The 57,671-nt window shown below is 75.2% G+C and carries 44 protein-coding genes and 1 pseudogene; 20 read left to right on the plus strand and 25 right to left on the minus strand.

What is annotated here, in order from left to right:
- Positions 1-2 precede the first annotated feature (2 nt).
- The 4 genes from ACSNOB_RS01490 to ACSNOB_RS01505 form a co-directional block, all read right to left on the minus strand.
- A complete protein-coding gene (locus ACSNOB_RS01490) occupies positions 3-1,223 on the minus strand; it encodes a protein kinase domain-containing protein (protein WP_436684696.1) in 1,221 nt (406 codons plus the stop codon).
- Between the two features lie 132 nt (positions 1,224-1,355).
- Entirely contained in the window at positions 1,356-1,559 is a 204-nt protein-coding gene (locus ACSNOB_RS01495; RefSeq protein ID WP_436684698.1) for a hypothetical protein, read from the minus strand.
- Between the two features lie 2 nt (positions 1,560-1,561).
- The gene (locus ACSNOB_RS01500) at positions 1,562-2,617 is read right to left on the minus strand and encodes a LacI family DNA-binding transcriptional regulator (RefSeq protein WP_436684699.1); all 1,056 of its coding nucleotides are present in this window, start codon (positions 2,615-2,617) and stop codon (positions 1,562-1,564) included.
- Between the two features lie 43 nt (positions 2,618-2,660).
- Positions 2,661-3,887 carry an MFS transporter gene (locus ACSNOB_RS01505; RefSeq protein WP_436684700.1) on the minus strand — a complete coding sequence of 409 codons (1,227 nt, stop codon included), beginning with the start codon at positions 3,885-3,887 and terminating at the stop codon, positions 2,661-2,663.
- Positions 3,888-3,914: 27 nt separating this feature from the next.
- On the opposite strand from ACSNOB_RS01505, the gene ACSNOB_RS01510 reads away from it, so the two are divergent.
- Positions 3,915-4,430 (plus strand): CGNR zinc finger domain-containing protein, encoded by a 516-nt coding sequence (locus ACSNOB_RS01510; protein ID WP_436684701.1) that lies wholly within the window; start codon positions 3,915-3,917, stop codon positions 4,428-4,430.
- Positions 4,431-4,487: 57 nt separating this feature from the next.
- Here the strand turns inward: ACSNOB_RS01510 and ACSNOB_RS01515 are convergent, their stop codons facing one another.
- The 3 genes from ACSNOB_RS01515 to ACSNOB_RS01525 all read right to left on the minus strand — a co-directional run bounded on the left by ACSNOB_RS01515 (position 4,488) and on the right by ACSNOB_RS01525 (position 6,703).
- Positions 4,488-5,336 (minus strand): SAM-dependent methyltransferase, encoded by an 849-nt coding sequence (locus tag ACSNOB_RS01515; protein WP_436684703.1) that lies wholly within the window; start codon positions 5,334-5,336, stop codon positions 4,488-4,490.
- A gap of 109 nt (positions 5,337-5,445) precedes the next feature.
- Positions 5,446-6,327 (minus strand): helix-turn-helix domain-containing protein, encoded by an 882-nt coding sequence (locus tag ACSNOB_RS01520; RefSeq protein WP_393111110.1) that lies wholly within the window; start codon positions 6,325-6,327, stop codon positions 5,446-5,448.
- Between the two features lie 136 nt (positions 6,328-6,463).
- Positions 6,464-6,703, minus strand: coding sequence for a DUF397 domain-containing protein (locus ACSNOB_RS01525; RefSeq protein ID WP_436684704.1), 240 nt, complete (start codon positions 6,701-6,703; stop codon positions 6,464-6,466).
- 263 nt (positions 6,704-6,966) lie between these two features.
- Between ACSNOB_RS01525 and ACSNOB_RS01530 the strand changes: the two genes are divergently transcribed.
- Both ACSNOB_RS01530 and ACSNOB_RS01535 read left to right on the plus strand, forming a co-directional pair.
- Entirely contained in the window at positions 6,967-7,566 is a 600-nt protein-coding gene (locus ACSNOB_RS01530) for a GGDEF domain-containing protein (RefSeq protein ID WP_436684705.1), read from the plus strand.
- Positions 7,567-7,750: 184 nt separating this feature from the next.
- Entirely contained in the window at positions 7,751-8,401 is a 651-nt protein-coding gene (locus tag ACSNOB_RS01535) for a flavodoxin family protein (RefSeq protein ID WP_436684706.1), read from the plus strand.
- Between the two features lie 37 nt (positions 8,402-8,438).
- Here the strand turns inward: ACSNOB_RS01535 and ACSNOB_RS01540 are convergent, their stop codons facing one another.
- From ACSNOB_RS01540 to ACSNOB_RS01550, 3 genes and pseudogenes are all read right to left on the minus strand, one after another.
- Complete coding sequence (locus ACSNOB_RS01540) at positions 8,439-8,921, minus strand: type II toxin-antitoxin system PemK/MazF family toxin (RefSeq protein ID WP_436684707.1); 483 nt, start codon at positions 8,919-8,921, stop codon at positions 8,439-8,441.
- Between the two features lie 24 nt (positions 8,922-8,945).
- Positions 8,946-9,380 (minus strand): zinc ribbon domain-containing protein, encoded by a 435-nt coding sequence (locus ACSNOB_RS01545; RefSeq protein ID WP_436684809.1) that lies wholly within the window; start codon positions 9,378-9,380, stop codon positions 8,946-8,948.
- Positions 9,381-9,476: 96 nt separating this feature from the next.
- Positions 9,477-9,773: pseudogene (locus tag ACSNOB_RS01550) on the minus strand (recombinase family protein); the annotation flags it as partial.
- Between the two features lie 132 nt (positions 9,774-9,905).
- Here ACSNOB_RS01550 and ACSNOB_RS01555 point away from each other — a divergent pair.
- Positions 9,906-10,508, plus strand: coding sequence for a DUF4291 domain-containing protein (locus ACSNOB_RS01555; RefSeq protein ID WP_436684708.1), 603 nt, complete (start codon positions 9,906-9,908; stop codon positions 10,506-10,508).
- A gap of 65 nt (positions 10,509-10,573) precedes the next feature.
- Complete coding sequence (locus tag ACSNOB_RS01560; protein WP_436684709.1) at positions 10,574-11,206, plus strand: hypothetical protein; 633 nt, start codon at positions 10,574-10,576, stop codon at positions 11,204-11,206.
- A 74-nt stretch (positions 11,207-11,280) separates the two neighbouring features.
- On the opposite strand, the gene ACSNOB_RS01565 is transcribed toward ACSNOB_RS01560, so the two are convergent.
- A complete protein-coding gene (locus tag ACSNOB_RS01565) occupies positions 11,281-11,637 on the minus strand; it encodes a hypothetical protein (RefSeq protein ID WP_436684711.1) in 357 nt (118 codons plus the stop codon).
- 143 nt (positions 11,638-11,780) lie between these two features.
- Between ACSNOB_RS01565 and ACSNOB_RS01570 the strand changes: the two genes are divergently transcribed.
- Together ACSNOB_RS01570 and ACSNOB_RS01575 are read left to right on the plus strand one after the other, a co-directional pair.
- The gene (locus ACSNOB_RS01570; RefSeq protein WP_436684712.1) at positions 11,781-12,296 is read left to right on the plus strand and encodes an NUDIX hydrolase; all 516 of its coding nucleotides are present in this window, start codon (positions 11,781-11,783) and stop codon (positions 12,294-12,296) included.
- Between the two features lie 1,195 nt (positions 12,297-13,491).
- Complete coding sequence (locus ACSNOB_RS01575; protein WP_436684713.1) at positions 13,492-13,653, plus strand: hypothetical protein; 162 nt, start codon at positions 13,492-13,494, stop codon at positions 13,651-13,653.
- Positions 13,654-13,691: 38 nt separating this feature from the next.
- Here ACSNOB_RS01575 and ACSNOB_RS01580 read toward each other — a convergent pair whose 3' ends face one another.
- From ACSNOB_RS01580 to ACSNOB_RS01625, 10 genes are all read right to left on the minus strand, one after another.
- On the minus strand, positions 13,692-19,199 hold the full coding sequence (locus ACSNOB_RS01580) for a non-ribosomal peptide synthetase/MFS transporter (protein WP_436684715.1): 5,508 nt from the start codon (positions 19,197-19,199) through the stop codon (positions 13,692-13,694).
- Complete coding sequence (locus ACSNOB_RS01585) at positions 19,199-22,318, minus strand: non-ribosomal peptide synthetase (protein ID WP_436684716.1); 3,120 nt, start codon at positions 22,316-22,318, stop codon at positions 19,199-19,201. The genes ACSNOB_RS01580 and ACSNOB_RS01585 overlap by 1 nt, the downstream gene beginning before the upstream one ends.
- A 55-nt stretch (positions 22,319-22,373) precedes the next feature.
- Positions 22,374-22,562, minus strand: coding sequence for an MbtH family protein (locus tag ACSNOB_RS01590; RefSeq protein ID WP_393110977.1), 189 nt, complete (start codon positions 22,560-22,562; stop codon positions 22,374-22,376).
- Positions 22,562-23,515: a TauD/TfdA family dioxygenase gene (locus tag ACSNOB_RS01595; protein ID WP_436684718.1), complete on the minus strand. Its 954-nt coding sequence runs from the start codon at positions 23,513-23,515 to the stop codon at positions 22,562-22,564. The genes ACSNOB_RS01590 and ACSNOB_RS01595 overlap by 1 nt, the downstream gene beginning before the upstream one ends.
- A 29-nt stretch (positions 23,516-23,544) precedes the next feature.
- The gene (locus ACSNOB_RS01600; protein WP_436684719.1) at positions 23,545-29,022 is read right to left on the minus strand and encodes an SDR family NAD(P)-dependent oxidoreductase; all 5,478 of its coding nucleotides are present in this window, start codon (positions 29,020-29,022) and stop codon (positions 23,545-23,547) included.
- A 14-nt stretch (positions 29,023-29,036) separates the two neighbouring features.
- Positions 29,037-32,543, minus strand: coding sequence for an amino acid adenylation domain-containing protein (locus ACSNOB_RS01605; RefSeq protein WP_436684720.1), 3,507 nt, complete (start codon positions 32,541-32,543; stop codon positions 29,037-29,039).
- Positions 32,540-34,849 (minus strand): lantibiotic dehydratase, encoded by a 2,310-nt coding sequence (locus ACSNOB_RS01610; protein WP_436684722.1) that lies wholly within the window; start codon positions 34,847-34,849, stop codon positions 32,540-32,542. Before ACSNOB_RS01610 ends, ACSNOB_RS01605 begins: the two co-directional genes overlap by 4 nt.
- A 94-nt stretch (positions 34,850-34,943) precedes the next feature.
- Positions 34,944-38,075, minus strand: coding sequence for a thioesterase domain-containing protein (locus ACSNOB_RS01615; protein ID WP_436684723.1), 3,132 nt, complete (start codon positions 38,073-38,075; stop codon positions 34,944-34,946).
- Positions 38,072-41,578 carry an amino acid adenylation domain-containing protein gene (locus ACSNOB_RS01620; RefSeq protein ID WP_436684724.1) on the minus strand — a complete coding sequence of 1,169 codons (3,507 nt, stop codon included), beginning with the start codon at positions 41,576-41,578 and terminating at the stop codon, positions 38,072-38,074. Before ACSNOB_RS01620 ends, ACSNOB_RS01615 begins: the two co-directional genes overlap by 4 nt.
- 335 nt (positions 41,579-41,913) lie before the next feature.
- Positions 41,914-42,318, minus strand: a complete 405-nt coding sequence (locus tag ACSNOB_RS01625) for a DUF2267 domain-containing protein (protein WP_436684725.1) — start codon at positions 42,316-42,318, stop codon at positions 41,914-41,916.
- 219 nt (positions 42,319-42,537) lie between these two features.
- Between ACSNOB_RS01625 and ACSNOB_RS01630 the strand changes: the two genes are divergently transcribed.
- The 4 genes from ACSNOB_RS01630 to ACSNOB_RS01645 all read left to right on the plus strand — a co-directional run bounded on the left by ACSNOB_RS01630 (position 42,538) and on the right by ACSNOB_RS01645 (position 45,276).
- Positions 42,538-42,873, plus strand: a complete 336-nt coding sequence (locus ACSNOB_RS01630) for an ArsR/SmtB family transcription factor (RefSeq protein WP_436684726.1) — start codon at positions 42,538-42,540, stop codon at positions 42,871-42,873.
- Between the two features lie 141 nt (positions 42,874-43,014).
- Positions 43,015-43,749 carry a helix-turn-helix domain-containing protein gene (locus ACSNOB_RS01635; RefSeq protein ID WP_436684728.1) on the plus strand — a complete coding sequence of 245 codons (735 nt, stop codon included), beginning with the start codon at positions 43,015-43,017 and terminating at the stop codon, positions 43,747-43,749.
- Positions 43,746-44,855: an ACR3 family arsenite efflux transporter gene (arsB, locus tag ACSNOB_RS01640; RefSeq protein ID WP_436684730.1), complete on the plus strand. Its 1,110-nt coding sequence runs from the start codon at positions 43,746-43,748 to the stop codon at positions 44,853-44,855. The genes ACSNOB_RS01635 and arsB overlap by 4 nt, the downstream gene beginning before the upstream one ends.
- Before the next feature lie 13 nt (positions 44,856-44,868).
- Entirely contained in the window at positions 44,869-45,276 is a 408-nt protein-coding gene (locus ACSNOB_RS01645; protein ID WP_436684731.1) for an arsenate reductase ArsC, read from the plus strand.
- A gap of 19 nt (positions 45,277-45,295) precedes the next feature.
- On the opposite strand, the gene ACSNOB_RS01650 is transcribed toward ACSNOB_RS01645, so the two are convergent.
- The 3 genes from ACSNOB_RS01650 to ACSNOB_RS01660 are packed head-to-tail and all read right to left on the minus strand — an operon-like array spanning position 45,296 to position 48,626.
- Positions 45,296-46,774 carry an MGH1-like glycoside hydrolase domain-containing protein gene (locus ACSNOB_RS01650; RefSeq protein ID WP_436684733.1) on the minus strand — a complete coding sequence of 493 codons (1,479 nt, stop codon included), beginning with the start codon at positions 46,772-46,774 and terminating at the stop codon, positions 45,296-45,298.
- A complete protein-coding gene (locus ACSNOB_RS01655; RefSeq protein WP_393111003.1) occupies positions 46,771-47,589 on the minus strand; it encodes a sugar phosphate isomerase/epimerase family protein in 819 nt (272 codons plus the stop codon). Before ACSNOB_RS01655 ends, ACSNOB_RS01650 begins: the two co-directional genes overlap by 4 nt.
- Complete coding sequence (locus ACSNOB_RS01660) at positions 47,586-48,626, minus strand: zinc-dependent alcohol dehydrogenase (RefSeq protein ID WP_436684735.1); 1,041 nt, start codon at positions 48,624-48,626, stop codon at positions 47,586-47,588. Before ACSNOB_RS01660 ends, ACSNOB_RS01655 begins: the two co-directional genes overlap by 4 nt.
- Before the next feature lie 116 nt (positions 48,627-48,742).
- On the opposite strand from ACSNOB_RS01660, the gene ACSNOB_RS01665 reads away from it, so the two are divergent.
- The 5 genes from ACSNOB_RS01665 (at position 48,743) to ACSNOB_RS01685 (ending at position 53,410) form a co-directional block, all read left to right on the plus strand.
- Positions 48,743-50,137, plus strand: a complete 1,395-nt coding sequence (locus tag ACSNOB_RS01665; protein ID WP_436684736.1) for an ABC transporter substrate-binding protein — start codon at positions 48,743-48,745, stop codon at positions 50,135-50,137.
- Positions 50,134-51,096, plus strand: coding sequence for a carbohydrate ABC transporter permease (locus ACSNOB_RS01670; RefSeq protein ID WP_436684737.1), 963 nt, complete (start codon positions 50,134-50,136; stop codon positions 51,094-51,096). Before ACSNOB_RS01665 ends, ACSNOB_RS01670 begins: the two co-directional genes overlap by 4 nt.
- Positions 51,096-51,962: a carbohydrate ABC transporter permease gene (locus ACSNOB_RS01675; RefSeq protein ID WP_436684739.1), complete on the plus strand. Its 867-nt coding sequence runs from the start codon at positions 51,096-51,098 to the stop codon at positions 51,960-51,962. Before ACSNOB_RS01670 ends, ACSNOB_RS01675 begins: the two co-directional genes overlap by 1 nt.
- 48 nt (positions 51,963-52,010) lie before the next feature.
- Positions 52,011-52,703: a phosphatase PAP2 family protein gene (locus ACSNOB_RS01680; RefSeq protein WP_436684741.1), complete on the plus strand. Its 693-nt coding sequence runs from the start codon at positions 52,011-52,013 to the stop codon at positions 52,701-52,703.
- A gap of 101 nt (positions 52,704-52,804) precedes the next feature.
- On the plus strand, positions 52,805-53,410 hold the full coding sequence (locus tag ACSNOB_RS01685) for a class I SAM-dependent methyltransferase (RefSeq protein ID WP_436684742.1): 606 nt from the start codon (positions 52,805-52,807) through the stop codon (positions 53,408-53,410).
- Between the two features lie 107 nt (positions 53,411-53,517).
- On the opposite strand, the gene eccB is transcribed toward ACSNOB_RS01685, so the two are convergent.
- Complete coding sequence (gene eccB / locus ACSNOB_RS01690) at positions 53,518-54,909, minus strand: type VII secretion protein EccB (RefSeq protein WP_436684743.1); 1,392 nt, start codon at positions 54,907-54,909, stop codon at positions 53,518-53,520.
- Positions 54,910-55,251: 342 nt separating this feature from the next.
- On the opposite strand from eccB, the gene ACSNOB_RS01695 reads away from it, so the two are divergent.
- The 4 genes from ACSNOB_RS01695 to ACSNOB_RS01710 all read left to right on the plus strand — a co-directional run bounded on the left by ACSNOB_RS01695 (position 55,252) and on the right by ACSNOB_RS01710 (position 57,409).
- On the plus strand, positions 55,252-56,127 hold the full coding sequence (locus ACSNOB_RS01695; protein WP_436684745.1) for a DsbA family oxidoreductase: 876 nt from the start codon (positions 55,252-55,254) through the stop codon (positions 56,125-56,127).
- Entirely contained in the window at positions 56,124-56,624 is a 501-nt protein-coding gene (locus ACSNOB_RS01700) for a nucleoside deaminase (RefSeq protein WP_436684747.1), read from the plus strand. Before ACSNOB_RS01695 ends, ACSNOB_RS01700 begins: the two co-directional genes overlap by 4 nt.
- A gap of 13 nt (positions 56,625-56,637) precedes the next feature.
- The gene (locus ACSNOB_RS01705; protein ID WP_436684748.1) at positions 56,638-56,958 is read left to right on the plus strand and encodes a DMT family transporter; all 321 of its coding nucleotides are present in this window, start codon (positions 56,638-56,640) and stop codon (positions 56,956-56,958) included.
- Positions 56,959-57,022: 64 nt separating this feature from the next.
- Positions 57,023-57,409: a DMT family transporter gene (locus tag ACSNOB_RS01710; protein WP_436684749.1), complete on the plus strand. Its 387-nt coding sequence runs from the start codon at positions 57,023-57,025 to the stop codon at positions 57,407-57,409.
- The last annotated feature ends 262 nt before the right edge of the window (positions 57,410-57,671 follow it).

Here is a 57,671-nt window from a genome sequence, read left to right on the forward strand (position 1 = left end):
GGTCACGCCGGCGGCGGGGCGGCGGTCGGCTGCTCCGCCGGCGTGACCGCGGACGGGGCGGCGGCGGGCGGCGGATCTGCGTCGTCGCCGACGGCGAGCACCCCGACGAGGCCGACGAGCAGCGCGGCGCCGACGGCGACCAGCGCCATGATCGGCCGGTTACCCCGGCCCTGCGGTCCGGTGCCCGGGACGGGCCGCGGACCGACGGCGGCCGGCGGCCGGCCGGCGGGCGCGACCGCGCGGCCGGCGGCCGTGTGCGCGACCGCGCGGCCGGCGGCAAATGCTCCCGGCCGGCCGGCGGGGGCAGGCGACGAGCGGTCGACCAGCGTGGGCGGGTGCGCAGCGGCCGGAGCGGGCAGGGTCGGCAGGACGGCGGTGGGACGGTCGGCGGGCGCGCCGCCGGCGAAGCGGGCGGCCAGCTGGGCGGCGGTCGGCCGGCGGTGGGGATCGGCGGCGAGGCAGGCCAGGGTCAGGTCGGCGACGTCGGCGGGCAGCCCGGGGATCCGCAGGGGCGGCACGGGCGGGTTCCCGGCGTGCACCTCCAGCGCGTCCTCCCAGGTCCGCACCGGCAGCGGGGCACGGCCGGTGAGGGCGCGGTAGAGCAGCGCGCCGAGGGCGTAGACGTCGCTGGCCGGGTTCGGGGGCCCGGGCCGCATCCGCTCCGGCGCGAAGTAGGCGGGCGTGCCCATCAGCAGCTCGCCGGTCTGCCCGGCGAGCGGGTGGTCCGGGCCGGCGAGCGCGGCGATCCCGAAGTCGAGCACCTTGGCGCCGGTCTCGGTGAGCATGACGTTGCCGGGCTTGATGTCGCGGTGCACCACGCCGATGCGGTGGGCGGCGGCCAGCGCGGCGGCGACCTGACCGGCCATCCGGACGGCGTCGGGCCAGGCGAGCGGCCCGTCGGTGAGCCGGTCGGCGAGGTTGCGCCCCTGCACCAGTTCCATCACCAGGTACGGCACGACGGCGCCGGCCAGGGTCGCCTCGCCGTAGTCGTACACCTGGGTGACGTGCGGGTGGGTGAGCCGCGCGGCGGCGCGGGCCTCGCGCTGGATGGTGGCCCGCAGGTGCGGGTCGGTGCCGAACTCCCCGGCGAGGGCCTTGACCGCGACGGGGCGGTGCAGCACCTCGTCGTCGGCGCGCCACACCTCGGACATCCCGCCGAGGCCGATGCGCTCGCGCAGGACGTACCGGTCGTGCAACCGCAGGGTGGGCGAGAACGGCGACATAGCCGTTCAGTCTGCCTGGCCGGCGGGGGCGAACACCACCCGCGGTGCCCGGTTGCGGGCCGGTCGTCCCCGATGGTGCCGGACGACCGGCCGCGCGGGTGGCGCGGGCCACCCCGCGCGGCCGGCGACGGGTCAGGAGCAGCGCCGCGGCGCGGGCAGCGGCGGCGGCTGGATCCGGTCGGCGAGCCGGCGCAGGGCGCCGGCGGCGGCCAGCCGGGTGGGGGCGAGACGCGCCGCGCGGGGGCGCTCCGCGCGGACCGGCGCGTCCGGCCGGGCGGAGTTGACGTGTCGGGTCACCGCGTCGATGGCGACGACGAAGCCGGTGGGCTGTTCCATGGTCAGCTCCTCGGGACGGGTCCGGTGGAGGTCCGGACGACGAGTGCGGTGGGCAGCAGGACGTGGCCGGCCGCCGGGTCGGCGGGCGGGTCGAGCAGGAGCCGGGCGGCGATGCGCCCCTTCTCCTCGGCGGGTTGCCGCACGGTGGTGAGGCCGGCCGCGGCGGCCTCGGCGATGTCGTCGAAGCCGGTGACCGAGACCGGTGGCCGGCCGGCCTCGGCGAGCGCGTCGAGGACGCCCAGGGCGAGCACGTCCGAGCAGGCGAGCACCGCCGTCGGCGGCTCGGGCGCGGCGAGCGCGGCGGCGACGGCCGCGGTGCCGGCCGACCGGCTGTTGCCCGTGGCGGCGAGCAGGGTCAGCTCGGGCCAGGCGACGCCGACCTCGGCGAAGGCGTCGGCGAAGCCGGCGAGCCGCGCCCGGGTGGTGGGGTGCGCGACGGCGGCCACGTCGGGCAGGCGCAGTTCGCCCGGGGCCGCGCCGGGTCGGACGCCGTCGCCGAGCAGGGCGACCCGGCGGTGGCCGAGCCCGGCCACGTGCGCGGCGATGGCGCGGGCGGCGGCGCGCTCGTCGATGCCGACGTAGCGGTCGTCGGGGCCGGCGTCGTCGCGGGGCACGGTGGTGACGACGGGCAGGCCCCGGTCGCGGAGCACGTCGACGACCCAACCCTCGTCGCCGACGCAGTAGACGCAGAAGCCGTCGACGGCGGCGTTCTCCACCGCCCGCCGCGCGGCCGCCTCGTCGGCCGGCAGCGGCACGAGCAGCAGGCTGGTGCCGTGCCGCTCGGCCGCCCCGGCGACGCCGGCCAGGAAGCGGACCGCGAAGGGGTCGGTGAAGGCGTACGACAACTGCGACTCGAACAGCACCCCGATGGCGCCGACCCAGCCGCGCCGCAGCGACCGGGCCGTGGGGTTGGGACCGGGGTAGCCGAGCTGCCGGGCGGCGTCGAGGATGCGCTGGCGCAGGGCGGCGGAGAGCTGGTCGGGGCGGCTGTAGGCGTTGGAGACGGTGCTGCGGGAGACGCCGACGGCGTCCGCGACGGCCTGCAGGGTCGGCTTCACCGCGCGCTCCTCTGTATCGATTCAGTCTGGATCGATACAGAGGCTAGCGGTGGGAGTCGACGCGGTCAATACGGCCGGGACGGGCGGCGTCGAGGACGGGCGACGTCCGGCCCTCGCCCGGGTGATTGCCGGCGCCTCCGGCGAGGCGGGCCGCGACGAGGTGGGCGGCGGCAGCCGTGAGGAGCGCGACGGTCAGGCCGGCGTGCAGGAGGGGAGCCGCGGCCAGCGCGCCGACGCCCGACGCGGCGATCTTGAGGCTGGCCCCGGTCGCGAAGACCTGGGTACACAGGCGGGCGGACGCCTCCTGGTGACGGATCTGGATCAGCCCGGCGAGCTGCGGCCCGTCGCCCGCGCCGATGACCAGGGCCGCGAGGATCGCGGCGACCGGGTGGCCGGCCGCCGCGAGCGCGATGCCCAGCCCGACCAGCACGGTGGCCCGGGCCAGCACCCGTCCCGGGCGCCGCAGCGCGCCACGGCGCGTGAGGAGGGCGTTCGACGCCAGCGCCGCCGCCGCCACGAGCGCCAGCAGGATCGATCCGGCGGCGGGGCTGCCGAACTGCTCCTGCCCGATCGCGGGGACGAGGACGGCGAACACCCCGAAGCCGAAGGAGGCCACGCACGACGACAGGGTCGCGGCCCGCAGCCCGGGCTGGCGCGTGAGCACGGCGACGCCCCGGCGCAGGTCGGCCAGCGGACGAGACTCCGCACCGGGACGCTCGTGACGCCGCACGCGCGCGAAGGGCGCGCACACGGTGCCCGCCCCGAGCAGGAGGAGAGTCAGCACCAGCGGCGCGCCAGGCCCCGCGACGGCGTACGCGACACCGGCGAACGCCGGGCCGACCAGCCCGGCGAGGCTGTAGGAGCTCGCGTCGAGGACGGCCAACCGCTGCGCCCGGGCAGCATCGAGGTGGGTGAGCGATGCCGACCAGCCGCCCGCGACGGCCGGCCCGAAGAGCCCGGCCAGGACCGCGACCACCATGGCCAACTCCTCGTGCCGGTGGTGCAGCGCGACTCCGACCCCCGCCAGCCCGACCGTGAACGATGCCAGCGACAGGGCCAGCGGGCCGCCGGAGCGAGCCCGATCCAGCCAGACCCCGAGCAGGGGACCGCCCACCGCCGCGGCGACGGCGAGGAGCCCGAACACGGCGGCGCCGTCATCGGCTGCGGACCCGCCGTAGGCGAACAGGAGGATGGCGGTGCCGGCCATCTCGTCCCCGGCGCGGGACGCGATCGCGCCGAGCGGAGCCATGACCGTGTAACGGTTTGCCACGGGTATTACGTTACATAGACTGGTGCCATGGCGATGTTCAAGGCGGGGGCGGAAGCCGCGGTACGGCGCTGCGCCGACGTGATCAACGCGGCCGACACCGACGACGGCGACATGCGCGCCGCCCTCGAGGCGCACGGGGAGACGGTGTCGTCGTTCACGCCCGACGAGGCCCGCCGGCTGCGTGACGCCGCCGCCAGGCTCCGCGCGGTCGCCCGGGCCGGCTCACTCGACGAGGCCTGCGCACGACTGAACGACGTGCTCGCCGACTGCCGGCCGCCGCGGCTGACGGCACACGAGGGCACCCCCTGGCACCTGCACGTCGACAGCGGCGACGCCGCCGACTGGGCCGAGTGGTTCACCGCCTCCTCGGCGCTGGCCCTGGCCATCCTCGCCGCCGAGACCCAGCAGCCACCGCTGGGCGTCTGCCAGGCGCCCGGGTGCGATCGCGTCTTCCCCACGCACAGCCCCGGACGCCCGCGCCGCTACTGCTCCGCCACCTGCTCCTCACGCGCCCGCGTCGCCAGCCACCGCTCCCGCGTCTAGACCGAAGCGGGCGCACCCGCGTCCGCCCCACCGGGCGGGCCGGGGGCGGCAGGCGGGTCAGGGCTTGCGGGCCACCGCCCCGTACATGCTGACCTCGGCCGCCGAGGGCCGCGGCCGCGGGGCGTCCTCGGCGCGCCACTCGGCGACCGAGGTGACGCCGGGCTCCACGACCTCGAGCCCGTCGAAGAACCGGGTGAACTCCGCCAGGCTGCGCAGGCTGATCACGCCGTGCGGCCCGCCGCCCCGGCCGGCGGCCTTCGCCTCCCGCGCGACCTCCGGGGGCAGGTGGTCGTGGGTGGCGTGGGAGGCCGCCAGGTAGCTGCCGGGCGGCAGCGCGTCGAGCAGCCGGGCGACCACGGCGTACGGGTCGTCGCCGTCGGGGACGAAGTGCAGGATCGCCACCAGCATCAGCCCGACCGGCCGGGACAGGTCGATGGTGCGCAGCAGATCGGGGTGGCGCAGGATCTTCTCCGGGTCGCGCAGGTCGGCGTCGATGTAGGCGGTGGCGCCCTGCGGCGAGCTGGTGAGCAGCGCCCGCGCGTGCGCGAGCACGATCGGGTCGTTGTCGACGTAGACCACCCGCGACCCGGGAGCGACCGCCTGGGCGACCTCGTGGGTGTTGTCGGCGGTCGGGATGCCGGTGCCGATGTCGAGGAACTGGCGGATGCCCGCCTCCCGGGCCAGGTGGCGCACGGCCCGCTGGAGGAAGCGACGGTTCTCCAGTGCGGCGGTGCGGATGGTCGGGAAGGCCGCCGCCATCGCGTCGCCGGAGTCCCGGTCGGCCTGGAAGTTGTCCTTGCCGCCCAGCCAGTAGTTGTAGCGGCGCGCGGGGTGGGCCACCGGGGTGTCGATGCGGTCGCTCGGGTGGGCGTGGCCGGTCGTCGCGCCCGGGGCGTCGGTGGTCAAGGCTGCCTCCACGACTCTGCGCCAACCGCCACCGGTGGCGTCCGTCCACTGTCGCCGGTCGGCGACCATGGTAACCGCATCGCCGTCCCGGGCAGGGCCCCGCGGCGGGTCACCCCGGGTAGAGCTCGTCCAGGAGCCGGCCGAGGATCTCCGGCGTACGCTCCGGCGGCTCGGCCTCGACGCAGAGCCGTTCCATCGCCGCCGCGTAGTAGTCGAGGTCGTCGCGCTTGTCGAGGTAGAGCGCGCTGGTGAGCTGTTCGATGTAGACGATGTCGGGCAGGTCCTGGTCGCCGAAGCGCAGGATCGTGAAGGCGCCGCCCGCGGCGGCGTGCCCGCCGGCGGCGAACGGGACGACCTGGAGCCGGATGTGGGGCGACCTGGTCGCCTCGATCAGCGCCGTCACCTGGCCGCGCATCACCTCCGGGCCGCCGATGGGCCGGCGCAGGGCGGCCTCGTCCACCACCGCCCACAGCAGCGGCGGGTTCTCCCGGCGCAGCAGCCGCTGGCGCTGCATGCGCAGGGCGACGCGGCGCTCGATCTCCGCCGGCGCGGCCCGGGCGTGGCCGAGCAGCACCACGGCCCGGGCGTACTCCCGGGTCTGGAGCAGGCCGGGAACGAACTGGACCTCGTAGGAGCGGATCAGCGCGGCGGCGGCCTCGAGGCCGAGGTACGACTGGAACCAACTCGGCAGCACGTCGCCGTAGCGGTGCCACCAGCCGGGGCTGTTCGCGTCCCGGGCGAGCTTGAGCAGCGCCTCGCGCTCGTCGGGCGCGGTGACGCCGTAGAGGGTGAGCAGGTCGGCGACGTCGCGTTCCTTGAAGCCGACCCGGCCCAGCTCCATCCGGCTGATCTTGGATTCGGAGGCCCGGATCTCCCAGCCGGCGCCCTCCCGGGTGACCCCGCTGGACTCGCGCAGGCGGCGCAACTGGGCGCCGAGCAGCATGCGCAGCACGGTGGGTCCGGTAGCCGGACCGCCCTCGGCGGAAACCATCGTCACTGCCGCCCTCCGCATGCCGGTTCGTGCCGAGCGGGAGCCCCAGCCCCGGCCGACGTGTAAGCATGCCATGAACCGTGAGTGAGGAGAACTCCGCCGCAACGGGCGGTCGGCCCGGCCGACGGGCGGAGGATCAGTCGATCAAGTGATCGAAGTCACCGTCACGGGCGCCGTGCACGAACGCGGCGATCTCGTCCACCGTGTAGATCAGCGCGGGCCCTTCCGGGTGCCGCGAGTTGCGCAGGGCGATGCCGGCGCCGCCGGGCAGTTCGGCCAGCTCGACGCAGTTGCCGCTGGGGTTGCTCCGGCGGCTCTTCTGCCAGTTGAGCGGGGGCAACTGGGTGGTGGGAACGCCGTTCGGTGGCTGCTGCATGGGGCGTCTTTCTCTCCGCGGGCCGCCGCTGCCGCGCGGCGGGGCTGCGGAGAGTCGCACGGCATCGACGGGAGGGCTGGCTGCACGTGCATCTGCTCTTGCATCTGCATCGGACAGCGAGCATGATAACGCACGTGTACGGTACCCATCCGTTCACTCAGAGTTACCGATAGCTGGGCTGCCACCAGCGACGACAAGGCCCGGAACGGGCGCGGCTCGCGGCGCGCCGGGGGGCCGCGGACATCGTGGCGATGGGAGGTCTCGTGCCGGATCCGCTCACCGTCGCGTCCGGCGTCTGCGCCGCGGGGGCCCTCCTCACCACCTGGCAGCTGCGCAGCCGCGCGCTGCGCGCCGAGGCCGAGATCCGGCACCTCCAGGCCGAGCTCGCCGCCGAGCGGCACGCCGCCAGCCACGACCCCCTCACCGGCCTGCCCAACCGCCGCGCGTTCTACCGGATCGCCGCCACCCTGCTCACCGACGCGGCCGGGCAGCCGCTGATCGCCGTGGTGCTCGACCTCGACGACTTCAAGCAGATCAACGACCGCTACGGGCACGCCGCCGGCGACCAGGTGCTGGTCAGCGTGGCCCAGCGGTTCGCCGGCCTGCTGGCCAGCCCGACGATCGACCGCCGGTGGATCGAGCACGCCACCCGCCGGCTCTGCGAGAGCCTCGCCGCGCCGATCTCCCTCGGCGGCCTCAGCGTCCGGGTGACCGCGTCCGTCGGGCTGGCGCCGGTCACCGGCCCGGGGCAGCTCACCGAGGCGCTCGACCGGGCCGACGCGGCGATGTACCGGTCCAAGAGCCTCGGGTCGACGCGCGCGCCCCGGCAGCTCATTGACACCGCCCGCCTCGCGGAGTGCTGACCACGGACGATGTCCGGTCCACGCCGCCGCGCGCGAGCACCGTCCGGCGCGTCGTCGGTCACCCTGGCGTCGTGGCGCCGCCCGACGCACCCGGATTCCCCGAGCCGACGTGGTTTCGGCGTGTCTCGGGCCGGCTGCCGGGTATGCCGTGGCATTCAGCGTGGCGCGGCCGAGAGGAACGATCGTGGCGACCATCCGGGCTCTGGTCCTGAACTGCACCCTGAAGCGGTCACCCGCCCCGTCGAGCTCGGAGGTGCTCGGACGCGAGGTGCTCGACGCCCTCTGCACCCAGGGCGTCGAGGGCGAGCTGGTGCGGGTCGTCGACCACGACGTGCGGTTCGGGGTCTCCACCGACGAGGGCGGTGGGGACGGGTGGCCGGCGATCCGCGCCAAGCTGCTGGCCGCGCGGATCCTCGTCATCGCGACGCCGATCTGGCTCGGCCAGCCGTCCGCCGTGTGCAAGATGGTGCTCGAACGGCTCGACGCCGAGCTGTCCGAGACCGACGCCGAGGGCCGGCTGCTCACCTACGGCAAGGTGGCCGGCGTCGCGGTCGTCGGCAACGAGGACGGCGCGCACCACACCATCGGCGAGGTGCAGCAGGCCCTCAACGAGGTCGGCTTCACCTGCCCCGCCGCCGGCGCCACCTACTGGGTCGGCGAGGCGCTGCACAAGGTCGACTACATCGACGCCAGGCCGAAGCCCGACACCACGGGCCGCACCACGAAGGCGCTGGCGCTCAACAGCGCGCACCTGGCCCGCCTGCTGGCCGAGCAGCCGTACCCGCCGCCGGACGCGAAGGGCGCCGGGGTCGGGCCCAGCCGGGAACCGGCCTGACCGTCGACGCCGGCCGCGCCCCGCTCCGCGAGCCCGGTCAGCGCCAGCCGTAGCCGGCGCGCAGGGCCTGCCCGACCCGGTCGAAGCGGGCCCGGTCCAGCACCGCGCCCTCCCGGCGGATGCTGTCCTCCCGCATGGTCAGCACCCGGTCCAGGCGCACCCAGCTCGGCCGGTTGTCCCGGTCCCACCCGCCCGGGCCGAGCGCGAGCCAGTGCCGCTGGCCGTCGCGCTCGCTCTGGCTGGAGAGCATCAGTCCGAAGAGGGTCCGGCTGTGCCGGCCCACCACCAGCACCGGGCGGTCCTTGCCCTGGCGCGGGTCGTCCTCGTAGGGCACCCAGGTCCAGACGATCTCGCCCGGGTCGGCGTGCCCGTCCAGCTCCGGGGCGTACGTCAGCTCCCGACGCTGCAGCGCGGCGACCTGGCGCCGCCGGGCGACCCGCGCCGGCGCGGGGCCCGGCCGCCGGGGCGACGGGATGACGCCGCCGATGCGCGCCGCCACACTCCTGAGAAGACCTGCCACGACCGGCAGCCTATCCGTTACCTGTCAGTGCGTTTCAGCGACTGATGGGCATGTCCCGCCTTGCGGCGGGACGGTCCCGGTCTTATCCGCCTGAGCGGGGCCGGGTTGACGCTTCACGGCCACCGGCCCGCCGGGGCGGGTCTTAGGGTCGGCTCCACGTCCTGCCACCGAGCCACTCCCGGCGGTGGTGACCTCACGCGCGAGCGCGGCGAGGTTACGCGCGGCGTTCAGGTCCCGATCGAGGGCCAAGCCGCAAGAGTCGCAGAGGTAGATTCGGACACGCAGCGGCAGCTTGGCTTTCACCGCGCCACAGTCCGAACAGGTTTTGCGGGCGCGTTCCCACCGATTCGAGGGCCGCTGACCGGTGCGCCGGTCCGGCCCGACGCGCCGGGACATCTGCCGGGCGAGACGCCGCATCCGCTGGGCCGCCTCGTCCAGGTGCCGGGGGTTGAGCACCATCTCGCCGGTGGACAACACCGCCAGGTGGGTAATCCCCGACCACCGCCTGCGGGCGCGTCCGGCTGCGCTCGGCCCGCTCGACCTCGACGCAGAACGCCCGTTCAGTGCGGATCCGACCTCGGTCACCACCTGCGACACCGGCAGGCCCTGCCCGGTCGCCCACGTGACGACCCGAGCAACCTGCCGGTCAAGGTCGACGCGCTGCTCGGCGGACGAGACCCGGGCGTACACCACCACCCGCTCGGCGCCAGCCGAGGCAGCAGGTAGCGGCTCGCCCACCATGATGAGTCGGCCCAGCCGGTAAGTAGGAACGGGCAGCGTCCCAGCCGCGTACTGCCGCGGCGCGGTGACGTACGCGATGCCCTGAGATGCCGCCCACTCCTTCAAGTTCACCGGCCACCACAGCGTCCACAAGAACGCTAGAGACCACCTAATCGCGAGCAGTTGGTAACCCCCGCCGCACCGCCGGGCCGGACCGGAACAAACCGGTGGACCTCGGCTCGGCGGTCGATCAGGATCGGCGGCATGACGGTCCCCGCCCATCAGGTCCGCGCCGAATTCACCGCCGACACCGTGACCGTGTACCAGGCGTACCCGCCGGAGATCGCCCGCGCGGCGCTGGCCGCCGGCCGCTTCGTGCCGCCGTTCCGGCGGGAACGGATGACCTGGATCAAGCCGTCGTTCCGCTGGATGATGTACCGCTGCGGTTGGGCCACGAAGCCCGGGCAGGAGCGGGTGCTGGCCGTCCAGATCACCCGCTCCGGCTTCGAGTGGGCGCTGGCCCACTCGTGCCTGAGCAGCTTCGACCGCGACCGCTACCCGGACCGGGAGACCTGGTCGCGGCGGCTGCGCGCCAGCCCGGTGCGGGTGCAGTGGGACCCGGAGCGGTCGCTGCGGCTGGCCCCGCTGCCACACCGTTCGCTCCAGGTCGGGCTCTCCGGCGAGGCGGTGCGGCGGTACGTGGACGAGTGGCTGGTCACCCTCACCGACGTGACCCCGACCGCCCACGCGGTGCGCGCGGCGCTGGAGGCCGGCGACGACTCCGCCGCCCAGGCCCTGCTGCCGCCGGAGCGCCCGTACCCGCTGCCGCCCGACGTGGCCGCCGTCGTCGGCGCGACGATCCCGTGAGGGGATTCCGCTCCAGGGCGAGGCGGGGCGCCGCCGGTGCCGTGCCGCGGCGACCGGCGCGGCACGTGCCGATCCTCCAGCCGGTGCTGGAGGTGGACCCCCTCGACGACTTCACGCTCTGGCCGGTGGCCGAGGTCGGGCCGTGGCTGGCGCTCTCCGGTGCGCTGACCGCCGCCGAGGTGGGCACCGCCGTGGCGCGGATCGCGGCGTACAACCACCTCGACGACCGCACCGCGTGGCCCGGGGGCGACGATCCGCTGACCGCCGTGCTGCCCGTGGCGGCGGCCGGGCCGGAGCCGGGCTCCCTCGTGGTGCCCGGCGGCCTGCGCCTCACCGACCCGGGCACGGGGGCGCGGATCGACCCGGGCTGCTGCAGCGGTCTCGAGGACTGGCGCGCCTGGTACGAGATCCCGTCGGGGGCGTCGCCGGACCAGGGCCACGACCCCGACCCCTGGGTGGAGCACCGCGCGGACGGCACGATCCGGGTCTGGGCGGACGAGGAGCGTGCTCCGCACGTGGACGTCCATGTCGACGAGCTGATGCGACTCCTCGACGGCGTCCAGGCGGACCTCGCCGGGTTCCTGCGGCAACTGCGGACCTGGGCCGACGAGGTCGTACCCGCTGGCGCCGACGATCTGGTGGCGAACCTGGACCGGCACCTCCAGGTCTCGGCACCGGAGAGCTGGGCGGCACCGTGAGGGGGCCAGCGGTGCGGGTGGGGCGGGCGTCGGCCCAGCCCGTGCCTGACTGAGCCTGAATTGCCTGGCGGGGGTCAGGTGCGCGCCGGCCAGATCAGGCGGAAGGGTCGCTCCGGTGCCGCGCGCCCGCCGTCGCGCGCCCGTAGGACGAGGCGGCCGGCCCGCCACGTCCCGCTCATCTCGACGCCGCCCCCGCCGAAGTGGCCGGGTGTGGTGAACGAGATCCGGCCGCCGTGGGCGGCGTACCGCGCGGCATGGACCCCGTCCAGGGACGACTCGCGGCGCAGCCACCGGGCGATGGCCGGCCCGTGGGAGGCGTCGGGGGCCGGCTTCACGAGCACGTCGAGCACGAGGCCGTCGGGATAGAAACGGAACACCTGGACGTCCGAGGCGTAGATGCCCGACAGCCGGGCGGGGCGCGACTTCTTCACCCGTCCGAGGATGCATGATCTGCCCAGCGGGCCGAGACACCCGAGATCGGCAGTCGGGACGCACGCCGGCCCGATCCGTCCACCTGGCCGGTGAGAAGCCAGCCGCCCCTTAGTCCCGGGTTTGTTACGGGCATGATGGACAAGTGATCGAACTGCCCCGGGACCTGCCCGTCGTCGAGCGCAGCGCGGTGCGGGTGGTGGTGCTCGACGCCGATGACCGGGTGCTGCTGTTCCACACCCGCGACCCGGACCACCCCCGGCTGGGCACCTGGTGGGAGCTGCCCGGCGGCGGCATGGATCCCGGCGAGACATACCTGGACACGGCGGTGCGCGAGTTGCGCGAGGAGACTGGCATCGTGGCCGACCCCGCGCGGATCGGTCCGCCCACCTGGCGGCGGCGGGCCAGCTTCGTGCACCGGCAGCGGCGGCACCTCCAGGACGAGGTGATCGTCCCGGTGCGGCTCGCCGGGCCGGGGCCGGACGTGGACGAGGCGCACCGGCTCGACTACGAGGTGGAGGACTACTTCGGGTTCCGGTGGTGGCCGGTCACCGAGGTGGTGGCCAGCGGTGAACGGTTCTACCCGGGCCAGCTTCCCCGGCTGCTGACCCCCTTCCTCGCCGGCGAGGAGATCGACGAGCCGTTCGAGCTGTGGTCCTGACCGCACCGGAAACCGGTCGGCCGATGGTGGTGACGCGCGCCGACGAGCGGGCACAGTGGAGCGGTGACGACGGATATCCGCATCCCCCTGGCCCGGTACGCCGAACGCCTGCACGCCAGCGCTGGCGGCGGGCACCACGTCGCGTCCCCGCTCGGGGCCTGGCTGTTGCTGGCGCTCGCCGCGCCGGCGGCCACCGGCGCGACCCGCGCGGCGCTGGAGGAGGTGCTCGGCACCGACGCCAAGACCGCCGCCGAGGCCGCCCGCGCCCTGCTGCAGGCGCCGCATCCGCTGGTGCCGTCGGCGACCGCGTTCTGGCACCGGCCCGACTACGGGACCGGCGCGCTCGGCCGGTGGCGGGCCACCCTGCCCGAGCCGTCCGCCACCGGCCCGGTGCCGGACCAGGCCGGTCTCGACGCGTGGGCCCGCGAGCACACCCTGGGCCTGATCGAGGCGTTTCCGCTGAAGGTCGATCCGGAGGTGCTGCTGGTCCTGGCCAGCGCGCTGGCGACCCGGATCTCCTGGACGGACCCGTTCGACGTGGCACCGGCCGACGCGCTCGGGCCGGGCAGCGCCTGGGCCGGGCGGCTGAGCCGCGCGCTGAGCACTCCGGAGCACGGCCACCGGTGCTGGATCGTGGACACCGCGCGGGCCGGCACCGTCGCCGTGCACGCCGCGCCCGCCCGATCGGCCGGCACCCCCGACGGCAAGGCCGGACTGCTGGTGGTGTCGGTCGCGGCGGCACCTGACGTGGCGGCCGGGGACGTCCTCGCCGCCGCCCACGAGGTCGCGGCGGTCGCCGCCGCCACGCCGAGGCATCAGCTGCCGGCGGATCGGCGTTCCTTGTACGACCTTCCGCTGGGCGACGGGCCGCTGTGGGCGTTGCGGGAGGAACGTTCCGCGACGTACGCGCCGAACGGCCGGGGCGAACACCTCACGGCGGTGCTGCCCTGCTGGTCGGCCGAGAGCCGGCACGACCTGGCCGAGCCCGGGCTGGGCTTCGCCGCCGTCACGGCGGTGTTCGGCGAGTTGCTGGACGCTCCGGGACTGGAATTCGCGGCGGCGCAGGTCGCGATGGCCCGCTACGGCCGGTACGGCTTCGAGGCGGCCGCGGTCACCGCCTACGCCGGGATCACCAGCTCGCCGCCGATGGGAGTCGTCCGGATCGCCGAGCTACGCTTTCGGCCACCCGTACGCCGTGGTCGCGGTCGCCACCGACGGCCGGCCCGGCGGCGACGCGGCCGGCCCGTGGCACGGCCTGCCGGTCTTCTCGGCCTGGGTCGCCGACCCGAAGGACGTGCCCGAGGCCGACCTTGCCGACCGGCACGACGGCGAAGACGACCTGTTCGACGGCGAGTAGCCCCGGGGGCCCGGCCGACCGGGCCCCCGAGGAAACACTCACACCCCTGCCGGCACCTTCTCCTCGGCACGCTCGGCGGCGCGGGCGGCGAGGCGCTTCTCCCGCTCCTGCGCACCGATCAGGTCGTCGGGCAGCGAGTCCGGCACCTCGATGTCGAACCGGCGCAGCAGCCGGATCGCGAAACCGCCGAGGGTGATCAGCACCAGCGCCGCGCCGAAGCAGACGTACGCGAAGCCGATGCCCCGGCCCGGACCGGTGCCGATCACCGCGCCCACCGAGCCGGCGAGCGCCCCGCCCGGGGCGAGCATCGGCTCGAACAGGGCGGTCGCGCCCGGGGCGATCAGCGCGAAGCCGATCGGCAGGGTCGACCAGGAGATGGTCTGGTTCAGGCTGAACACCCGGCCGTGGAAGCGCTGCGGCACCTTCACCTGGACGATCGTGGCGTAGATCGACTGCGCCGTGGTCATCGCCATCGCCAGCCAGAACGCGCCGACGCAGATCATCGCCACCGAGGCGTCCAGGCCGATCAGCATGCAGCCGACCGCCGTACCGAGGTTGCCGATCAGCACGCCGATCATGCGCCGGTGCCGGGGACCGCCCCAGAGCGACATGAGCACACCGCCGGCGACCGCGCCGAGCGCCTCGGCGAGGGCCACCTGGGCCACCTGCGTCGCGGTGCCGAAGGAGAGCACCAGCGGCGTGGTGAGCACCAGGGCGGGCGCCAGGAAGATGTTGCCCAGCGCGAAGTAGCCGAGCATCAACCGGAAGCCCTTGTGCTGCCAGGAGTAGCGCATGCCGTTGGCGATGGCCACCAGCAGCCGCTCCTTGGGCCGCCACCCGAGCAGGTCGGGGAAGCGGACCACGGCCAGGGTCAGCACCGCCACCGCGTAGCTCGCCACGTCGATGAGCAGGATGCCCTTGAGCTCGATGGCGGCCAGCAGACCGGCCGCGAAGACCGGCATCAGCAGCATGGCGAAGCCGTTGGTGAGCTGGGTGATGCCCATGGCGTGGCCGAGGTAGCGCTTCGGCACGAGCTGCGGCACGGCCGACTGGAACGCGATGCGTTGGAACGATCCGGCGACCTGGCTCAACGCCACCAGCAGGTAGATGTTCCAGAGCTGGAGGTTGTCGGTCCAGAGCAACGCGGCCAGCACCAGCTGGATCGAGCCGGCGCTGCTGCTGGCGACCATCATGATCTTGCGGCGGCTGACCCGGTCGGTGATCGCCCCGGCGATCGGCAGCATCAGCACGCCGCAGATCAGGGCGAGCGCCCAGAGCAGCCCGAGGTTGGCCACCGAGCCGGTCTGCGTGAACAGCCAGATCGGCAGGGCGAACGCCGTCAGCGCCGACCCGGTGGTGGAGACGAGCTGCCCGACGGTGACCGCGACGAACCGGGCCATGGACGGCTTGACCACCGCCTTCTCCGGCCGGTCGTCGACGCCGACGCGCTGGTGGTCGAGCACGGCCCAGCCGGCGTCCTCGCCCCGGGCCGCCGGGGTGAGGGCCGAGACGTCCCCGGCCACGACCGCCGGGTGGACCCGGGTGACGATCTCGGCCAGCTCCTCGGCCCGGTACTTCAGGAAGAAGTGCCCGGCCTGGTCGAGCACCACGAGGCCGAGGGTGTCGCTGAGGAACTGCCACTCGGCGTACCGCTCCGAGTGGTAGTCGGTGACCGGGTCCTCCGAGCCGACCACCGAGATGATCGGCGCGCGCAGCTTGGGCGCCCGCCGGTCCAGCAGGCCGGTGAAGTACTCCTCCGAGGCCCGGGAGTCGGCCCGCATGTTGCTGATGATGCGGTCCGCCTGCTCCGGGTCCAGCTCGTCGGTGTCCACGCCCATCGACTTGAGCCAGCTCGCGTAGTGCCGGTTGCTGCGCAACTGCTCCAGCCGGTTGCGCAGCGTGGCGAACGCGCCCTTGGGGCGGGCGAACGGGAACATCGCCCCGATGTAGAGCGCCTCCAGGTCCCGCCCGGCCGCCTCGACCTTGCGGGCCACCTCGGCGACGATCGCGCTACCGACGCCGCAGTGCCCGTACAGGGCGATCGGCCCCTCGACGCGTTCCAGGATCTCCTCGGCGACCCGGCTGGTCAGCTCGTCGAAGGGCAGGCCGTCCTCGCTGAGGCCGACGTCGTGGCCGGGGATCGCGAGGGACCAGAGCGCGTGCCCGGCCGGCAGCGCGTCGGCCAGCGGCTGGTAGACGATGGCGCTGCCGCCGCCGTAGGGGACGCAGACGTACGAGAGCACGCGCTTCGCCGCCGGGATCGGCTTGGTCAGCTCGTAGAGCAGCCGGCGCGGCCCGTCGGCCTCGGCGCTGCCGGACATGAAGGCGGCCAGCTCGCGGATGGTCCGCTGCTGGAAGAGGTCCATCACGCCGACCGGGCGGCCCCCGTGCTCGGCCTTGCGGATCTTCGCCACGACCTGGGTGGCGAGCATCGAGTGCCCGCCGAGGTCGAAGAAGTCGTCGTCGATGCCGAGCGTCTCGACGCCGAGCACCTCCGACCAGATCCCGGCCAGCAGCCGCTCGGTGTCGTCGCGCGGCTCCACCAGCGCCACGGACGCCTCGCGGGTGACCACCGGCGCGGGCAGCGCCCTGCGGTCGAGCTTGCCGTTCGGCGACAGCGGCAGCGCGTCCAGGGTGACGAACGCGCTCGGCACCATGTACTCGGGCAGCGTCTCCTTCAGCGCCGACTTCAGCGCGGCGTGCTCCGCCGCGCCGACCACGTACGCGGTCAGCCGCTTGTCGCCGGGGCTGTCCTCGCGGACGATCACCGCCGCCTCGGCCACCTCCGGCTGCTCGCGCAGCGCGCTCTCGATCTCGCCCAGCTCGATGCGCAGGCCGCGCAGCTTGACCTGGTGGTCGATGCGGCCGAGGAACTCGATGACCCCGCCGGTCCCACCCGGGGCGATCCGCCAGCGGGCCAGGTCGCCGGTGCGGTACAGCCGGGCCCCCGGCTCCCCGGAGAACGGGTCCGGCACGAACCGCTCGGCGGTCAGCGCCGGCCGGCGGTGGTAGCCGCGGGCCAGCCCGACCCCGCCGATGTGCAGCTCGCCGGCCACCCCGACCGGGCACTCCTCGCCGCGCTCGTCGAGCACGTGCAGCCGCAGGTTGGCGATCGGCGCGCCGATCGGCACGCTGGTCAGCCCGGCCAGCAGAGCCGGGTCGCAGTGCCACGAGCTGACGTCGATGGCCGCCTCGGTCGGGCCGTACAGGTTGTGCAGCCCGCACCACGGCAGCCGCGCGGTGAAGTCCACCGCCGAGGCCAGCGGCAGTTCCTCGCCCGAGCAGATCACCCGACGCAGCGCGGTCGCCGCCTCGACGCCCTCCTCGGCGAGGAACACGGTCAGCATCGACGGCACGAAGTGCGCGGTGGTGACCCCCTCGGCGACCAGCAGGTCGCGCAGGTAGCCGGCGTCCTTGTGCCCACCGGGCTTGGCGAGGACCAGCCGGGCGCCCTCGCGCAGCGGCCAGAAGAACTCCCACACCGACACGTCGAAGCTGGCCGGGGTCTTCTGCAGCACCGCGTCGTCGGCGCCGAGCCGGTAGGTCTTCTGCATCCAGTCGAGCCGGTTGACGATGCCCCGGTGGGTGTTCGGCACCCCCTTCGGCCGGCCGGTGGAACCCGAGGTGTAGATGACGTAGGCCAGGTGCCCGGGGCCGGCCGTCGGCGTCGGGTCGTCCGTCGGCTGGTCCGCCCACACCCGCTCGTCGTCCAGGGCGAGGACCGTGGCGCCGGTGTCCGGCAGCACGTCGCGCAGGTGCTCCTGGACCAGCACCACCGGCGCCGCGGCGTCGGTGACCATGAAGGCCAGCCGGTCGGCCGGGTACTCCGGGTCCAGCGGGAGGTAGGCCCCGCCGGCCTTGAGCACGCCGAGCAGCCCGGCGACCAGCTCCACCGAGCGCTCCGCGCAGATCCCGACCAGGGTCTCCGGGCCCACGCCGGCGGCGCGCAGCCGGTGCGCGATCCGGTTGGCGGCGGCGTTCAGCTCGGCGTACGTGACGGCGCGGCCCTCGAAGGTGACCGCCACCGCGTCGGGGGTGCGGGCGGCCCGCTCCTCGATCGGCCCGTGCAGCGTCTGGGCGGCCGGGAAGTCGGCGGCGGTGGCGTTCCACCCCGCCAGCAGCTCCCGCTCGTCCGCCGGGAGCAGGTCCAGCGCGGAGATCGGGGTGTCGGGGGCGGCCACCACCGCGCGCAGCAGCGTGCTGAGCCGCCGCGCCATCCGCTCCACCGTGTCCCGGGTGAACAGGTCGGTGTTGAAGACCAGCTTGCCGTAGAGCCCGTCGCGGATCTCCACCGCGTGCAGCTCGAAGTCGAACCGGGTGGCGCGCAGCTCCATCGGGGTCCAGGCGAAGGTGACGTCGCTGGCGTCGGAGACCTCGTTGAACCGGCCGATCTCGTAGTTCTGCAGCACGAACATCGCCTGGAACACCGGGGAGCGGCTGACGTCGCGGGGCAGGCCCAGCTCGTGGACCACCCTGGCGAACGGCACCTCGCCGTGCTCCAGCCCGTCCAGCACGGCACGCCGGGTGCGTTCCAGCAATTCGGCGAAGGTGGGGTCGCCGGCCAGCTCGGCCCGCATCGGCAGCATGTTGATGAACATGCCGACCACGTTCTCCAGCTCCGGCGCGGAACGGCCGGCCACCGACGCCCCGACGGCGAAGTCGTCCTGCCCGGCGTGCCGGGCCAGCAGCACCTGGTACGCCGCGAGCAGCGTCATGAACAGGGTGCCGCCGTAGGAACGGGTGAGCGCGACGAGCCCGTCGGTGGCGGCCCGGTCCAGCCGGAACTCGACGAAGTCGCCGGCGTAGGTCTGGGTGGCGGGTCGGGGCAGGTCCAGCGGGAGTTCCAGCGGGGTGATCCCGGTCAGCCGCTGCTTCCACCACTCCACGTGCCCCTGCGCGGCCGGCCCGTCCAGCTCCCGGGCCTCCCAGTGGGCGAAGTCGCCGTACTGGATCGGCAGGGCCGGCAGCTCCCCGCCGCGGTAGAGGGTGATCAGGTCGCGCAACAGCACGTCGACCGACCAGCCGTCGCCGACGATGTGGTGCTTGCCGAGGAACAGCACGTGGTCCTCGGCGGCCAGCCGGATCAGCAGGGCGCGCAGCAGCGGGCCCCGCGCCAGGTCGAACGGCTCGGCGGCGGCGGCGTCCACCAGAGCCTGCGCGGCGGCCTCGTCGGGGGCGTCCACGATGGTCAGCGGCACCTCGACGGAGTCGGCGACCACCACCGTGGGCCGGCCGTCGGCGTCGGCCGGGAACCGGGTGCGCAGCGACTCGTGCCGCCGGGTCAGCCCGGCCAGCGCGGCGCGCAGCGCCGCGACGTCGAGTGGCCCGCGCACCCGCAGCGGCACCGCGATGTGGTACGCCGCCTCGCCCGGAGCGAGCTGGTCCATGAACCAGACCCGCTCCTGGGCGTACGACAGCGGCACCTCGGCGTCCGGCGGACGCGGGGTGATCCGGGCGGTGGGCGTGGCGGCCTGCCGCTTGCGCAGGCGCTGCGCGATGAGCGCCTGCCGGGCCGCGTCCCGGGCCGGATCCTTCAGGTCGGTCATCAGGGAGTGTCCTTCTCCGCCGCGAGCAGCGCGGCGACCTCGGTTTCGGAGAGCTCGTCGAGCTCGGCGGCGATCCGCTGCTCGATCTGGGCGGCCAGGTCGGCCACCACCGGGGTGCTGAAGAGCGCCCGCATCGGCAGGTCCACGTCCACCTCGGCCCGGATACGGGCCATCGCCCGCATGCCGCGCAGCGAGTTGCCGCCCAGGGCGAAGAAGTCGTCCAGCGCGCCGACCTTGTCCACCTGGAGGATCTCGGCGTACACCTCGGCGACCAGCGCCTCGGCGTCGGTGCGCGGGGCGACGAACGCGTCGGCGGCCTCGGCGGCGGCCGGGGCGGGCAGCGCCGCGGTGTCCAGCTTGCCGTTCGGGGTCAGCGGCAGCGCGTCGAGGCGGACGAACGCCGCCGGCACCAGGTGCGCCGGCAGCTCCCGGGCCAGGTCGGCCGCGACCGTCGCCTCGTCGGCCGTGCCGACGAGGTAGCCGACGAGGGTCGGCTCGCCGGTGTCGGTGCGCACCACGACGGCCGCCTCGCGGACGTCCGGCCGGGCCCGCAGGGCCGACTCGATCTCCCCCAGCTCGATCCGCATGCCGCGGATCTTCACCTGGTTGTCGCGGCGGCCGAGGTAGTCCAGCGTGCCGTCGGCCCGCCAGCGCGCCAGGTCGCCGGTGCGGTACATCCGCTGACCCGGCGGCCCGTACGGGCAGGGCAGGAAGCGCTCGGCGGTGAGGCCGGGCCGGCGCAGGTAGCCCCGGGCCAACTGGTCGCCGGCGACGTACAGCTCGCCGGCCACGCCCGGCGGGACCGGGTTCAGCGCGGCGTCGAGCAGGTACACCCGGGTGTTCCAGGTGGGCCGGCCGATCGACACCGCGCCGGCCGGCAGCTCCTCCCCCGGCGCGACGCGGGCGGCCACGCAGCCCACGGTCGCCTCGGTCGGGCCGTACTCGTTGATCACGGCGACGCCCGGGTGGGCGGCCCGCCAGTCGGCGAGCTGCTCCGCGGTCAGCGCCTCGCCGCCGATCACCAGGTCGGTCGTCGGCGACAGCTCGGCGTCGAGCAGCGGCAGGTGGCTGGGGGTGACCTTGAGGAACGCCGGCCGGTCGCCGACGCGGGCCGCGGCCTCGTCGATGGCGGCGAGCCGGACGGTGCCGCCGGCGGTGAGCGGGCCGAGCAGGCCGGTGACGGTCAGGTCGAACGACACCGGCGAGTGCAGCAGCGCCGTGCCGGCCAGCCCCGGGTAGGTGTCCCGGGCCCAGGCCAGGTAGGCCGTGACGGCCCGGTGCTCCACCACCACGCCCTTCGGGCGGCCGGTGGAGCCGGAGGTGTAGAGCACGTACGCCGGGTGCCCGGGGCGCAGCGGAGCGGTGCGGTCGGCGTCGGTCAGGTCGCCGTCGTCGCCGTCGACCGGGCCGTCGAGCACCAGCGCGCCGGCCGGCACCAGCCCGGCGGTCTCCCGGGTGGCGAGCACCAGCGCCGGCTCGGAGTCCGCCAGCAGGTAGGCGATCCGCCCGGCCGGGTAGCCGGTGTCCACCGGCACGTACGCGGCGCCGGACTTGAGCACCGCGAGGATCGCCACCACCAGCTCCACGGAGCGGGGCAGGGCCAGCGCGACCCGGGCCTCCGGTCCGGCCTCCCGCGCCACCAGCGTGCGCGCCAGCCGGTTCGCGGCGGCGTTCAGCTCGGCGTACGACAGCGTCACGCCGTCGCGGACCAGGGCGGGCGCGGTCGGGGTGGCCGCCACCTGCCGCTCGAACTCGGCGACCAGGGTCGACGGCGCCACCTCGCGGGCGGTGTCGTTCCAGCCCGCGAGCACGAGGTCCCGCTCGGCGTCGTCGAGCAGCGGCAGGGCGGAGATCCGCTGGGCCGGGTCGGCGACGGCCGCGGCGAGCAGCCGGACGTACCGGGCGACCACCGACTCGGCGGTGGCCCGGTCGAACAGCTCCGTGCGGTAGACCAGCCGGCTTGCGCCGGTGGTGATGTCGAACGCGAGGTCGTCCTTGGTGGTGCCCAGCGCCACCGGGTCGAGCCCGGAGTCCGGGATGAAGTTCAGCGCGGTCTGGAAGATCGGCTGCACCGACGGGTCCCGCTGCGGCGCGACGGTCTCGACGATCTTCTGGAACGGAGTCGAGCCGTGCTCCATCGCGTCGACCAGCCCGAGGCGCACCCGGCCGAGCAGCTCGGCGAAGGTGGGGTCGCCGCTCAGGTCGCAGCGCAGCGCGACCGGGTTGACGAACATGCCGATCAGCGGGGTCACCTCGGCGGTGTCCCGGCCGGCGGTGGAGACGCCCACCACCACGTCGTCGTCGCCGGAGATCCGGGACAGCAGCGCGGTGAACGCGGACAGCAGCACCATGTACGGAGTGGCGGCGGAGCCGGCGGCGAGCGTCCCGACCCGGTCGAGCAGGCCGTCGGGGAGGTCGAAGTGCACCTCGTCGCCGGCGAAGCCGAGCTGCGCCGGACGGGGCCGGTCCAGCGGCAGGGCGGTCGCCGGCGGCGCGCCCGCCAGGTGGCCCCGCCAGAAGGCGAGCTGCCGGTCCAGTTCCGCGCCGGTGAGCTGCTCGCGCTGCCAGACGGCGAAGTCGGCGTACTGGATGGGCAGCTCGGGCACGTCGGCGGGCGCGCCGGTCAGCGCGGCCCGGCTGAACGCGGCCAGCTCGTCGGTGAACACCACCGCCGAGTGGCTGTCGAAGACCGCGTGGTGCACCACGAACAGCACCGCGACCTCGTCGTCGGCGAGCCGGACCAGTCGGGCCCGCCACAACGGCGGCGCGTCCAGCGGGATCGGCGTGCGGGCCAGCCCGCTCAACAGCGCCGTCACCTTCTCGTCGCGCTCCGGCCCGGCGAGGCCGCGCAGGTCGTCGACCGGCAGCGCGACCGGCTCGGCGGCGCGGACCACCTGGGTGAGGGTGCCGTCGTCCATCCGCAGGTGGGTGCGGAGGGACTCGTGCCGGGCGACGACCTGACCGAAGACGTCGTTGGCCTGCTCCGGGGTGATCCCGACCGGGAAGCGCCACGGGCTGGAGACGTTGTAGACGGGCGAGTCGGTGTCGAGCTGGTTGGCCATCCACACCCGCTCCTGGGCGTAGGAGGCCGGGAAGGTCCACTCCTTCGCGGTGCTCATCGGTGCCATCCTTCGTTCGCGACTGCGGGGCTCCGCTCCGCTGCACTCCTCGCGCTCACCGGTTGGCCTCCCGCACGGAACGCGGGCGCATGTCCGTCCAGACGGTGTCGATGTGCGCGAGGCACTCCTCGCGGGTGCCGGCGAAGCCGGCCTCGTGCCAGCCCGCCGGGAGGTCGCGGTCGGCCGACCAGATCGAGTACTGCTCCTCGTCGTTGCGGACGACCAGGAATCGGGTTTCGGCCATCACTTCTCTCCAGCGCTCTCGGGGGTGTGCGGTTCGGCCATCGCGACGGCGATCTTGCGGGGGCCGGTGAACGGCTCCCGCCCGTGCGCGGCGGTCATGTTGTCCACCACCAGCACGTCGTCGCGCTGGTAGTCGAAGCGGACGCTGGCCGCCCGGTACGCGGCCCGCAGGTGGTCCATCACGTCGGCGGGGATCTCGCCGCCGTCGCCGTAGTAGGTGTTCGACGGCAGCCCCTCGGGGCCGAACATGGCCAGCAGCCCCTCCTGGTAGTCCTTCGGCAGGGTGCTGACGTGGAAGAACGTGGCGTGGTTGAACCAGCGGGGGGTGTCCGAGCCGGGCCGGTGGTGCACCACGTCCCGCACCGCCCGGGTGCGCAGCCCGTCGGAGCCCTGCCACTCCAGCTCGATCCGGTTCGCCGCCGCGTACGCCTCGACCTCGGCGCGGTCCTCGGTGTTGAAGACGTCCTGCCAGCGGGTGCCGAAGTCGGCGTGGAAGTTGCGCACCAGCATCCAGCGCCGGCGCACGAACTCCTCGCGGACCGCCGGGTCGATCTCGGCGTACACGCGGCGGACGTCGGCGAGCGGGGTCGCGCCCTGCGTCTCCGGCGGGGTGATGCAGTAGAAGAACAGCGTCAGCGGCCAGCGGGCCTGGTACGAGTTCTCGTTGTGCAGGAAGATCTCCTCGTCCGGCGGGTAGTCCGTCGAGGTGTACACCCGGCCCTTGATGGCGTGCCGGGGCGACGAGCGTTCGGTGTAGACCAGCGGCTCGCCGGACAGCGCCCGGACCACCCGGTCGAAGCCCTCGACGCCGCCGACGTCGAAGCCGCGGAACAGCAGCCCACCGTGCTCCATCAGGCTCGCGCGCAGCTCCGCGCGGCGGGCGGCGATCAGCTCGGTCAACTCCCGGCCGTCGTTCTCGACGACCACCGGCAGCGTGGCGATCGTGTCGCTCATTGCTTCCTCACTCCTGTTGTCGCTCGTGGTCACGCGCGGGGCAGCCGCGGGATGGCGGGGATGGTGGCCGGCGCGGCCGACTCGTCGGTGGGGGCGGCGGTGGCCCGCAGCTCCTCGATCCGGGCGGCGAGCCCGGCCACGGTGGGCGTCTCGAAGAGGCTGCGCATCGGCAGCCGCACCCCGGTGGCCTTGCGCATCGCGGCGATCAGCTGCACCGCGACCAGCGAGTTGCCGCCGAGGGCGAAGAAGTCGTCGTCCACGCCGACGTCGGTCACCCCCAGCCCGTCCTGCCAGACCCGGGCGATGGTGATCTCCAGCTCGGTGCTCGGCGCGGCCGAGCCGCCGCCCCCGCCCCCGGTCCCGGTCGGCGCGGAGGCGGTCGCCTCCGGCTCGCCCTCCAGGCTCTCGGTGGTCACCCGGCCGGCGCGGTGGCGGATGTCCGCCACCGTCCGCGTGGTGATCACGACCTGGGCGCCCAGCCCGGCGGTGAGGCTGCGGCGGAACGCCTCCGCCCCGTCCACCGGCCGGATGTCCTCGGTCGGGCCGGCGGGGGTCGCCGCCGGGTCCGCCTCCGGCGCGGCGGCGAGCCCGCCGGTCACCGCGCCCTGGTCGACGCGCCGCAGCACGAAGTCGCTGATGGCGACGAGCTCCCGGCCGTCGGCGTCGCGCAGCGACAGGTCAGCGGCGACCACCTCGTCGGTGGCGCTGTCGCGGTGCCGCAGGTGGCTGGAGAACTGCGCCGGCAACGACCCGCGCACCACGATCCGCCCGTACGACAGCGGCAGGTAGGTGCCGGAGCCCTGGCCGCGGCCGAACGCCGTCGCCACGTCCAGCAGCGCCGGGTGCAGCCCCCAGGACGGCAGGTCCCCGATGACCTCGGCGGGCGCCTCGATGCGGGCCAGCTCCTCGCCGTCGCCGAGGTGGTGCTCGCGCAGCGCGGTCCAGCGGGGCCCGAAGGTGAGCATGCTGGTGCGGCCCCGGCCGAACGACGAGTCGTCGTCGACGCGGCGGCCCGCCACGGCCGGCTGCCGCGCCGGCGGGGCCGGCTCGACCGTCCAGCCCGCCGACCCGCGCACGTGGGTGCGCGTCTGGCCGGCGGCGAGGCTGCGCACGGCGAAGTCGACGCCGTCGTCGGTGGGGGTCAGCTCCACGCGGTACTGGGCGACGGTGCCGTCGGGCACCGAGAACGGCTCCAGGAACACGACGTCGCGCAGCTCCACGGCGGCGTCCCCGGCCGGGGCCGGCAGCGCGGCCGTCACCGCCGCCCGGACGGACTCCAGGTGGGCGGTGCCCGGCACGACGGGCACCCCGCCGATGCGGTGCTCGTCGAGCAGCCAGTGGCTGGTGGCGGAGACCAGGCCGTGCAGCACGGTCCCGTCCGCCCCGGCGACCTTCGTGGTGAGCACCGGGTGGTCCACCGGGCTGGTGACGGTGTCCCGCCCGGCGGCCCGGAAGCCGGCCGGGGAGTTGGTCTCCACGGCCATGCCCACCTCGGCCCAGCCGCCCCAGTTCTGCGACACCACCGGCGCGGTGAAGCCCGCCCCGGCCCGGGCGTACGCGTCGAGGAAGTTGTTCGCCGCGCAGTAGTCGACCTGGCCGAAGCCGCCGATCACCGCGGTGATCGAGGAGCAGAGCACCACGAAGTCCAGCGGCAGGTCACCGAAGACCTGCGCCAGCGCGAGGGTGCCGGCGAGCTTCGGCGCGAGCACCCGCTCCGCCTCGGCCCGGTCCTTGATCTCGGCCATGCCGCCGCCGGGCAGGCCGGCCGCGTGCACGATGCCGTCGATCCCCCCGTACGCCTTCTCGGCCTCGGCCCGCACGCGGGCCAGGTCGGCCGGGTCGGTGACGTCGGCGGCGAGCACCAGCACCTCGGCGCCGGCGGCCTCCATCCGGCGGATCGCCGCGATCGCGCGGCCCGCCCGGTCGCCGCCGTGCACGGCCAGGTGGTCGTCCCACTCCTCGCGGGCGGGCAGCCCCGAGCGGGCCAGCAGCACCAGCTTCGCCCGCGCCCGGGTGGCGAAGTCCTCGGCGAGGGTGATGCCGATGCCGCCGAGGCCGCCGGTGATGACGTACCGGCCGCCCTCGCGCAGCGCCCCCGGCTCGCCCTCGGCGTCGACGGTGACCTGCTCGTAGCCGGTCACCCAGCGGCGTGCGCCGCGCAGCGTCACCTCGGGCCGCTCCGGGTCGACCGGGCGGCGCAGCTCGGCCACGAGGGCCCGCTCCCCCGCGTCGGCCGGCCCGGCGTCGACCAGCCGGACGGTGAGGCCGGGCACCTCGGCCGGGAGCACCCGGGCCAGGCCGGCCAGGGTGGCGTGCTCGGGCCGGGTCAGGTCGGCGCCGGTCACGTCGCCGATGCCGGCGGTGACGAGGTCGAGGGTGAACGCCCCCTCCTCGGCGGTCAGGCCGGCGCCCGCCAGGGCCTGCACCAGGTGCAGCGCGCTGAAGAAGCCCCGGTCCTGGGCGGCCCAGGTGGCCGCGATGTCGGCGCCGGTCGGCTCGCCGTCGAGGGCGAACGCGTGCACCAGCCGGGCGGGGACGCCGTCCGCGGCGAGGGCGGCGACCAGCGCGTCGTAGTCGTCCCGCACGCCGGGGCGCAGCCGCCAGCCGTCGCCGTCGGCGGCGAAGCCCTCGCCGGGGCGTACCGTCAGCGGCTGCTCACCGGCGGCCCGCAGCGCCGCGACCAGCGCGTCACCGCGCGGGCCGTCGGCGAGGACCAGGCAGCGGCCCAGCGGCGCGGTGCGCGGCTCGGGCGCCGCCTGCCGCCAGACCGGCACCGCGAACCACTCGGGCAGCTGCCGGGGCCCGGTCTCGACCGGCGCGGCGGCGCCCGCCTGCGCCGGGTCGGGTTCGACCCAGTAGCGGCGCCGCTCGAAGGGGTACGTCGGCAGTGGCACCCGCCGCGCGTCCGGGTCGGAGCCCAGCCGCACCGGCGTGCCGGCGCACCAGAGCGCCGCGGCGGTGCCGAGCAGGGTGGCGAGGTCGCCGGTGGGCTCGCCCGGGCCGGGCAGGCTGCCCAGCGGCACCAGCTTGCGCTGCGCCTCGGACGCCTTGGCCACCTGCATCCGGGCCAGGTTCGCCAGCTGGCGGCCCGGGCCGCACTCCACCAGCGACCAGGTGCCCTCGGCGAGCAGGGTGGCCACGCAGGCGCCGAAGCGCACCGGCTGGCGCAGGTGCGCCGCCCAGTACGCCGGGTCGGTGGCCTGCTCGTCGGTGATCCAGGTGCCGGTCACGTTGGACAGGAACGGGACGGCCGGCGGCCGCAGCGTCACCGTGCCCATCAGGGCGGTGAACTCCGCCAGGATCGGTTCCATCATCGGCGAGTGGAAGGCGTGCGAGGTGCGCAGCGCCTTGGTCTTGACGTCGAGCGTCTCCGCGAACGCGGCGACCGCGTCGCCCGGGCCCGCCACCACGCAGGTGCCCGGCCCGTTGACGGTGGCGACGGCCAACCCCTCGGGCAGCCGCTCGGTGACCACCGACTCGTCCAGCGGCACGGCGAGCATCGACCCCGGCGCGACGGACTGCATCAGCCGGCCCCGGGCGGCGACCACCCGCAGCGCGTCCGGCAGGCTCAGCACCCCGGCCACCGTGGCGGCGACGTACTCGCCGATGGAGTGGCCGATCATCGCGGCCGGCCGCACGCCGGCGGACTGCCAGAGCACGGCCAGGGCGTACTCGACGACGAACAGGGCGGGCTGGGTGTAGCGGGTCTCGGTGAGCTTCTCGCCCGCCTCCGGGTCGCGGCCCAGGATCAGGTCGCGGATGTCCAGGCCCAGCTCGGGGCGGAGCAGCTCGGCGCACTCGTCCACGACGGCGGCGAAGCCCGGCTCCTCGGCGTAGAGCTGCGCGCCCATGCCCGCGTACTGGGAGCCCTGGCCGGAGAAGAGGAACACGGGCCGGGGCGCCGGGCCTTCGACCACGCCGGCCTGCCGGCGGCGCTTGGTGCGCAGGGCGGCGACCGCGTCGGGCAGGTCGGTGGCGACCACGGCGACGCGGTGCGGGTACTGCTGGCGGCCGACGCGCAGGGTGTGCGCGACGTCCGCGAGGTGCTCCGGCCCCCGCTCGGCGGCGGACTCCAGGTGTTCGGCGAGCCGCTGCACCGCCGTCTCCAGCGCGCCGGCGGTCTTCGCCGAGACGTGCAGCAGCTGCGCGGGGCGGACCCGCCGCTCCCGGTACGCCGCCGGCGCCTCCTCCAGCACCACGTGCGCGTTGGTGCCGCCGATGCCGAACGAGCTGACGCCGGCGCGGCGGGGCGTGCCGTCGGTGTCCCACTTGGTCAGCGTGTTCGCCACGTAGAACGGGGTGTCGGCGAACTCGATCGCCGGGTTCGGCGTCTCGTAGTTGATGGTCGGCGGGATCAGCCCGTGCTCCATCGCGAGCACCGTCTTGATCACGCTGACGATGCCGGAGGGCTGGCTGAGGTGGCCGATGTTGGACTTCACCGAGCCGATGCCGCACCAGCCCCGCTCGTCGGTGTCCTTGGTGTAGACGGCGGAGAGGGCCGCGATCTCGATCGGGTCGCCCATCGCGGTGCCGGTGCCGTGCGCCTCGACGTAGCTGATGGTGCGCGGGTCGATGTCGGCCATCGCGACGGCCTGGGCGACCGCCTCCATCTGCCCGTCGACGCTGGGGGCGGTGAAGCCGACCTTGCCGGCGCCGTCGTTGTTGATCGCGTTGCCGAGCACCACGGCGCGGATCGCGTCGCCGTCGGCGATCGCGTCGGAGAGCCGCTTGAGCAGGGTGACGCCCGCGCCGCTGCCCCAGACCGTGCCGTTCGCGCCCGCGTCGAACGGGCGGCACCGGCCGTCGGGCGAGGTGAAGCCGTCCATGCCCAGGTAGCCGACGTGCGGCAGCTCGATGTTCACGCCGCCGGCGAGGGCCATGTCGCACTCGCCGTTGCGCAGCGCCTCGCAGGCCAGGTGGAACGCGACCAGCGAGGTGGAGCAGGCGGTGTGCACGGTCATGCTCGGCCCGCGCAGGTCCAGCCGGTACGACACGTTGGTGGCCACGTAGTTCGGGGAGTTGCCGGTGGCCAGCGAGACGGTGCCGTGCGGGTTGCCGCCGACCCGCTTGTTGCGCAGCACGTAGCGGTGCAGGTAGGTGTTGCCGCCGGTGCCGGCGTACACGCCGATCGAACCGTCGTAGCGGGTCGGGTCGTAGCCGGCGTCCTGCAACGCGGTGTAGCAGGACTCCAGGAACAGCCGGTGCTGCGGGTCGGTGATCTCCGCCTCGCGCGCGGTCATCCCGAACAGGCCGGCGTCGAACTCGTCGTACCCGTCGACGAGCGGGGCGCGGCTGACCCAGCCCGGGTCGTCGACCTCGTCCACGGTGGCGCCGCGGGCGAGCTGCTCCTCCCGGGTCAGTTCGGTGACCGACTCGACCCCGTCGACCAGGTTGCGCCAGAACTCGTTCACGTCGGCCGCGCCGGGCAGGCGGGCGGCCAGCCCGACGATGGCGATCGGCTCGATGCCGTCGCCCGCGGGCAGGTCGGTTGCGGTCGGGTTGCTCATCAGGCTGTCCTTCGTCACGCGGTGCCGCCGGGGCGGCGGGGTGGGTTGCGGCGGGTACGACTGCGGCGGGCGGCGGCCCGTAGCGCGGCGCGGGCCAGCTCCGGCCGGTCGGCGGCGCCGTCGAGGTTGGCGGCGAGCGCCCGGATGGTGGGGTGGCGGAAGAGGTCGAGCATCTTGATCGAGCGGCCGGTGGCGGCGGTGAGCCGGGCGTGCACGGCGGCCAGCGCCAGGGAGTGCCCGCCGATGTCGAAGAAGTTGTCGGTGACGCCGACCTGGTCGCGTTCGAGGACCTCCCGCCAGATCCCGGCGATCAGCTCCTCGGTGTCGGTCAGCCCGTCCGGGCCGGCCGGCAGCACGGCGCGCGGGGCCTCGCCGGCGGCGACGGTCATCGCGCCGAGCTGGGGCGTGGCCACCGTCGGCCGGGGCAGCTCGGCGGCCACCCGGTCGGTCGGGATGTCCGGCGCGGCGACCAGCGCGCCGACGAGGGCGACCAGGTCCGCCAGCAGGTCGTCGATGCGCCCGGCGTCGAAGAGGTCGGGGTTGTAGACCACCTCGACGCCGTATCGGCCGGCCCGCTCCACCACGTAGACGGTGATGTCGAACGGCGAGCCGGGCTTGGGCACCGCGACCGGCTCGGTGTCGAGGCCGGTCAGCGCCAGCCGGGGCGGGGCGAAGTTGAGCACGTTGAACAGCACCTGCACCAGCGGCGCGCGCGAGGTGTCCCGGCCCACGCCGAGCCCTTCGACGATCCGCTCCAGCGGGGCGCCCGGGTGGGCGGTCGCCTCGTGCAGCTCGCCGGCGCACCGGTCGACCAGCTCGGCGAAGCTGGCCCCGCCGCCGCGCACCCGCACCGGCACGGTGTCGATGAAGAAACCCACCACCTCGTCGAAGGCGGCCAGCCGGCGGTCGGCGACGATCGCACCGACCACGTGGTCGTCGCGGCCCGTGAGCCGGCGCAGCAGCTCGCCGAAGCCCGCCAGCAGCACCGCCGCCACGGTGGTGCCGCGCCGCTCGGCCAGCTCCCGCACCCCGCGGTCGGACCCCTCGGGCAGCCGCACCGCCGCCTCGGCGCCGGCGTAGGTGGCCACCGCCGGCCGGGGCCGGTCGCGGGGCAGCTCCAGCACGGTCGGCACGTCGCGCAGGTGCGTCAGCCACCAGTCCAGGTCGGCCGCGCCGCGCCGGCGGTCCCGCTCCGCCCGCCAGACGGCGTAGTCGGCGTACGTGGCGGGCAGCGCGGGCAGCGTCGGGTCGCCGCCCAGCAGCGCCCGGTCGTACGCCGCCGCGAGGTCGTCGTAGAGCAGCTTCTCCGACCAGCCGTCGAAGACCGCGTGGTGCAGGGTGATCGCTAGGACGTGCTCGTCGGCCCCGAGCCGGTAGACGGTCACCTGCCAGGGCGGCCCGGTCGCCAGGTCGAAGGAGTGCGCCGCACCGGCGGCGAGCATCCCGGCCAGCTCCGCCTCGGCGTCGGCGCTGCCGGTCAGATCGACCACCGGGACGGCCACGTCGGTCGGCTCCTCGCAGACCGCGTACGGCACGCCGGCGGTCTGCGGGATGCGCCAGCGCAGCACGTCGTGCCGCTCGGCGACCGCCCGCAGCGCCGCGCCGAGCGCGACCGTGTCCAGCGGGCCGCGCAGCCGGTGCGCCACCGCGATGTTGTACGGGGCGCTGGACGGGGCGAGCTGGTCGACGAACCAGAGCCGGCGTTGCGGCGGGGAGAGGGTGGGCGGGTTGCCCGTGGTCAGCCCGTCGCCGTCGGCCGGGGCGGCGGCGGTGATCCGCTCGACCAGACCGGCCAGGGTGCGGCCGGTGAACACGTCCCGGGTGTCGACGTGCCGGCCCAGCTCGGCCCGGAGGGCGGCGACCAGGCGCATCGCGGCGATGGAGTTGCCGCCGGCGGCGAGGAAGTCGGTCTCCGGGGTGGGCGCCGCGCCGAGCAGGCGGCCCCAGATCCGGGCCACCGCCGCCGCGAGCGGCTCGTCGGCGTCGACCGGCCCGGCGGGGGCCGGGGCGGCGGTCGTGGCGGCCAGCGCCCGCAGCGCCGGCCGGTCCAGCTTGCCGGTGGTCGGGCTGACCGGCAGGGCGTCGCGGCGCAGCACCCGGGCCGGCAGCATCGCGGCGGTCAGCCGGGGCAGCGCGTACGCCCGCAGCCGCTCGTCGTCGGGGGCGTCGGCCGGGGTGAGGAAGGCGACCAGCTCGGTGCCGGCCGGGCCGGGGACCGCCTCCACGGCGACCTGCCGCACGCCGGGCAGGCCGGCCAGCACGGCCTCCACCTCGCCCAGCTCGATCCGCTGGCCCCGGATCTTGACCTGCCGGTCGAGCCGGCCCAGGTAGACGATCCGGCCGTCCGGGTCCTGCCGGACCAGGTCGCCGGTGCGGTAGAGCCGCTCCCCCGGGTCGCCGAACGGGTCGGGAACGAACCGCTCGGCGGTCAGGCCGGGCCGGTTGAGGTAGCCGTCGGCCAGGCCCGGGCCGCCGATCAGCAGCTCACCGGGCTCGCCCGGGGGCACCGGGCGCAGCTCGGCGTCGACGACGTGGGCGCGGTGGTTGGGCAGGGGACGGCCGATCGGCACGGGGTCGGTGTCGGCGGCCGTCAGCTCGCCGCTGACCGCCAGCACGGTGGTCTCGGTCGGGCCGTACCCGTTGAGGAAGAGCCGGCCGGGGGCCCAGCGGGCGGCCAGCTCGGCCGGCACCGCCTCGCCGCCGCAGAGCACCACCCGCCACGCCGGCAGCTCGGCCGGGTCCAGCATGGACAGCACGGTCGGGGTGATGAAGCCCCAGTTGACCTCGTGCGCGGCGACGAACCGGGCCAGCCGGACGGGGTCGGCCCGGTCCTCGGCGCCGAGGAGCTGGACGGCGCCGCCGAGCAGCAGCGGCACGAAGAGGTCCATGGTGGCCGCGTCGAAACCGAGCGAGGCGATGCCGAGGCTGCGCACGCCCGCGTCCGCGCCCGTCATCGCGGCGCAGCCGGTGACGAACTCGACCACGTTGCGGTGGGTGGTGAGCACCCCCTTCGGCCGGCCCGTGGAGCCCGAGGTGAACAGCACGTACGCGGGGTCGCCGGGGCGGGCCGGGCAGGCGGCCAGCGGCGCCGGGCCGGGCAGGCCGAGCGCCTCGACGCCCGGCACGTCGCCGAACTCGGCCTCGGCGGCGTCGCCGACCACCACGGACACCCCCGCGTCGGCGGCGATCTCCCGCAGCCGCCGGCGGGGGCCGCCCGGCTCCAGCGGCACGTAGCAGCCGCCGGCGAGCAGCACCCCGAGCACGGTGGCCACGAGGTCGGGGTTGCGGGCCCCGCAGACGCCGACCCGGGTCTGCCGGCCGACGCCGCGTTCGCGCAGGGCGGCGGCGACCCCGGCCGCCCGGCCGAGCAGCTCGGCGTAGGTGAGCCGGGTGTCCCACTGGCGCACCGCGACCGCGTCCGGGGTTCGGGCGGCCTGGGCGGCGATCAGCTCGGACAGGGTCGCGTCCGGCCACGGCAGGGTCTCCCCGTGGACGGCGCTGATGGACAGGATGTCGGTCACCCGTTCTCTCCCCGGTAGCTCACTGGATCGGTGATCTGCATCCGCAGCTCGCTGACGTAGCCGCGCCCCCGCGCGTCGGTCACCCAGGCGTCCGCCGGGTCCGGCAGCAGCTCGCCGACGGTCACCGTGACGTCGGGGCCGCTCTTCGCGGCGGCGTCGACCATGGCGCAGAGCGACTGGGCGTGCAGCGGGGCGGTGAGGTCGACGTAGCAGGGCTTGATCTCGGTGCCCACCTTGACGAACACCCGCTCGGGCAGCCCGAGGCGGGCGCGCCACCGGCGCACGGCGAGGAACCGCTCGGCCTCGCCGGTGACGCCGGCCAGGCCGGTCTCCGCCACCGTCGTGCGCCAGGTCCGCCGCGCCACGACCAGCCGGTCGATGGTGATCCGGGGCGTGTGCGGGGCCGGCGCGAGGAGCTTGAAACTGTCCAGCAGCAGCGCTCCGAGCAGGTTGGCGAAGATCTCCATCAGCGGCCAGCGGGAGCCGTCCGGCAGCACCGCGAGCCACTCGCCGCCGTCGTGCTCGACCCGCGCCTCGGTGGCGCGGACCAGCCGGTCGATGTCGGCGCCCCGGGCCGTGTCGATGCCGAACTGGCGGTCCCGGGGGCCGTTGAGGGCGTACGTGATGCGGGTCGTCATCCGCGGGAAGCTCTCCGGGTAGAGCACCCGCGCCCGGGCCGGCCCGAGCTCGTCGTCCAGCGCCGCCCGCAGCGCCGGCTGGTCGGGATGGAACGGCGTCAGCACCGCGCTGTCGAACGGGACGTACGCCGGGTGCAGCTCGCCGAGGACGAGCAGGAAGTCGCCCCGGTTGAGCGCGTCCAGCCCGGCGGCGGCGATCTGCACGTCCGGGCTGTGGATGCGGGCGGACGGCCAGCCGGGGCGGTCGGCGGCGAACAGGGCGCGGGCCCGCTCGGCCAGGTCGGCGCTGCGCAGCCGCAGCTCGGTCTGCCCGGGGGCCACCGCGTCCAGGCCGATCAGCTCCGCCCAGCGGGCGGTCAGCCCGGCGCCGGCCCGGGCGATCGGGCCGTCGGGGGCGAGCAGCAGCCCCTGGGCCAGGGCCCAGACGTCGGCCAGCCGCACCGGCCCGTCGCCGCGCAGCTCGGCGTGCAGCTCCGCGAAGAGGCGCTCGCCGGCGGCGCCGACCTCGGCGGTCAGCCACCGCGCCGCCGTCAGCACGATCGCCAGCGGCTCGGCCAGCGCGTCCAGCACCCGGGAGCCGACCGTGAACTCCAGGTCGCGGGCCGTCTCCTCGTAGAGCACCGTGCGACCGGCGTACATCTGCCCGGCCTGGCGGGTGGCGGGCCGGCCGGTGACGGCGGTGAACTCGGCGTTCAGCGCGGCCAGCGCGGCGCCGAGCCGGTCGGGATCCCCGGCCGCCGCGGCCACCGCGTCGCGGGCCGTGCGCAGCCGGTCGAACGCGGCGGCCACCTCGGCGCGGACGGACGCGTCGCCGATCGCGTCGATCCGCTCCGTCAGCACGCGTTCGGCCTCCGGGCTGACCGGCAGACCGGCGTCCCAGGTCAGCAGGCTCCGGTCGACCAGCCGGTCGAGCAGCAGGTAGCCGTCGTCGGCGCTGCGCAGCCCGGTCTCCCCGTCGGCCAGCAGCCGCTGGACCAGGGTCACCGCCGGGGTACGCCCGTCGCACGCGGCCAGCAACCGGGCCTCCACGGCGGTCAGCTCGGTCGGCGGCAGCAGCGGCCGACTGACCTGCCGGTCGGACAGGCTCAGGTGCGGCGGCAGCGTCGGCGCCCACCAGCGCCGCACCGCCAGGTCGTCGGCGAGCCGGTCGGCGTACGCGATCAGCGCCCACGCCTCGAAGTGGACCTCGCGCCGGGACACCAGCGCGGGCCCCGGCCGCAGCCGGGTGGTCGGCTCGTCGGGGTCGAGCCGCCCCCAGCAGACGGGGCCGAAGAAGCCGATCGTCTCGGCCTTGCCGCAGTAGCGCTGCCAGTAGCGCAGCAGGCTCAGCTCGCGCTTGCGGCGGCGGACGTTGCGCACGGCCGGGTCGGTGCGCAGCAGGCCGTCCAGGGCGATCAGCATCTCCGGGTTCTGCCAGGTGACCGCCTCGCGCAGCAGCGGGTCGGCGGCGATCTCGCCGGCCACCGCGGAGCCGTCCGCCAGCGCCGCGGCGAACGCCTTCTCGAACGGCTCCGCCTCGCCCTCGCCGGAGAGCAGGGCGTCCGCGGCGGCCGCCGCCTCGGGTGCGGCGAACGCGGCCAGCCCGGCCGCCGGGAAGCCGGCGGTACGCAGGACGACGTCGCGCCACACCGACCAGCCGGTGTCGCCGAGGGGGATCCGGTGATTCACTCGCTGACGCTCGCTCATGACGGCACTCCGCTTCGCTCCGTGCCGCCATGAGGCACCACCACACCGCACCGATGATTCACTCGCTGACGCTCGCTCATCGGCCGTCCTCCCGCTCGTCGGCGTCCACGATGTGCAGCCGCAGCTCGCTGAAGTAGCGCCGGCCGGCCGCGTCGGGCACCCAGGCGTCCTCGACCGTGGGCAGCATCTCGCTGACCGAGAGGGAGGTGCCGTCGTCGCCGTCGGTGCGGGCGGCCCGCACCATGGCGCAGAACATGTTGGCGAACGCGGGGCTGCTGAGATCCACGAAGCAGGGCTTGGTCTCGGTGCCGAGCTTGACGTAGACCTGCTCGGGCAGGCCGAGGCGGCGGCGCCAGTCCCGGACCGCGAGGAACCGTTCCCGCTCGCCGGTGACCGCGGCGAGCCCGCTCTCGCCGACCGTGGTGCGCCAGGTCTGCCGCGCCACCACCAGCTCGCCGACCGTGATCCGGGGCGTGTACGGCGCGGGGCTGACCAGCTTGAACCCGTCGACGGCGTGCGCGCTGAGCAGCGGAGAGAACAGCTCGGGCAGCGTCCAGCGCTCCCCGTCCGGGGCGGTGGCGACCAGCCGGCCGCCCTCGTCGACGATGGTCAGGTCGACGGTCGGCAGCACCCGGTCGGGGTCGGCGCCGGGCGCGGGCGCGAAGGCCAACTGTCGGTCGGTCAGCCCGGTGAGCGCCTCGGCGACCCGGCTCGTGCGCCGGGGCCAGTCGGTCGGGGTGAGCAGCCGGATCCGCCGCTCGCCGAGGTCCTCGGTGAGCGCGTCGCGCAGCCGGCCCACGTCGGGGTGCGACGGGGTGAAGACCTGGCAGTCGAAGGAGGCCCAGGCGGCGTGCAGCTCGCCGAGGACCACGGTGTAGTCGCCGCGCGCCAGCGCCTCCGCGTCGGCGGCGCAGATCTGCAGGTCGGGGCTGTGCAGCCGGGCGTTGGGCCAGGTCGGCCGTCCGGCCGGGAACGCCTCGGCGACCCGGGTGGCCAGGTCGGCCACCGGCAGCCGGACCTCCGTCGTCCCCGGCGGCAGCGCGGCCAGGCCGAACAGTTCGGCCCAGCGGCCGGCGAACTCGGCGGCGACCGCGTCGACCGGGCGGGCGCCGTCGCCCCAGAACAGGCCCTGCGCCAGGAACCACAGGTCGGCCAGGGCCACCGGGGCGCCGCCCGCCTCGGCGCGCAGCTCGTCGTGCAGCTCGCGGAACGCCGCGTCGTACGCCCGCTCCAGCGCGTCGACCAGCCAGCGGGCCGCCTGGAGCAGCACCGCGAGCGGGGCGGCGATCCGGTCCAGCAGCGGCTTGCCGAAGACCACGTCGAGGTCCCGGCTGCTGTCCTCGTAGCAGAGGGTGCGACCGGCGTACATCTGGCCGGCGCGACGGCGCGGCGGCTGCCCGGTCAGCTCGGTGAAGGTCGCGTCGAGCGCGTCCAGGGCGGCGCGCAGCCGCTCCGGGTCGCCCGCCGCGGCGGCCACCGCGTCCCGGGCGGCGCACAGCCGGTCGAATCCGGTGCGGGCGCCCTGCCGGGCGGACTCGTCGCCGATCGCCTCGATCCGCCGCCGCAGCACGTCCTCCGCGTCCGGGCTCACCGGCAGCGCCGCGTCCCAGGTGATCAGCTCGCGCTCGACCAGCCGGTCCAGCAGCGCGTAGCCGTCCTCCGGGCGGCGCAGTCCGATCGCCGGGTCGGCGACCAGCTCGCGGGCGGGGCGCCGGCCGTCGGCGGCGGCCAGCAGCGCCGCCTCCACCGGGGCGAGCGTCACCGGCGGCCGGCCGGGCCGCCGGACCGTACGGTCGGCGAGGCTCAGCTGCGGGCAGAGCATCGGCGCCCACCACGCGCGCACCGCCACGTCCTGGCCGATCCGGTCGGCGTAGGCGCTGAGCGCCCAGGACTCGAACCACACCCAGCGGCGCCGGGTCAGGCCGGGGCCGGGGCGCACGTCGGCGGTCTCCGGGCGCGCCGGGTCGAGGGTGACCCAGCAGCTCGGGCCGAAGAAGCCGACCGTCTCGTTCTTGCCGCAGTACCGCTGCCAGTACTTCAGCAGGGCACGCTCCCGGTCCCGCCGCCGCACGTTGCGGGCCGGGTCGGGGCCGCCGCGCGCCAGGCCGTCGAGCGCGACCAGGGCGCCCCGGTTCTGCCAGGTGACCGCCTCCCGCAGCAGCGGGTCGGCGGCCAGCTCGGTGATCCGGCGGCCGGCCGCCGTCACCGCCTCGGCGAACTCCTTGTCGTAGCGCTCCGCGCCGTCCCCGGTGGCGAGCAGTTCGTCGGCGGCCGCCGCGGCCTGCGGCGCGGACAGCATGGTCAGGCCGTCGGCGGGGAAGCCGGTGGTGCGCAGGATGGCGTCCCGCCACACCGACCAGCCGGTGTCGCCGAGCGGCACCCGGTGCCCGCCCGGCGTCGCCTCCGCGACGGCGACGCCCGGCACCCGCCGGGCCCGGCCGCCGGACGCCGGCGCGGCGGCGCGTCCCGCGTCGGCCGCCAGGGCGGCGTCGAGGTCGGCGCGGATCGCGGCGAGCAGCTCGGGGAGCTGGTCGTTGAGGAAGAAGTGCCCACCGTCGATCTCGCGCAGGGTGAAGCCGGCGGCGGTGTGCTCGCGCCAGGCGTCGTTGTGCTCCCGGGTGACGGCGCGGTCGTGCCGGCCGCTGAACGCCACGATCGGCACCGGCAGCGGCTCGCCCGGGACGTAGTGGTAGCTGTCGACCCGGCCGAAGTCGGCGCGCAGCAGCGGCAGCAGCAGCTCGACCAGCTCGGGGTGCGCCAGCAGCTCGGCCGGCAGGCCGCCGCCGGCGCCGAGACGGCGCAGCAGCTCGTCGTCGTCCACCCTGGACAGCCCATCGAAGAGGCTGGGCGCGGTCACGTGCGGGGCGCGGGCGCCGCCGACGTAGAGCCGCAGCGGCAGCGGACGGCCGGCGCGGCGCAGCTCGCGGACCACCTCGAAGCCGACCCGGCCGCCCATCGAGTGGCCGTAGATCGCGTACGGGCCGCGAGCCCGGTCGGCGACGGCGGACGCGACGTCGGTCACCCGGAACTCCGGGTTCTCACTGATCCGGTTCTCCCGCCCGGGCAGCTGCACCGGCAGCACCTCGACGTCCGGGCCGAGCCCGTCCTGCCAGCGCCGGAAGACGCTCGCGCCGCCGCCGGCGTAGGGCAGGCAGAACAGTTGCACCGGTGCCGGGTCACGGCGGCCGGCGGAGAGGAACCAGTTCACCGCGCGCCTTTCTGAGGGGGGTCGATCCAGTACCGCTGGCGCTGGAACGGGTAGGTGGGCAGCCCGGTGCGCCGGACCGCGCCCTCGGGGTGCAGGGCCGTCCAGTCCACGTCCCGGCCGGCGATCCAGGCCGCCGCCAGCTCGCGCAGCTCGCCGGGCTCGCCGGCCAGCCGGGCGTCGGTGGCGAGCAGTTCGTCCAGCGCGGCGACGGCACCGGCCGGGTCGGCCGCCACCACGGCCGCCCGGCAGCCGAAGGCGCGCCGGCCCAGCGCGAGGGTGGCGGCCACCTCGGCCAGCGCGGGGGCGGCCCCGGCGAGGTGCTGCCGCAGCCGGGTCAGCGCCGCCCGCAGCGCCGCCGGGGTCCGCGCCGAGACGGGCAGCAGGTACGCGGGCGCGTCCCCGCCGTCGACGGGCTCGGCCGGGGGTGGCTGCTCGACCACCACGTGCGCGTTCGTGCCACCCAGCCCGAACGAGCTGACGCCGGCCACCCGGCGTGCCGCCTCGGGCCAGTCCCGCGCCTTGGTCGGCACGTAGAACGGCCCGCCGGCCAGGTCGATCTCCGGGTGCGGGCGGGTGAAGTGCAGGTTCGGCGGGATGACGCCGTGCTGCACGGCGAGCACCGCCTTGATCAGCCCGGCGATGCCGGCGCCCGCGTCGAGGTGGCCAATGTTGGTCTTCACCGAGCCGAGCGCGCAGGTGTCGGCGGGGCCGGCGCCGGCGTACACCTCGTGCAGCGCGGCGACCTCGATGGCGTCGCCGAGCGGCGTGCCGCTGCCGTGGGCCTCGATGAGGCGGACCTCGCCGGGGGCGACCTCCGCCGCGGCGAGCGCGCCGGCGACGGCGGCGGCCTGCCCGGCGGGCCCGGGTACGGCGAACCCGGCGCGGTCGGCGCCGTCGTTGGTGACCGCCCAGCCGGGCAGGATCGCGTAGATGCGGTCGCCGTCGGCCTGGGCGTCGGCGAGCCGGCGCAGGGCGACCACCCCGGCCCCGGAGCCGAAGCCGGCGCCGGCGGCGGCCTCGTCGAAGGCGCGGCAGCGGCCGTCCGGGGAGGCCAGGCCGCCGGGGGTGTGCCGGTAGCGCGGCCAGGTGACGTTCACGCCGCCGGCCAGCGCGATGTCGCACTGGTAGTCGGCGAGGCTCTGCGCGGCGAGGCAGACCGCGACCAGCGAGCTGGAGCAGGCGCTCTGCACGGCGACCGCCGGGCCGGTCAGGCCGAGCCGGTAGGCCACCTGGCCGGGCAGGTGGTCGGTGAACTGCCGGCCGACGAGCCGGGCCTCCCAGTCGTCGGGGTCGACGTCGCCGACCACGGCCGGGTTGTCCATCAGGTGGAAGAGGAAGTACCGGTTGGCGGAGGTGGCGGCATAGACGCCGACCAGCCCCGGGAACCGGGCGGGGTCGTGCCCGGCGTCCTCCAGTGCCTCCCAGGCCGTCTCGAGGAAGAGCCGGTGCTGCGGGTCGGTGCGGGCGGCCTCGTCGGCGCCGAAGGAGAAGAACTCGGCATCGAAGTCGGCCACCCCGTCGAGCCGGCCGGCCGCCTTGACGTGCCGGGGGTCGGCGCGCAGGCGGGGGCCCACGCCGAGGGCGGCCAGCTCCTCGTCGGTGTGGTCGTGGATCGAGTCGACCCCGGCGCAGAGGTTCCACCAGAAGGTGGCGACGTCGGGCGCGCCCGGGAACCGGCCGGCGAGGCCGACCACGGCGATCTCCTCGCCGGTGTACTCCCGGGCGGCGGTCGCCGGCGCGACCGGGGCGGGCGCGACGGGCGCGCGGACCGGTTCCGGCGGGGTGTCGACCAGCCGGGCCTGCGCGGCCACGGTCGGGTGCTCGAAGAGCCGGAGCATCGGCAGCCGCACCCCGAACCGCTCGGCGAGCCGCTGCTGCACGCGACCGAGCAGCAGGGACTGGCCGCCGACGTCGAAGAAGCTGTCGGTGCGGGCGACGGCGTCGCGCCCGAGCACCTCGCACCAGATGTCGTGCACGATCCGTTCGGTGGGCGTGGCCGGCGCCTCCCCGGCGGGCACGGTCCGCGCCGGGTCGGGCAGCGCCCGCTCGTCGATCTTGCCGGTGACGGTCAGCGGGAACTCGGCCACCACCACGACCGCGCGCGGTAGCGCGTAGTCCGGCAGCCGTCGGGCGAGGGCGTCGCGCAGGGCCGCCGGGTCCAGCTCGCCGCCGCCCGGCCGGGCGTACGCGAGCAGCTCGCCGTCGCGGGCGATGGCGCGGACCCCGGCGACACCGGGCTGGTCGGCGAGCACCGCCTCGATCTCGGTCAGCTCGACCCGGAACCCGCGCACCTTGACCTGCCGGTCCAGCCGGCCGAGGCAGATCAGCTCCCCGCCGGGCAGCCGCGCGCCGAGGTCCCCCGTCCGGTACGTCGGCACGCCGTCGGGGTCGACGGAGAACCGGTCGCTGTCCTGGCCGAGGTAGCCGGGGGCGAGGTGCGGGCTGCGCACCACGATCTCCCCGGTGCGGTCGGCGCCGCTCTCGTGGGCGCCGGTGCCGTCCTCGGCGAGGCGCAGCTCGTAACCGGGCAGGGCCACGCCGATCGGCAGCGGGCCGGTGGCGGCGGGGTCGGCGTCGGCGAGCGGCAGCGCGTAGTGGGCGGCGAAGGTCATCTCGGTGGCGCCGTAGCCGTTGACCAGCACGCAGTCGGGGGCGAAGCGGTCCCGCCCGCGGGCCGCGTCGGCGTGGGTGGCCTGCTCGCCGCCGAGCAGCACGACCCGCACCCGGTCGAGGCGGGGGCCGGGGGTGTCGAGCAGGAAGCGGTAGACGGTCGGGGTGGAGTGGTAGACGGTGACCCCGTGCCGGGCGAGCTGCTCGACGGCGTGGGCGAGGCCGTGCCGGCGCAGCTCCACCGGGACGACGGCGGCCCCGGCGAGCAGCGCCGGGTAGAGGTCGGGGATCGCCGCGTCGAAGCTGAACGAGGCGAGCAGGCTGAGCCGATCGTCCGGTCCGAGGTGGAGGGCGTCGATCTGGTTGTCCACCACGTGCAGCAGGTTGCGGTGGGTCTGGCCGACCGCCTTCGGCACGCCGGTGGAGCCGGAGGTGAACAGCACGTACGCCAGCGCGTCCGGGTCGACGGGCACGGGCCGCAGTGGCGCGGCCGGAACGTCGTCGACGGTCAGCACCCGCACGGCCGGCCGGTCGGCGGTGAGCCAGCGGGCCAGCCCGGCGTGCTCGACTCCGCAGAGGACGGTGCCGACGTCCGCGGCGGCGAGCATGTGCCGCAGCCGCTGTTCCGGGAAGCCCGGGTCCAGCGGCACGTACGCGCACCCGGCGGCGAGCGTGCCGAGGATGGCGGCGATGGTGGCGGGCCCGTGCCCGGTGAGCAGGGCGACCCGGTCGCCGGACCGGCACCCGGCCGCGGCGAGCGCGGCGGCGTGCCCACCAGCGGCGCCGGCGAGCGCGGCGTAGCTGAGCGGGGCACCCTCGCCGAGGACTGCCGGCTGATCGGGTTGACGGGCGGCGACAGCACCGAAGCGATTGACTACCGTCGGTTCTGCCATGTCAGCGCGCGGTGGCGGACCCGCTCAAGGGCAGCGTGCAGCGTTCGACAAACGCGATCATGATCCCCCCCAGGACTTCACAATGGAAGCAGCATAAGGCTCGATACCTGGCTCGAAAGATCATCGATTAGAGTCCAGCCGAACAGCCGACGACACCCTCGCGCAACGGCCGGAGAAGTCCGTCCGATCATCCCCCTGGCGCGTAGAGGAGTTTCCGTCTATTTGCTTACCGGCCGGTAATTCTGCGGCGAAACACCCCTCAGGCCATCAGTCTTCCTGTGATCGGGGTCGATGTCCACAGGCGACTTGTGAACGTCCAATGAACCGGCCACCCATCAGGTGTCATACGGTGGCCGGGGGATCGGCTGGCTCATGCCGTCGAAGTCCCGGGGCAGCCGCGCGACCATCTCGCGGAACTCGTCGACGGTGACCGCCTCCCGCAGCGTGGCGAAGACGGCGGCGGTGCCGGTCCGGGCGGTGGCGTCGTCCACCCCGGCCCGCTCCCCCACCCGGCGCAGGAACTCCGCCGGCCCGAACGCCATCGGCGGGCCGTCCGCGGGACCGGGCGCGCCCAGGTAGCCGTCCAGCTCGTCGGGGAGGTGCCCGGCCAGGTCACCGGACCGGCCGCCGGTCATCCGCTCCACCATCGTCTGCAGCACGGCGCGGGCGATCGTGGCGGACTGGGCGCTCGACAGCCCCGACCGGCGGGACACCGCGTCGACGAATAGGGGAAACCGCACGGCGCCCTCCTGTCGTCACCGGCCCCGCGCTTACCCCGGCCCGGCGCCGGCAAACGACGCGCCGGGCCGGGGCGGATCGGTCGGCGCCGGCGCTGGCGCCGTTCCACCGGGACGACGTCCCGCCGGCGGCCGTGGTGCCGGTCGACCCGCTCCCGCACGCCTGACGGACCCGTCGTTTCGTTGAATGACAATATGATGATGGTGCGGAAGGCTGGGGGCATGGACCAGGCGACGCCCCGGCCGGCGAGCGAGCCCTCCGGCGACCCCCCGAGCGGGCTGGGGCCGGCCACACAGGAGTTCCTGAAGGCACTGGGCAGCCCGACCCGGCAGCGGATCATGATGTTGTTCGCGCAGGGCGCCGAGCTCTCCGTGGGCGAGGTGGCCGAGCGCGCGGGGATCAGCCAGGCCACGGCGTCGCAACAGCTCACCCTGCTGCGACGCGGCCGGGTGGTGACGTCGCGGCGCGCCGGCAAGACGGTGTACTACCGGGCCGACCTCGACGGGGCGCTCGCCGCCCTGACGGACCTGCGCGCCTACCTACTGACCTGCTGCTGACCCGAGCCGCCCGGTCCGGCGACGTGACCGACCGCCCACCGGCGTCACCCCGCCACCCTCGGCGTGGCCGGCCTCCCCCCGGCAGTGCGGCACGGCACTCCCGCTTGACATCCGCCGAATGGCTCAGCGATGGTTGAGTCAATGGACATTGACCCTTCTCTGGCGGCGCGCGCCCGGATCCACGCCGCCCTCGGCGAGCCCGCGCGCCTGGCGATCGTGGACGCGCTGCTGCTGGGCGACGCCTCCCCCGGCGAGATCGCGCAGACCCTGCGCCTGCCCACCAACCTGGTGGCCCACCACGTCAAGGTGCTCACCGACGCCGGCCTGGTCACCCGTTCGCGGTCCGAGGGCGACCGGCGCCGCACCTACCTGCGGCTGTGCCCGGCGGCGCTGGCGACGCTGACCCCGCCGCCGCTGGACGAGGCGCGCCGGGTGGTCTTCGTCTGCACCCACAACTCCGCCCGCTCCCAGCTCGCCGCCGCCCTGTGGACGCGGCGCACGCACGCCCCGGCCGCCTCGGCGGGCACCGCCCCGGCGCCCCGGGTGCATCCGCGCGCCGTCGCGGTGGCCCGCCGCCACGGCCTGCGCCTCGACCCGGTCGGCACCGCCCACGTCGACGACGTCGTCCGCGCCGAGGACCTGGTCGTCGCCGTCTGCGACAACGCCCACGAGGACCTCACCGGCCCCGCCCGGCCGCGGCTGCACTGGTCGGTGCCCGACCCGGTCCGCGTCGACACCGACGAGGCGTTCGAGGCGGCGTACGCCGAGCTGGAGGCCCGGGTCGACCGGCTCGCCCCCGCCGTCATGCCAGCAGCGTCGCGACGGCCGACACCCGCCGACGCGCCGACACCCACGACCCGAACGGGAGCCCCGTGACCACCACCGCCCACGACGATCCGGCCACCACGGCCGTGGTGGGACGCCTGTCCCGCCTCGACCAGTTCCTGCCGGTCTGGATCGGCCTCGCGATGGCCGCCGGGCTGCTGCTCGGACGGCTGGTGCCCGGCCTGGACACCGCGCTCGACGCGGTGAAGATCGGCGGCATCTCGCTGCCGATCGCCCTCGGCCTGCTGATCATGATGTACCCGGTGCTGGCCAAGGTCCGCTACGACCGCCTCGACACCGTCACCGGCGACCGGCGGCTACTGGTCTCCTCGCTGCTGCTGAACTGGCTCGTCGGGCCCGCGCTGATGTTCGCCCTGGCCTGGGTCCTCCTGCCCGACCAGCCGGAGTACCGTACCGGGCTGATCATCGTCGGGCTGGCCCGCTGCATCGCCATGGTGATCATCTGGAACGACCTGGCCTGCGGCGACCGGGAGGCCGCCGCGGTGCTCGTCGCGCTGAACTCGGTGTTCCAGGTGCTCGCGTTCGGGCTGCTCGGCTGGTTCTACCTCGCCGTCCTGCCCGGCTGGCTGGGCCTCGAGGGCGCCGCGCTGGCCGTCTCCGGCTGGGACATCGCGGGGAACGTGCTGGTCTTCCTCGGCATCCCGCTGCTGGCCGGCTACCTCACCCGTCGCCTCGGCGAGCGGGCCCGGGGGCGCGACTGGTACGAGCGGCGGTTCCTGCCGAAGATCGGCCCCACGGCGCTGTACGGGCTGCTCTTCACCATCGTCATCCTGTTCGCCCTCCAGGGCGAGGCGATCACCGACCGGCCGCTGGACGTGGTCCGCATCGCCCTGCCGCTGCTGGTCTACTTCGCCGTGATGTGGGCCGGCTCCTACGCCCTCGGCCGGGCGGTCGGCCTCGGCTACGAGCGCACCACGACGCTCGCCTTCACCGCTGCCGGCAACAACTTCGAGCTCGCCATCGCCGTCGCGATCGGCACCTTCGGGGTCACCTCCGGGCAGGCCCTGGCCGGCGTGGTCGGGCCGCTGATCGAGGTGCCGGTCCTGGTCGCCCTGGTCTACGTCTCGCTCTGGGCGCGCCGCCGCCTCTTCCCGTCGCCGGCCGCGGACCGGCCGACCGTCTCCGTCCCGCACTGAAAGGGAGCACCCCGTGAGCGACAAGCCCAGTGTCCTGTTCGTCTGCGTACACAACGCCGGCCGCTCGCAGATGTCCGCCGGCTGGCTGCGCCACCTCGCCGGCGACGCCGTCGAGGTCCGTTCCGCCGGCTCGGCGCCCGCCGGGACCGTCAACCCGGCCGCCGTCGAGGCGATGCGGGAGGTCGGCGTCGACATCAGCGACCAGACCCCGAAGCTGCTGGAGTACGCCACGGCCGAGTCCTCGGACGTCATCGTCACCATGGGCTGCGGCGACGCCTGCCCGGTCTTCCCGGGCAGGCGCTACGAGGACTGGAAGCTGGCGGACCCGGCCGGCAAGGGCGTCGAGGCCGTCCGCCCGATCCGCGACGAGATCCGGGTTCGGGTGGAGCGGCTGCTGCGGGAGCTGATCCCGGCCGGCTGACCGGGGCGGCCGGGCCGGCTCAGCCGGCCGGGTCGTCGGCGAGGACGTCGAGCAGCAGCGCGGCCGTCCAGCCGAAGGCCGGCGAGCCCAGCCCGGCGCCGGTGTCCGGGTGGAAGTACTCGTGGCAGCCGGCCCGGGCCACCAGCTCGATCATCGACTCGCGCAGGCCGGCCGCCAGGTCGGGGTGGCCGTGGGTGAGCAGCCCCCGGCGTACCAGCCAGTTGACGTTCATCCAACTCGGCCCGCGCCAGTAGCGCAGCGGCTCGAAGTCCGGCGCCGTGCGGTCGTGGCTGGGCAGCGGCCGGTCCATCCGGGCGGCCAGCCCGAACCGCGGCGAGCACGCCTCGGCGACCAGCGCCGACACCTGCCGGGCCGGCAGGTCGGGCAGGACCAGCGGGACGAGGCCGAGCACCGTCCGGGCCGGCACGAGACGGTCGGCGCGCAGGTCCCGGGGCTGGAAGGTGCCGGTCGCGGGGTCGTACAGCCGGCGCACCAGGGCCTCGGTGATCCGGGCGGCGCGCTCCCGGTGCGGGCCCGGGTCCGCACCGACCAGCGGCGCGATCCGCGCGAGGGCGTGCTCGGCCGCCCCCATCGCCGCGTTGACCAGCGGACACTCCACCAGGAACGGGTGTCGGACGGCGAGTCCCTCGTCGCGGTAGCGGTGCTCCCGGTAGGACGCGACGATCGCGACGTAGCGGGCGTAGTCGAGGTCCGTGGGGCGGTGCGCGGCGTCGGCGTGCGCGGTGTCGTGCCGGCGGTACGCGCGCATGACCGCCGCGTCGGCGGGCACCGCCGCCATCGGCGCGTCCCAGGCGGGGCTGTTGTCCAGCCCGGACTCCCACGGGTGGACGATGCAGGCCAGCCCGCCCCCGCCGACGTCCCGGTGGGTGGCGAGGTAGCGCTGCTGCGCCACCAGCCCGGGATAGAGGCGGCGCAGCGCGGCCCGCCCGTCCTCGGCGGGGCACCGGCGGTAGGCCAGCCACGCGGCCGGCGCGTGCACCGGCGGTTGGATCAGCCCCGACGTGGCGGCGGCCGGGGCGCCGTCGGCGAGGGCCGAGTTCCAGAACTCGGGCCCGGGAAAGTACGAGCCCACCCGTAGCGCCGGATTGAACACGATGTGCGGCACCCGCCCGTCGGCCCACTGCGCCCGGAACAGGCTGGCCAGCTCCCGCCAGGCGCGGTCGGGGCGGACGTGGGCCCAGCCGATCGCGCTGAACGCCGAGTCCCAGCTCCACTGGTGCGGGTAGAGGGTGCGCGAGGGCACGGTGTGGTCGTGCTCCCAGTTGCCGTCGAGGGTGGCGACGGCGAGGCGGCGCAGCGCCCCGGCGTCACGAGCGCCGGCGGCGGGTCCCGCGCCCGCCGCGCCGCCCTGTCCGCCGCGCGGCCCGCCGCCGACGGTGTCTGGCCCGCCGTCGACGGTGTCGGCGGGCACGTCATCGATGGTGTCGGCGGGCCGGCGGCCGTCGGTGTGCCGGCCGCCGGCGGTGTCGGTGCTCATGCCGCCGCCTGCCGGGGCAGCGCGTGCCGCAGCACGGCGGCGGCCTGGTGCAGGGCGCGGACGGGGTCGCCGCGCAGCCGGCACTCCAGGGCCAGCCAGCCCCGGTAGTCGATCTCCAGCAGGGTGCGGACCAGGGCCGGCCAGTCGAGGTGGCCGGCGCCCGGCTGGTAGCGGTTGGAGTCGCTGACCTGCACGTGCCCGAGGTAGGGCGCGGCGGCGCGCAGGGCCCGGTGCACGTCGTCCTCCTCGATGTTCATGTGGAAGGTGTCCGCCACGACCCGGACGGAGGGCAGCCCGACGGCCGCGCAGAGGGCGACGGCGTCGCCGAGCCGGTTGACCATGTGGTCCTCGTACCGGTTCAGCGGTTCCAGGAAGAGGGTGACGCCCTCGGCGCGGGCGTGCTCGCCCAGCTCGCCGAGGGCGTCGACGAGCACCTGCCGGTCGCCCGCGGGCGAGCGGGGTGGCTCGAACGGCGGCAGCCGCCGGGAGAACATCCCCCACGCCGCCGGGGTCATCGCGCCGACGCCGCCCAGCTCGGCGATCACGGAGAGCTGGGAACGCAGGTTGCGCACCGCGTCGCGGGACCGGTCGGGATCGAAGTCGCCGATGAAGTGGTCCATCTCGACGCAGACGGTGGGCATGACCACGCCGGCCGCGCGGGCCCGGCGCAGCTCGGGCAGCCGGCGGGCGAGGGCGAGGTCGCCCCGGCCGCGCAGCTCGATCGCGTCGTAGCCGAGCGCGGTGGCGAGCGCGTACTTCTGGATCAGGTCGGTGCCCGGCAGGAGTTGCTCCTGACAGGCCAGGGGAATGGTCATGGGAACCTCAGCACGACTTGGAGGGCGTCACCGTCACCGCGGTCGAGCAGCGCCAGCGCGTCGGCCACCGCGCTCGCGTCGACGACGTGGCTCACCAGCGGCAGCGGGTCGACGCTGCCCTCGGCCACCAGGTCCATGAAGGTGTGTGCGACGCGGGCTCCGGTCCACCGGCCGGCCATGCCGGGCGCCGGGGTCGGCCCGGAGACCTGGGCCGCCACCAGCTGGATCCGGTTGTGGTGGAACTCCTCACCCAGGCCGAGCCCGTCGGCCTGCCCCTGGTAGAAGCCGGCGGCCACGACGCGGCCGGCGTGGGTGGTGGAGCGGATCGCCTCGTGCAGCGCCGGGTAGGCCCCGGACAGCTCCAGGCAGACGTCCGCGCCCCGGCCGTCGGTGGCCCGGCGCAGCACGGCGGCGGCCGACTCGGCGCCGGCGTCGACGGTGATGCGGGCGCCGAGCCGGGTGGCGTGCGCCAGCCGGGCGGCCACCCGGTCGACGGCGACGACCCGGGCGCCGGAGAGGGCGGCGAGCCGGGTGGCGAGCAGCCCGATGACGCCCTGGCCGAAGATTCCGACCCAGTCACCGAGGTGCAGGTCGCCGGCGAGCACCGCGGTGAGGGCGATCGCCCCGGGGCGGGCGAAGACGGCCGCGAGCGGATCCAACCCGGCGGGCAGCGGGTGCACGGCGTCGGCGGGCACGACCGCCTCGGCGCGGTGCCCCCAGATGCCCCAGACCACCTGCCCCGCCCGCCGGTCGGCCACGTCGGGCGCGACCTCGACGACCTCGCCGACCTCCTCGTAGCCGAAGCCGACCAGCGGGTACGGCACGGAGGTCTGCCGGGGCACGAACATCCTGCTGACGTCGTCCCAGTCCTTGCTCAGCCGGGGGTTGCTGCCCCGGTAGAGGGTGAGCTCGGTGCCGGCCGAGATGCCGGAGTAGCAGGTGCGGACGCGGACCTGACCGGGGCCGAGCGGATCCGGGGGGCAGGGCTCGAGGCTGATCCGTCGGGGCCCGGCCAGAGAGACAACCCAGTTGACCATGAGTCACATCCCGGTAGCACTGGGTTCCATCGTAGGCAAAAAATCGGCATATGTCTTGTAATTGATCAATCGAAGGCGTTGAATCCCTTGTATACCCTTCGAGAGGAGTGCCATCGATGTCAGCACCTCCGATGCGGATACTCGCCGCCACCCTGATCATGGCAGTCACCGGGGCCAGCCTGCTGGCCTGCGGCGACGAAGAATCCGACAGCGACAGCAAGAAGATCACCGTGTGGAGCCTGGAGGACGTGGCCGACCGGGTCACCGCCACCAAGGCGATCGTCGCGGACTTCACCGCGAAGACCGGCATCACCGTCGACCTGGTCACCGTCAACGAGGACCAGTTCCCCTCGCTGATCGCCTCCAGCGCCGCCGCGGGCGAGCTGCCCGACGTGGTCGGGTCGGTGTCGCTGGCCGGGGTGCGCACCCTCGCCGGCAACGAGCTGCTGCACCCCTCGGCGAACGCGGAGGTCGTCGAGGCGCTCGGCCGGCAGACCTTCTCGCCGCGCGCGCTGGAGCTGACCGCCGACGACGGCAGGCAGCTCGCCGTGCCCAGCGACGGCTGGGGGCAGCTCCTCGTCTACCGCAAGGACCTGTTCGACGCCGCGGGGCTGCCCGCCCCCGACACGTACGAGAAGATCGCCGCCGCCGCCGCGAAGCTCAACACCGGCGGCGTCGCCGGCATCACCGCCGCCACCGCCCCCGGCGACGTGTTCACCCAGCAGACCTTCGAGCACCTGGCCCTGGCCAACAACTGCCAGCTCACCGACGACTCCGGGGCCGTGCGGCTGGACTCCCCCGAGTGCGTCGAGGCGTTCCGCTTCTACGGCGACCTGATGCGCACCAGCTCCGTGAAGGGCGCGCAGGACGTGGACACCACGCGGGCCACCTACTTCGCCGGCAAGGCGGCCATGCTGATCTGGTCGCCGTTCATCCTCGACGAGCTGGCCGGGCTGCGCGACGACGCCAAGCCGACCTGCCCGCAGTGCCAGGACGACCCGGCCTTCCTGGCGCGCAACAGCGGGTTCGTCACCGCGATCAAGGGCCCGAACGGCGCCGCTCCGGCCCAGTACGGCGAGATCAGCTCGTGGGCGGTGCTCGACGGCGCCGCCGCCGACCCGGCGAAGTCCTTCGTGGAGCACCTGCTCGGCGAGGCATACCCGCGCTGGTTCGGCATGTCCCCCGAGGGGCGCTTCCCCGTCCGCAAGGGCACCGCGGCCGAGCCGGAGAAGTTCCTGACCGCGTGGAACGCCAGCCAGGCCGGGGTGGACGCCAAGAAGCCGCTCGCCGAGGTGTACGGCGAGGAGGTGCTCGCCGGCCTGCGGCGCAGCCCCGACACCTTCCAGCGCTGGGGCCTCACGCAGGGCCAGGGCAAGCTGGTCGGCGCGATCCTGGGCGAGTTGCCCGTGCCCAAGGCGCTGAACGACGTGGTCGCCGGCAAGTCCGACGCGGCCGCGGCCGCCGGCCGGGCGAAGAAGGACGTGGAGGCGATCGAGGCGGGCGTCAATTGACCAGCGCCGCGCCGGGCACCGGCCGCTCCCCCACCCGGGAGCGGCCGGCCCCGGCCCCCCGCCGCCGGCCGCTGACCCTGCGCCGCCGCGAGGCGCGCGCCGGGCTCGCGCTGGTCGCCCCGACCCTGCTCGTCGTGGTCGCGGTCATCGGCATCCCCATCGTCTGGACCGTCGTGCTGGCCTTCCAGCGCGTACGTCTGGCGACGCTGCGCCGCACCGGGCTCTTCGGCGAGTTCACGATGGACAACGTCGAGCGGGTGCTGAACACCCCGGGCTTCGCCGACACGCTGTGGACCACGCTGGTCTACAGCGTCGCCAGCACGGCCGGCTCGATCCTGCTCGGCCTGGTGGCGGCGCTCGTCGTACGCCGGCCGTTCCGGGGCCGCACCCTGGTGCGCGCGTCGATGCTGCTGCCGTACGTGGCGCCGGTGGTCGCGGTCACCTTCGTCTGGCAGGTGATGCTCGACCCGCAGCTCGGCATCGTCAACGACTGGGGTCGGCGCTTCCTCGGCTGGGACACCCCGGTGCCGTTCCTGTCCCAGGAGTCGACGGCCCTGGCCACGGTCATCGCGTTCGAGGCGTGGCGCTACTTCCCGTTCGCGTTCCTGTTCCTGCTCGCCCGGCTCCAGGCGGTGCCCGGCGAGCTGGAGGAGGCCGCCCGGGTGGACGGGGCCACCCCCACCCAGCGGTTCCGGCACATCCTGCTGCCGCAGCTGCTGCCGGTGATCGGCCTGCTGGGCGTGCTGCGCTTCATCATGACGTTCAACAAGTTCGACGACGTCTATCTGCTCACCGGCGGGGCCGCCGGCACCGAGGTGGTCAGCGTCCGGGTCTACGAGTTCCTGACCGCGCGCACGGACATCGGCGCGGCCGCGGCGCAGGCGGTCGTGCTCGCCGTGGTGCTGATTGTGTTCGTGCTGGTGTACCTGCGCTTCTTCGGTGGACGGAGGGTCGACTGATGGACCGGGACCGGGTCGAGACGGTGGGCCTGCGCTGGCTGCGCCGGCTGGTGATCGCCGCGTTCCTGCTGGTCACCGTCTTCCCCTTCTACTACATGCTGGTGCTCTCGGTGCGCCCCATCGAGCGGCTGCTGCTCGACCCCGGCTCGTTGGTCGTGGGCCTGGGCGAGCTGACCTTCGACACGTACGCCGAGGTGGTCAAGGCCGCCGACGACGGCGGCCAGGGCTTCCTCACCTTCATGCGCAACAGCGGCCTGGTCGCCGTCGCGGCGACCCTGCTGACGCTGGTCGTGGCGATCCCCGGCGCGTACGCCGTCGCCCGGCTGCGGTTCTTCGGCCGGCGGCAGGTCGACTTCCTCTTCCTGGCGGTCTACCTGTTCCCGTCGATCGTCATCGCGATCCCGCTCTTCGTGGTCTTCACCCGGGCCGGGCTGCGCGGCTCGCTGCTGGGCCTGGTGCTGGTCTACATCTCGCAGACCCTGCCGGTCTCGGTCTACATGCTGCGCAACTACTTCGAGACCATCCCGGTCAGCCTGGAGGAGTCGGCCGCCATCGACGGCGCCGGGCGGCTCGGCATCATCCGCCGGGTCAGCCTCCCCCTCGCGGCGCCGTCCATCATGGCGGTCGCCCTGTACGACTTCATGATCGCCTGGAACGAGTTCCTCTTCGCCCTGCTCTTCCTGGTCGACAAGCCGCACCGGTGGACGGTGTCGCTGGGGCTGGCGCAGCTGGCGGACGGCGTCGAGGTGCCGAAGACGGTGCTGATGGCGGGTTCGGTGATCCTCACCCTGCCCATCGTGATCCTCTTCTTCGCCAGCGAACGGCTGCTCACCGAGGGGCTCACCAGCGGCGCGGAGAAGGGGTGAGGCGGGGCGGGGTTGCCGCGTGGCGTCGGCTCGCCCGAGGATGTCCCGGTGGAAGCCTCCCCCGCCACCGGAACCGACCCCGGCGGCGCGCCCGCGGCGGCCCCGCCCGGCACCGACGTGCCCAGCGCCGGCCCGCCCGCCGTCGACCCGGCCGACCGGGGCCCCGGCCGGCGGGCGGCCCGACTGGTCACCGAGGTCCTCGCGCCCAGCGTGCTGGTCACCGTCATGCCCCTGGTGGTGGCGGCCCGGGCCACCGGCAGCCTCGGCGGCGTGCTGCGCTGGGGCGGCGCCGCCCTGTTCTTCTGCGCGGTCGTCCCGGTCGGCGTGGTGGTGTACGGCGTACGCCGAGGCTGGCTGACCGACCGGCACATCGGCGACCACACGCAGCGGCTGCGACCCCTGGCCCTCGGGCTGGCCTCCGTGGCGGTCGGCGTCGCGCTGCTGGCCGCCCTCGACGCGCCCCGACCGCTGGTCGCGCTGATGGCCGCCACCCTCGTCAACGGGGCGGCCGCCACGGCGGTCAACCACTGGTGGAAGCTCAGCGTGCACGCCGCCACCGCCGCCGGCTCGGTGACCGTCCTGGTGCTGGTCTTCGGCCCCGCGCTGCACGCGCTCTGGCCGCTGGTCGCCGCGGTGGCCTGGTCGCGGGTGCGCCTGCGCGACCACACGGTGGCCCAGGTGCTCGCCGGGGCGGCCGTCGGCGCCCCGCTCACCGCCGCCGCCTTCCTCGCGCTGACCTGACCAGGACCGCGCGCCGGGGCGCCTCCCGCCCGCGCGGGCGGACCGCCGGCGCAGGTCCGCCCGCCGCCGGAGGGTGGCGCAGATCCCGCTACGGTGACGGCATGGGAAAGCCGACCCGTTGGGTGACCGAGAACGGTCCGGAGCACTCGCAGTGGTACATCGACCGGTTCCGTCGGCTGGCCGCCGAGGGGGCGGACCTGGCCGGCGAGGCCCGGTTGCTGGACGTCCTGGTCCCGCCGGGATCCCGGATCCTCGACGCGGGCAGCGGCACCGGTCGGGTGGGCGCGGCGCTGGCCGCCCGGGGGCACACGGTCGTCGGTGTGGACGTCGACCCGGCGCTGGTCGACGCCGCCCGCGTCGACCACCCGGGTCCGCGCTGGCTCGTGGGCGACCTGGCCGAGCTGGACCTGGCGGCCGCCGGGGAGCCGGAGCCGTTCGACGGGGCCGTCATCGCCGGCAACGTGCTGGTGTTCGTCGCCCCCGGCACCGAGCGGGACGTGCTCCGCCGGGTCACCGCCCACCTGCGCCCGGGCGGCGTGGTGGCGGTGGGCTTCGGCACCGACCGCGGCTACCCGCTGACCGACTTCGACGCCGATGCCGTCGCCGCCGGGCTGCGGCTGGAGCACCGCTTCGCCACCTGGGACCTGCGCCCGTGGCGCGACGACGCCGACTTCGCCGTCACCGTGCTGCGCCGCCCTTCGGACTGAAGCCGCGCCCTCCCGGCGGGCGGCACCCGGCCGGGCCGCACCGAGACAGAGCGGTCCCCGGCGACGCCGAGCCGACCGGCCGGCGTCGAGCCAGCGGGCTGGCCGGGTCAGGCGGGGGTGGCCACGACCCGTGCGGCGGCGGGGTCGAGAGTGGCGCCGGCGGGCACCAGGCTGACCAGGCCGGCCGGCAGCCGCACCGGCCGAACGTCGCGGTAGCCGAGCATGCCGAGCACCTCCCCGCCGGCGAGCACGTAGCGCCGGCCCAGGTCGGTGACCACGGAGACCGCGCCACCGGACGCGCCGGGCGCCGCGACCGACTCGACCACCGCGCCCCGGCCCGGCTCCACCACGACGTGGTCCGCGCGGACCCCGCCGCCGGACGCCGGGGACGCGGCGCGCGGCGCGGCGGCGAGGTCGGGCAGCCGTACGCCGAGCCTGACCTCGCTCGCGCCGCCATCGTCGCCCACCCGCACGCAGAGCGCCGACCCGTCGGGCGCGGCCAGCCGGGGCGGCGCGGTCGGCGGGGCGGTCGGCCCGGTCGGCGCGAGGTCGGGCAGCTTCGGCAGCGCGGCGAAGCGCCCGAGGGTGATCGGCTCCGGCTCGCCCTGGCCGGTGCGGGCGAGCAGCAGCCCGGCCTGCAACTCGGTGATGCCGGCCAGGCCGTCCCGCAGCGCGACCGCGTACTGGCGGCCGCCGCCCGAGTTGCGCACCAGGTAGACGTCGCCGATCCGCGCCCCGGACACCCGCGCCGAGCGCTCCCCCTCGTCGGGCAGGGCCAGCGGGGCGAGATCGGCGCCCGCGGGCAGGCTGTTGAGCAGCGCCGGCGCCACCGGGACCGCCCGGGCCCGGGTGGCCGCCAGGGCGGCCAGCACCCGGTTGGGGTCACGCAACAGGTGGCGACGCTGGTGCCAGACCAGGTGCAGCCCGCCGTCGGGGTGGCGCAGCAGCAGCGCGTCGTCGCCGAGGGCCCGGCCGCCGTCGCCGGCCACGCCGATCAGCAGTGCCGACCGCGGTGCCGACCGGTCGTCCTCGCCGCCGGCCACCGAGCAGACCGTCCACGGCGCGGTCGACAGCCGGCTCCGCGCGGGCAGGGAGTCCGGGGCGTCGGCGATGCCCAGCGGCAGCCCGCGCGGCACGCCGTCGATGGCACGTCGGGAGACGAGCACCGTCTTCGGCCGGTCCGCGCCGATGATCAGCAGCGCCGAGGCGTAGTTCAGCACCGGGTGCAGCTTCTGCTCCCGGTAGACGAACCGGGCGCCGGACTCCTTCTCGACGATCACCGCGCCCGCGTCGCGCCACGTCTTGCCGCCGCCGGCGAAGAGGCCGTAGAGGGCGAAGCCGCCCAGGCCGATGGCCGCGACCAGGACGCTGGCCAGGGCCGCCCCGGCCAGCCGCCGGAACGGCGAACGCGCCGGATCGGTCTCCCGCATCACCAGGGCGGCGACCGCCCGCTGGACGGTGAACTGGTACGAGTGCAGCTGGTCCTGCCGCGACGGCATGGGATCCCTTCCGGTAATGCGGTCGGGGCACAGGATAAGCGTTGCGTCGATGTCCCGAGGACCCTGCGTCGCGAGGGACGGGACGGGCGGAGGCGACGGGTGGACCACCACGGCGCGGCCCCGGCAGCCGCCTGCACGCCGCCTACGGCGGTGATCTCGACGGCCTGCCGAGTCCGGTCGCCCGGCACGCCCGGGCCGCTGTCGGTCCAGTCGGGGGCGGTCAGGGTCGATGTCTTTGCGCTTGCGAGGGGGTGACGCCAACTACCTCCCGCGAGCGCCGGAAGACGATCAAGGTGCGAGCTGGTCGCCCGCCGGCCTGGATAGCTGGGCGGGCGCTCGGCCGTGACGGACGACGGCGACGAACTGACGCTCGTCTTCTTCACCGACGACGAGGTGCTCCGGGCCTGGCGCGACGACCCGGAGCACCTCGCCGGCCGGCCGGCCCCACCGGCGTCCATGGCGGGGCGCTTGCCATGCCGCAGAAGCATGGTACTTTACTTGCATGCACATGCACCTGAGTGCGGCGGGCTTCGAGGGCTCCAGCTATGCCACGCCGCCCCCCATATATGTATGTACAGCCAAATCAACTGCCGCCGGGGAGCGGGCACAGTGAGCACGACGGTGGAGTTGTTCGTGGACTACGTGTGTCCCTACTGCTTCCTCGTCGAGGACGCGGTGGCGGAGCTGGAACGCGAACGTGACGTCGAGGTCGTCGTCCGGCCGTTCGAGCTGCGACCCGATCCGGTGCCGACGCTGAGGCCGGAGGACGACTACCTGCCGCAGGTCTGGCGCGCGTCCGTCTACCCGATGGCCCGGCGGCTGGGCGTGGACATCGCCCTGCCCTCGGTTTCTCCGCAGCCACGCACCGCCAAGGCGTTCATGGCCCTGCAACTGGCGACGGAACACGGCGTCGCGCGGGAGTACTCGTCGGCGATGTTTCGCGCGTTCTTCCAGCACGATCGAAACATCGGCGAGGACGGGGTGATCGTCGAGGTCGGCGCCACGGTCGGTCTCGACCGATCCGAGGTGGAACGGGCGCTGGCGAGTGAGGAACGACGCTCCCGCCAACTCGCCGAACAACGGTACGCGGCCGATTCGGTGGGCGTGCGCGCCGTCCCCAGTTTCCGCATCGGCGGCCGCCTCCATTCCGGAGTGCTCGACGCGGATCGCCTGAAGAAGGCCGTGGACGAGGCGGCCGGCCGGGAGCCACTGCCATGAGCTGGACCGACGCGGCGCTGGCGTCGCTCATGGCGGACGCGGTGCAGTTCGGCATCCGCCACGTCGACGGTGGCGGCCTGCCGTTCGTGGGCGTGCTCGTCGGCGAGGACGGCTACGTCGCGGAGCCCGGGGTCAACCTCGTACGGGAAACGGGAGATCCGACCGCGCACGCCGAGATCGTCGCGATGCGGGCCGCTCTGCGCGACCGCGACGGCGGCGACCTGACGGGCACCTGGCTGCTGGCGACGGGCGAGCCGTGCGGCCTGTGCTACCGCTTCGCCCTCGACCACCGGGTCGGGCGAATCTACGTCGCCGTGGACAGCGACACCGTCGCGGCGCACGGATTCGACTATCGCGGGAGCTACCCCGCGTTCCGGATCGACCGTTCAGCCCTGCCCATCCCCGTGTACCGCCTGCCCGTCGCGGGGGCGCTGGAGCCGTTCCGACGCTTCCACCTCCTCGGCCGGGACGGCGCGGGCAGCCCTTCTCCTCGGTAACGAAAGGAACGACATGAACTGGTTCTACCTGGGCATCGCCGTCATCTTCGAGATCACGGTGGCCTTCTCGGCAAGCAAGGCGAAGGGCTTCACCCACCTGTGGTGGACCGTCGCGACCCTCGTCAGTGGCGCGATCGCGACCTTCTTCCTCAGCCTGGCGCTGCTGACCTTCGACGTCGGCGTCGGTTACGCGCTCTGGACCTCCGTGGCAGGGGTCGGGATCGTCGTCGTCGGCGCGCTGTTCATCGGGCAGCGCCTGGACGTGAGGAAACTCCTCGGCATCCTCGTCGTCATCGGCGGCGTCGTCGGACTGCAGCTCAGTGGAGCGGCGTGACCCACCCGTCGGCGCTCACGCCGGCCCCATCCACACCCTCGACCCGATCGAAAGGACCAATCCCATGACCGCGACAGTTGCCCGGCACAACACGAAGGCCGGCGCCTGGCTCGTGCTGCTCCTGGCCGGAGCGTTCGAGGTCGGCTACGCGCTCAGCGTCGGAGGCAGCGAAGGATTCACCCGCGTCGGCTGGTCCGTTTCCGCCGTCGCCTTCTTCCTCCTGACCCTCTTCTGCCTCAGCGTCGCCCTGCGGAACATCGATGTCGGGATCGGCTACGCCGTCTGGGCCGGCATCGGCGCCGTCGGCGCGGCCGTCCTCGGTCCGGTGTTCTTCGACGAGTCACTCACCCCCACCCGAGCGTTCTGGCTGGCGGTGATCATCGCAGGGGTCGTCTGGCTCAAGCTCGCGGACGGCGCCAAGCCCGCCACGGAGCAGCCCGCGGCGCTCTGACGCCACGCCACCGGACGGCGTGGCCACCGGCTCCGGACCGACCGACACCGGCGGGATGCGGCCGGCGATCCACGAGTGACCCGACCGAGCGCGGCCACCAGCGGTGTGCGCCGTCAAGGTCTCGTCCTCGTGGATCGCCGGCGGCACGGTCCACAGCGGCGGCGTCATCGGCGCCGTGGCCGACGGCCCGGCGGGTCGCCCCCGTTCGGCGGTCCGGCGCCGGGTCACGCCCATCGCTGCCAGGCCGACCCGGCCATGGCCA

Origin of the sequence: Micromonospora sp. URMC 106 (assembly GCF_051386395.1) — a bacterium.
Lineage (GTDB): Bacteria > Actinomycetota > Actinomycetes > Mycobacteriales > Micromonosporaceae > Micromonospora.

What these genes read in the sequence shown, in the direction of transcription:
- ACSNOB_RS01630 (WP_436684726.1), top strand. Translation starts at nt 42,538, where the DNA reads ATGGACCAGGCGACGCCCCGGCCGGCGAGCGAGCCCTCCGGCGACCCC.
- ACSNOB_RS01555 (WP_436684708.1), top strand. Translation starts at nt 9,906, where the DNA reads ATGACGGTCCCCGCCCATCAGGTCCGCGCCGAATTCACCGCCGACACC.
- ACSNOB_RS01650 (WP_436684733.1), bottom strand. Translation starts at nt 46,774, where the DNA reads ATGAGCACCGACACCGCCGGCGGCCGGCACACCGACGGCCGCCGGCCC.
- ACSNOB_RS01660 (WP_436684735.1), bottom strand. Translation starts at nt 48,626, where the DNA reads ATGGTCAACTGGGTTGTCTCTCTGGCCGGGCCCCGACGGATCAGCCTC.
- ACSNOB_RS01700 (WP_436684747.1), top strand. Translation starts at nt 56,124, where the DNA reads ATGAGCTGGACCGACGCGGCGCTGGCGTCGCTCATGGCGGACGCGGTG.
- ACSNOB_RS01710 (WP_436684749.1), top strand. Translation starts at nt 57,023, where the DNA reads ATGACCGCGACAGTTGCCCGGCACAACACGAAGGCCGGCGCCTGGCTC.
- ACSNOB_RS01495 (WP_436684698.1), bottom strand. Translation starts at nt 1,559, where the DNA reads ATGGAACAGCCCACCGGCTTCGTCGTCGCCATCGACGCGGTGACCCGA.
- eccB (WP_436684743.1), bottom strand. Translation starts at nt 54,909, where the DNA reads ATGCCGTCGCGGCAGGACCAGCTGCACTCGTACCAGTTCACCGTCCAG.
- ACSNOB_RS01490 (WP_436684696.1), bottom strand. Translation starts at nt 1,223, where the DNA reads ATGTCGCCGTTCTCGCCCACCCTGCGGTTGCACGACCGGTACGTCCTG.
- ACSNOB_RS01600 (WP_436684719.1), bottom strand. Translation starts at nt 29,022, where the DNA reads ATGAGCAACCCGACCGCAACCGACCTGCCCGCGGGCGACGGCATCGAG.
- ACSNOB_RS01665 (WP_436684736.1), top strand. Translation starts at nt 48,743, where the DNA reads ATGTCAGCACCTCCGATGCGGATACTCGCCGCCACCCTGATCATGGCA.
- ACSNOB_RS01595 (WP_436684718.1), bottom strand. Translation starts at nt 23,515, where the DNA reads ATGAGCGACACGATCGCCACGCTGCCGGTGGTCGTCGAGAACGACGGC.
- ACSNOB_RS01705 (WP_436684748.1), top strand. Translation starts at nt 56,638, where the DNA reads ATGAACTGGTTCTACCTGGGCATCGCCGTCATCTTCGAGATCACGGTG.
- ACSNOB_RS01685 (WP_436684742.1), top strand. Translation starts at nt 52,805, where the DNA reads ATGGGAAAGCCGACCCGTTGGGTGACCGAGAACGGTCCGGAGCACTCG.
- ACSNOB_RS01545 (WP_436684809.1), bottom strand. Translation starts at nt 9,380, where the DNA reads ATGGTGCTCAACCCCCGGCACCTGGACGAGGCGGCCCAGCGGATGCGG.
- ACSNOB_RS01620 (WP_436684724.1), bottom strand. Translation starts at nt 41,578, where the DNA reads ATGGCAGAACCGACGGTAGTCAATCGCTTCGGTGCTGTCGCCGCCCGT.
- ACSNOB_RS01510 (WP_436684701.1), top strand. Translation starts at nt 3,915, where the DNA reads ATGGCGATGTTCAAGGCGGGGGCGGAAGCCGCGGTACGGCGCTGCGCC.
- ACSNOB_RS01675 (WP_436684739.1), top strand. Translation starts at nt 51,096, where the DNA reads ATGGACCGGGACCGGGTCGAGACGGTGGGCCTGCGCTGGCTGCGCCGG.
- ACSNOB_RS01655 (WP_393111003.1), bottom strand. Translation starts at nt 47,589, where the DNA reads ATGACCATTCCCCTGGCCTGTCAGGAGCAACTCCTGCCGGGCACCGAC.
- ACSNOB_RS01525 (WP_436684704.1), bottom strand. Translation starts at nt 6,703, where the DNA reads ATGCAGCAGCCACCGAACGGCGTTCCCACCACCCAGTTGCCCCCGCTC.
- ACSNOB_RS01585 (WP_436684716.1), bottom strand. Translation starts at nt 22,318, where the DNA reads ATGAGCACCGCGAAGGAGTGGACCTTCCCGGCCTCCTACGCCCAGGAG.
- ACSNOB_RS01520 (WP_393111110.1), bottom strand. Translation starts at nt 6,327, where the DNA reads ATGGTTTCCGCCGAGGGCGGTCCGGCTACCGGACCCACCGTGCTGCGC.
- ACSNOB_RS01580 (WP_436684715.1), bottom strand. Translation starts at nt 19,199, where the DNA reads ATGACCGACCTGAAGGATCCGGCCCGGGACGCGGCCCGGCAGGCGCTC.
- ACSNOB_RS01635 (WP_436684728.1), top strand. Translation starts at nt 43,015, where the DNA reads ATGGACATTGACCCTTCTCTGGCGGCGCGCGCCCGGATCCACGCCGCC.
- ACSNOB_RS01590 (WP_393110977.1), bottom strand. Translation starts at nt 22,562, where the DNA reads ATGGCCGAAACCCGATTCCTGGTCGTCCGCAACGACGAGGAGCAGTAC.